We start from the raw sequence: 57,671 nt of genomic DNA, 5'->3' as shown, positions 1-57,671 counted from the left end.
ATATGCGCACTGGCACATCGCTGCGAAGCGCTGGCTTGGCATTGAGCCGGACGACGTCGTGTGGGCCACCGCCGGGCCCGGATGGGCGAAGTGGATCTGGAGTCCATTCGTCGCCACGCTCATGTCGGGAGCCACAGGGTTTCACTACGGCGGCCGTTTCGACGCGGAGACGTTCCTTCGGCTCATCGACGAAGAAGGGGTGAATGTGCTCTGCGCGACCCCTACGGAATATCGGATGATGGCGAAGGTGGATGGACTAGACAGGTTTCGCCTCTCGTCGCTGCGCCAGGCCGTGAGCGCGGGCGAGCCTCTCAATCGGGAGGTCATCGATACGTTCCGGCGGCATTTTCAGATCACCGTGCGCGACGGGTACGGGCAGACCGAGAACACGCTTCTTGTCGCGACGTGCGTCAATACGGAGGTGCGCCCCGGGTCCATGGGGCTGCCGACGGTGGAAGGGGCTGTCGACATTGTCGACGAAGAGGGCAGGTCGCTTCCGCCGGGCCAGGTCGGAGACATCGCGGTCAGGCGGGACTTCCCGGCCCTCTTTCGGGGCTATTACAAGGACGAGGAGCGGACGGAGGCTCAGTTTCGTGGCGCGTGGTACATCACGGGCGATCGCGCCGAGAAAGACCAGGATGGCTATCTGTGGTTCAGCGGCCGGGCGGACGACATCATCATCAGCGCGGGATACACCATCGGGCCGTTTGAGGTGGAGGATGCCCTTGTGAAACATCCGCTGGTGCGCGAGTGCGCGGCGGTATCGAGCCCGGATGAGGTGCGGGGTGCGATTGTCAAGGCGTTCGTCGTCTTGAAGGATTTCAACCTTCACCGAGAGTTGGCATCCGACGGCGAGCGGCGCGAAGCGCTGGTGCGCGAACTTCAGGAGCACGTGAAGCGGATCACCGCGCCCTACAAGTATCCGCGCGCAATCGAGTTTGTGGAAGATTTGCCGAAGACGACGTCGGGGAAGATTCGCCGCGTCGAGCTCAGAGAGCGAGAGTGGAAGCGGCACCGCGAGCTGAACGCGGGGCAGGGAGGGTGACATCATGTACGAGGCCGTGATCGTCGACGCTATCCGCACGCCCATCGGGCGCAGAAACGGCGCACTGAAGGACGTGCACCCGGTGGATCTTTTGGGACACGTTCTGCGCTCCATCGTCGAGCGCAACCAGTTGCCGCCCGAGGCGGTGGACGACGTGATCGCAGGGTGCCTGACGCAGATTGGCGATCAGGCGGTGAACATCGCGCGAAATGCCTGGCTTGCGGCGGGGCTCCCGGAGTCGGTACCGGGGTGCACCATCGATCGCCAGTGTGGATCGAGCTTGCAAGCGCTTCACTTCGCGGCGCAGGGGGTGATGAGCGGGGCGTACGAGATCGCCATCGCCTGTGGCGTCGAGGCAATGTCGCGCGTGCCGATGATGTGTTCCATTGGCGTCTATGGCACGCCGATGACGGAATCGCTGGAAGCGCGTTATCACATGCGCCAGTACAACCGCTCCTTCTTCGATCAGGCGCTCGGTGCCGAGCTCTTGGCGAAGGAATGGGGCTTTTCCAGGGAGGATCTCGACCGGTTCGGCCTGCGGAGCCATCAATTGGCGGCTAACGCCAGGAGCGAAGGGAAGTTTCGGCGCGAGATCGTGCCGGTGCCGCTTTCGCTTGCCAAGTCGTCGGGATGGTTCGAAGAGGACGAGGGCATTCGGACGGACACCTCCCTCGAGAAGATGTTGTCGCTGAAGCCGGCCTTCCCCGATCTGGAACTCATCACCGCCGGCAACGCGAGCCAGATCTCGGATGGCGCCAGCGCAGCGCTGGTTATGCGCAAGGAGACAGCGGAGAAGCTGGGACTGCGGCCGCGCGCGCGGTTTGTCGCGTTCAGCGTGGTGGGCGTGAACCCCGTGACGATGTTGACCGGTCCGATTCCGGCGACCGAAAAGGTGTTGCAGAACGCTGGGCTCAAGGTCGAAGACATCGATCTGTTCGAGGTGAACGAGGCGTTCGCGCCCGTGGTCTTAGGGTGGCAAAAGGAGATTGGCGCGCCGTGGGACCGCGTGAACGTCCATGGAGGCGCCATCGCGCTCGGACATCCGCTCGGCGCGACGGGGACCCGAATTGCGGCGACGCTGTTAAACGCGCTCGAGGATCGCGGAGGGCGCTATGGGCTCATCGCCATTTGTGAAGGGGCGGGCATGGCGAACGCGACCGTGATCGAGCGGATGGATGCCTGAAATGGCAGTAGGAAGATCAGGGAGGTTGCGGAATGAAACTTGAAGGCGCGACGTTCATTGTGACAGGCGGCGGGTCCGGGCTCGGCGAAGCGACAGCGCGGGCGTTCGCCGAGGCCGGCGCGCGCGTCGCCATCTTCGATATTCAGGAGGAACGAGGAAAGCGAGTGGCGGAGGAGATCGGCGGCCAGTTTTTCCGCGTGGACGTGACGGACGAAGACGCGGTGCGCCGCGCGGTGGACGAAGCTGCGGAGGGCGGCGTGCTCCGGGGCGCCGTGAACTGTGCCGGGATCGCCACGGCGGAAAAAATTCTCTCGAAGCGCGGCGTGCATGCGCTGGAGAGCTTCGCGCGCGTGATCCAGATCAATCTCGTCGGTACGTTCAACGTGTTGCGCCTCGTGGCGGCGCGCGTAGCCGAGGCGCCAGCGCTTGAAGACGGCGAGCGGGGGGTGATCATCAACACCGCGTCCATCGCGGCGTACGAGGGTCAGATTGGCCAGGCGGCCTACTCGGCGTCCAAGGGCGGCATCGTCGGGCTCACGCTTCCCGCGGCGCGAGAGCTGGCGGCGTACGGCATTCGCGTGGTGGCCATCGCGCCGGGCATCTTTGAGACGCCGCTTCTCATGGGCCTGCCCGAGGCCGCGCGCCAGTCGCTCGGGCAGCAGGTACCGTTCCCGCAGCGGCTGGGACGGCCGCGCGAGTACGCGTTCTTGGCGCGGCATATCGTGGAAAACGCCATGCTGAACGGCGAAGTCATCCGCCTGGACGGGGCGCTGCGGATGCAACCGAGGTGAATGGGCGGATACGAAAGGCGCGGGGTAGGTCCCCGCGCCTCGCACTTTTTCAGATCAGCGCCCGCGACGCAGCGGTTCGTGATGACCCAGGTGCGTGCTCCGGACCTGCCGCAGGGTTTCGATGCGCTTCATGGCCATCTCATCAGCGGCCCGATGCGTCGGAATGCCCCGCTCGGCCGAGAGCTTGTACAGGTTGAGCATAATCTCGTAAATTCGCTCGACCTTCGACCGAGCGCGATCCGGATGATACCCTTCGAGCTCGTCCGCCACGTTGATCAATCCACCGGCGTTGATCACGTAATCCGGTGCGTACAAAATACCTCGCTCGTGCAACATGTCTCCGTGCCGCTCCTCGGCCAGTTGGTTGTTCGCTGAGCCTGCGATGATCTGCGCCCGGATCCGCGGAATCGTCTCGTCGTTCAAGACCGCGCCCAGTGCGCACGGCGCGACGATGTCGCAGTCAGCGCTCAGGATGTCTTGAGGAGACAGCGCCTGTGCGCCGAATTCGTTGACCGCCCGTTCTACCTGCAGAGGGTTGACGTCGGCCACAAGCAGTTGGGCTCCGGCCCCTCGCAGGAGGCGAGCTAGTTCGTACCCGACACTTCCCAGCCCCTGAATCGCGACGCGGCGCCCGGCGAGATCGTCCGTGCCGTAGAGATACTTGGCACTCGCCTGGATCCCGCGAAAGACACCAAGGGCGGTCATGCCGCTCGGGTTGCCGCTCGAACCGTAACTCGGCGAGATGCCGCACACGTACGGCGTCTCGAGGTGGATGAGATCCATGTCCTGAACGGTGGTGCCGACGTCTTCGGCGGTGATGTAACGTCCGCCCAGGCTGTGGATATACCGCCCGAGGGCGCGAAACAGGGCCTCACTCTTGTCCTTGCGAGGATCTCCCATGATGACGGTCTTGCCGCCGCCGAGGTTCAGTCCGGCCGCGGCCGCCTTGTAGGTCATGCCACGCGCCAGGCGCAGCGCGTCGACGACCGCATCTTCTTCGGACGCGTAGGTCCACATCCGGCACCCGCCGAGCGCAGGGCCGAGCGTCGTGTCGTGGATGGCAATGACGGCGCGCAAGCCCGAGGCCTCGTCGTAGCAGAACACCACCTGTTCGTAGTCGTATTGGGCCATGCGGGTAAACAGTTCCATGTCGTTGAAGACCTCCCCACTGAGTATACCGCTCCGGCGGTCCTACCAGAACGATAGGGCGGCGCTCGCGCAATTGCAAGCGCTTTCAATCAGCCTCAATTGTAGCATGATTTCTGATTCAAGACTACATCTTGTGGGCGACGCCGCGGTCGGTCGGATTCCTTGTTCGCGCGTTAGGCGGCGATGGATGGTTGTATGAGGATCCGAACGGGAGTATAATGACACTGATAGTGACATGTGCGGCTTATTCGCGCGAGGGGCGTGCGAAACCTGGCGCGGAGACAACGAATGGCGTGAAAGCGGATGGAACGGGTCGGGTGGTCCGTTTGAGCGCGTTCGATGCACAGAAAGACACGGCCTTGGTCTGAGCGGGCTTTTTTTTGCATGTTGAGGGAAGTGCGAAAAGAGACCGGGCGGGCGGGTCGTGATCGTGTCGCTGGATTCCATAAGTGTGGCAACGGAGGTGCAAAATGCCAAGATCCAAATCGAGACTTTCCATCATCCCGCTCGGCGGAGTCGGGGAGATTGGAAAGAACATGACGTTGTATTGGTACGGGCAGGACATGATTGTGGTCGATGCGGGGCTGAAGTTTCCCGACGAAGATATGCTCGGCATCGATATCGTCATTCCGGATATCACGTTTTTGGTCGAGAATCGCGAGAAAATTCGCGGCATCTTTCTGACGCACGGACACGAGGACCATATCGGCGGGCTTCCGTACGTGCTTCGGGAGATCAAGGTGCCAGTGTACGGGACGCGGTTGACGCTCGGTCTCGTCGAGAACAAGCTGCGCGAGGCGGGCGTTCACGACGTGAAGCTCGTGACGATGGACGGCAAGTCGCGCGTTCAGCTCGGCCAATTCGCAGTGTCTCCCTTTTACGTGAACCATAGCATTCCGGACACGGTCGGGTTTGCCATCGAAACGCCGGAAGGTATTGTCATCCACACGGGCGACTACAAGTTCGATCAGACGCCAATCGACGGGCGGCACGCGGACATTCATAAGTTGGCGCAGTGGGGGGCGCGGGGCGTGCTCGCGCTCGTCGGCGACAGCACGAATGCAGAGCGGCCCGGTTACACGCCGTCCGAGATGACGGTCGGGATTCGGATTGACGAGATCATCAGTCAGGCCCCTGGGCGCGTCATTCTGTCCACTTTTGCGTCCAACATCCACCGCCTGCAACTGATGATTCGGGCGGCGGAGCGACATGGTCGCAAGGTCGCCATTGTCGGCCGCAGCATGGTCAACAATGTCCAGACGTCGCTGCAACTCGGGTATTTGGAGGCGCAGCCGGACACGCTCATCGATCCCGACGAGGTCAACAAGTTGCCGCCAGAAAAGGTGGTCATCCTCTCCACGGGCAGTCAAGGAGAGCCTATGTCCGCGCTCACGCGCATGGCTCGCGCCGCGCATCGGAAGATCGAAATCGTGCCGGGCGACACCGTGGTGTTAGCGAGTTCGCCCATTCCGGGCAACGAAAAGTTCGTGGCGAGGACCATCGATCAGCTGTTCCGCGCGGGAGCTCACGTGATTTACCGCGGCGTGCACGCCTCAGGGCACGGAAGCCAGGAAGAGCTCAAGTGGATGCTCCAACTCGTGCGCCCGAAGTACTTCCTCCCGGTTCACGGCGAGTTTCGCATGCAGCGAATTCACGCCGATCTCGCCATGCAACTCGGCATTCAGCCGGACCACATCTTCATCACGGAGATTGGCGATGTGGTCGAATTTGAAGACGGGCGCGCCCGACTCGGCGGCAAGGTGCCGGCTGGATCCGTGATGATCGACGGGCTCGGCGTGGGAGATGTCGGCAATATCGTGTTGCGAGATCGCAAGTTGTTGTCGCAGGACGGCATCCTGGTCGTGGTGGTCACCCTGTCCAAGACGACAGGACACATCCTGTCGGGTCCCGACATCATCTCGCGCGGGTTCGTCTATGTGCGCGAGTCAGAGGCGCTTTTGGACGAGGCGAATCGCCTCGTGGAGAGCACACTCAGCAAACTGGTCTCGGACAACGTGAGCGAGTGGTCTTCGCTGAAGACGGCGGTCCGCGATACACTCGGCAGGTACCTGTACGAACAGACGCGGCGCCGTCCGATGATCCTGCCCATCATTATGGAGGCGTGATGGCCAAGGGCTGCATTCGCGAAGTCAGGGCTATCCTCGGTCCGCACGAAAACGCGGCGAGCGGGGATAGCCCTCGTCGTCTTTGAGCAGGACCGCCGTTTTAAGCCGGACCGAATCGGCGGTTGCGTATGGACGCGCTTCCCTTTGCCGATACTGGGACGGCGGGAGGCGGATGCGAACATGGAGACAAAGTCCACCTACGATGCGGTGATGAACGCGAAGACTACGGGCGGGGCGGATGCTCAGGAGACGAAGGAGGCTCCCTCGTCCGTCGAGTCGCTCGGCGCGAACGAACCCGCCGCCGTGGTGACGGGCGACATCTATTGTTTGACGGTCATCGGCCAGATCGAGGGTCACATGGTGCTGCCGCCGCAGAACAAGACCACGAAATACGAACACGTCATCCCGCAGCTTGTCGCGGTGGAGGAGAGCGATAAAATCGACGGATTGCTCATCATCCTCAACACGGTGGGCGGCGACGTAGAGGCGGGCCTCGCCATCGCAGAACTGGTGGCGTCGATGTCGAAACCCAAGGTGTCCGTCGTGCTCGGCGGAGGCCACTCCATCGGCGTCCCCATCGCGGTAGCAGCGGATTACACGTTCATCGCTGAGTCCGCCAGCATGACCATCCATCCGATTCGCTTGAACGGCCTCGTGATTGGCGTGCAGCAGTCGTTTGAGTACCTCGAGAAGATGCAGGATCGGGTGATCCGTTTCGTAGTTGAACACTCGCGAATTTCGGAGGACATGTTTCGCCACTTGATGCTCAACACTGGCGAGATGGCGAAAGACATCGGCACGACGGTGGTGGGACGGGATGCCGTCAAGTATGGCCTGTGCGACGAAGTGGGCGGCCTGGGGCATGCGATGAAGAAACTGAAAGATCTCATTCGGGAACACAAGGAGTCCCGAACAGGTGCGGTGCTCGCGCAAGTTCCTCGGCCGGGGGTGATCCAGTGATGCTTTGGACGACGTTGGCAGAGAGCGAAATTTATAGCGGATGGTGGGGCAGTGGGCCGCGCTTCGAAGAGTGGAAGGATGGACACCGCACGCTCATCGTCGCCCGGGACGAATCCGGCACGCCGAGACTTGTGCGGCTGATAAGCCCCATTGCAAGTGACTATCTCAGGCCTGAGTGGCAGCCGGGCACCGCGCTTCGCTGAAGGCGGAAGGCAGGAGTTTGAGCGCCCGGGTCGAATCATCAGTCTAAGGAAGGGACTGGTGAGGATTGGCTCGCAAGCAGCAGCAAAAGAATGTGCTGAAGTACGAAGTCACCGGTCTGGCGATGCTCACGGCTTGTGCGCTGGCGCTCGGGCGCCTGGGACTCGTGGGCCAGTTCCTGGCCGTCGTGAGCATCTACCTCGCTGGGAGCTGGTATTTTCTCATTCCCATTTTGGTGGGCTACGCGGCCGTTTACATGATGGTGCGCAGGAGTCGCTTCGTGTGGGACGGCCGCCATCTGGGTCTCTTGATCCTGCTCCTGTGCATGCTCGCTCTCATTGAGATGAATTTTTATTCCAATCTCGCGGATCAAGGGCTTCAGTCGTACTTTTGGTCGAGCGAGTGGAACGCGCTGCAGGCCTTGCGCGCCTACGTCTTTCATCCGACGTCCGGTGCGCCTCCGAGCGCCGGAGGGGGACTCATTGGCTTTTTCGTCTTTCAACTCTTACATCTCTTGTTCAATTCGCCGCAGACCTACGAGCTGGGGCCGCGCCTGGTGATTGTCGCGGGGGGGCTTATCGGGATTGCCCTCGTCTTCCAGGTGTCGCTCGTGAGCGTGGTTCGTCGCGGTTCTCGGTATACGGAGCAGGCTTTAGACCGCATGTGGTCCAACATCCGTCGGCAGGCTGGGCAGGTGTTTAGACGGGAGAAAGATCCTGAGCCCGAAGTGGTGGAGGATGCGCCGAGGGCCACACGGCCTGCAGTGGTGATTGACGGCGACGTGCTGGAGGAAGCGGAGCCGGAGGCTCCTCAGGTGGAGGCGGAGCCCATCATCCATGACTTTGCGGCTCGCGCCAGCCGGCCGGAGAAGGCCGACGACCTCCCGCCCTGGGGAGAGCCCGACGAACCTGTGGTCGAGACCGATGCCAAGGGACTTGTGGTCCGCTTCCCGTCGAAAAGCGAGCGGAAAAGGCCATCGCCCACGCGTGAGGAGGAGCGAAATTCGACCGTTGTGCCCGAGTACGAGGTGGGGCCGATGGTCCACGACGAGTCGTATCAGCTTCCTCCGCTCACGCTGTTCGATCCACCTTCGGGCAAGCACGCGCCTGTTGCGACGGCGAACGTGCAAGAGAATGCGCAGAAGCTGCAGTCTACGCTCCAGTCGTTCAACGTGCAGGCTCGGGTCGTGGAAATTCACCGCGGGCCCACGGTGACGCGATACGAAATACAGCCTGCGGCCGGCGTGAAGGTCGCGAGGGTCCTGTCGCTTCAGGACGACATCGCGCTCGCGCTGGCGGCCCGGGATATCCGCATCGAGGCGCCGGTGCCGGGCAAATCCGTCATCGGCATCGAGATTCCCAATGACGAGATCGCCGTGGTGACGCTCCGCGAGGTCCTGGAGTCGCCCGAATTTCAGAACTCGCCCGCGAAGCTCGCGCTCGCGCTCGGGCGCGACATCACCGGTGCACCGATTGTCGGGGATCTACAGAAGATGCCTCACCTCCTGGTGGCGGGCGCCACGGGATCAGGCAAGAGCGTCTGCATCAACGGGATGATCGCGTCCCTCTTGGTGCGCGCCAAGCCCCACGAGGTCAAGCTGATGATGATCGATCCCAAGATGGTCGAGCTGAGCATTTACAACGGCATTCCGCACCTTCTGACGCCCGTCGTGACGGACGCGAGGCTGGCCGCGGGCGCGCTCAAGAAAATCGTGCAGGAGATGGAGAACCGGTATCGGCTGATGGCGGAGCGGGGCGCGCGCGACATCGATCGGTTCAACGAGATCATGCGCGAAGAGGGTCTCGAGCCGCTGCCATATATCGTCGTGATCGTCGACGAATTGGCCGATTTGATGATGGTGGCGCCGCACGACGTGGAAGACGCCATCTGCCGCTTGGCGCAAATGGCGCGCGCGGCAGGGATTCACCTCATTGTGGCGACGCAGCGCCCCTCGGTCGACGTCATCACCGGTCTCATCAAGGCGAACATCCCCAGCCGAATTGCGTTTGCTGTGTCGTCCATGGCCGATTCCCGCACCATCCTCGACATGGGCGGCGCGGAGAAGCTGCTCGGCCGCGGTGACATGTTGTACTATCCCGTGGGAGCGGCGAAACCGACGCGCGTGCAGGGCGCTTACGTGTCGGAACGCGAGATTGAGCGGCTCGTGGAATACGTGAAGAGTCAGCAGCACGCGGTGTATACGATGGATCTGAGTACCGCCATCGAAGAGGAACCGGAGGACGAGGGCGAGCCGGAACTCGACAGCCTGTTCATGGACGCGGTCGATCTCGTCGTGGACATGGGGCAAGCGTCCGTCTCCCTTTTGCAGCGGCGGTTTCGCATCGGATACTCGCGTGCCGCACGCATCATCGATCAAATGGAACAAAGCGGAATTGTGGGACCATACGAGGGCAGCAAGCCTCGCGAGGTGCTGATCACGAAAGAGCAGTGGCTGCAGGCCAAAGCCTCGTTCATGCGCCAGCATCAGGCCGAGTGAGGCATACACCCGTCCGCCCTCCCGTATACATGTCCTAGTCCAATACAAGGAGAGGACGACGGGTGGTACGCCAAAAATCGTCCATCACGCTCATGGCCGTGGCTTTTCTCGCGCTGTGTGGATACATGGGTTTGGAACACGCGTTGTCGGAGCGGGGAGCGGATCGCAACGCGTCTGGCGTTCGTGGCGCCGGCGGGGTCGTCACGTCCACTGAAGCCGCGCCGTCGGATGCCGAGATGGACACCATCGCCGCGAGTCTGGCGGACATTCCGGGGCTGTATGACCTCGCGGTGTTGCCCGACGATCGCGGCGACGGCCAGTTCGTCGTGTCGGCGATGGTGGAAGTGGAGACGGCCTCTGGGCAGTTGCCAGACCCGACGGTCGCGTTTCGAGATATGCGCGCGGATACGGACGCGTATTTGAGCGATCTGTACTTGTTGAAAGAGCCGATTGCGGAGGCCGAGATCACCTTCACAGAGGGAGGAACCATCGTGGGAACGGCCGGGCTGGGGCGGAGTGCCTACGCGCATTTGGCGGCCCGGACAGCCGGGGAAGATCTGGCTGGCGCGATGGAGGGCGCACATCAGGACGATACGGGCGTGGACGAAGCGTGCTGGATCGAACTGAAGCCCCTGGCGAACTGAGGACCTTTCGTTCCGAGTCAGAAGCAGCCAGAAGACAAAAGGGACGCCTAGGGGCGTCCCTTTTGTCGGCTTGCGCCGTCGATGAACCGCTGGGTGACGGAGATCTGCTCGCGGCGAAACGATCGCATCAGCGCGCGAACAACCGGCTCGTGACCTGTGCGCAGAAGCGCATCCACGATGGTCTGCAGCGTAAAATTCTCGTCGAGCGACTCACGCACATGCGGGTGGTCCTCGAGATGATCGAGCCAGGTCTCGTCGTAGTACTTCCCGCGCAGCTCTCGATAGGCCTCCTCATAGAGGTCGTAAATGTCGAACGGCGCGTCGATCTGCTCTAAATAAAAGTCAAGCTGGTACAGCGCTTTGGCTACGGACACGTGGTCTCCGCTGATATCCCCCACGGCGCCATCATCCTTTCGTATACCCTTATCATGTGAGAGAGACGCGTGAAAGGCAAGCGTGGAGATCACCCTGGGATGAGACAAGCCGATCGCGAAGGTTTACAATAGGGTGAAGCGATGCTGGCGGAAGCCCGCGCAAAAGGAGTGGAGTGTCGACGGTGAAAGGAAAGTGGCGGTTCGCGGTGGCGATTTGCGCTGTCGCGGCCAATGTCGCGGGCTGTGGCGCGCCGGATCTTGCGGCGATGCGCCCGACCGTTCACAAACCCGCCGTGCTCGTGGAGATCGTGGGTTCGCCTCCGTTTGCGCCGTCTGCATCCCAACTGGGAACGGCAGGCGCCACGGCAGTTGAGGTGGTGCACGTATCGTCGAGCACATGGCTGTCGGAGGCGGAGAAGGAGCTTGCGAGACGGAGACTGACAGGTCTCATGCTCGTATGCGACGACGCGAGCGTCGTCGCGCCGGGCCTCGACGAGTTGGCGTCTTCAAATCCTTCCGTGCGCTTTCTAGTCGTCAGCGATTGGCCAGCTCCTCTAACGGAATCAAGCAATGTCGCGGAAGTGGCACAGGATCCCGTCGGCATCGCGTACAGCATCGGTGCGCTCTGCGGGGATTGGATGGTGGCCATGGCGCCGGGATCGACGAGCGGCGCGGTATACAGCGGCGTGCCGAGTCTCGTGTATGTCCCGGAGGGGGCGAGCGCTGCTGAACAAAAGGCGTTCTTCGTCGGTCTGTACCAGACGAACGCGAACGTCCGGGTGGTTCCGCTTCCACAACAGGCCGCGCCCAGCTTGTCGAGCTATGGGTACGCGGTGGAACTCGGTGTTCTTGGGGGCGACGCATCTCCTGCGGCAATTCAGTCGCTTCGTGGTGTGACGCCCAACTGGGGTTGTTTCGGAACGGCGACGAATCCAGGCTGCGCCATCGCGCCGGGTCACCTCGACCCTTCGGAGGTGCTTCGGGCATTCAAGGTCCTCGCATCGCCGGCGTCCTGGCGGTCTGGGGAGCACCTTGTGCTCGACTTGTCATCCGTCGCGCTGGACGACAAGCGATTGCCGGCTTCGGTGATCACCGCGTGGGCCGCACTGCAGGTTCGAGCGGAGTTGGAAGCGGCGCGCGCGGACGCCGCCTTTTCCTCGCTGCCGGCCAACGTGAGATCGAACCTCGAGAATACATTTCACCTGTCGTAGGACGCGAGAAAGGTTGAGACGATTTGGCCGAGTATTACTTCCAGTATCACATTCGCCGAGATCGCCCGGGGTTGTTGGGCGACATCGCTTCCCTGCTTGGCATGCTCGGGGTCAACATCGTACAATTATCGGGAGTGTCCGAGTATGGAAGAGGATTCCTGATCGACGTGGATCGGCCGGACATCCTCGATGTGCTTCGGACCATGCTCGAGTCCATGGAAGACATCGAAGTGACAGCGCTCCGGGAACCGACGCTTCGGGACAGGCTTGCGCTGCGCCACGGGCGATTTATCGAGCGGAGCGACACGGAGAAACGGACGTATCGGTTCGTTCGAGACGAACTCGGCGTTCTGGTCGACTTTTTGGGTGAAATTCTGAAGCGCCCCGGTCGACAGGTCATTGGCGTCCGTGGACAGCCGCGCGTGGGCAAGACCGAGGCGGTGGTGGCGGCGAGCGTCTATGCGAATAAGCGTTGGCTGTTTGTGTCGTCCACGCTGCTGAAGCAGACGATTATGCGCGAGCTTCCATCCGCCACGTTTCGCGCCGAACCCTTCGTCTACATCATCGACGGCGCGGTCTCCGTGATGCGCGGCGGCGAGGACCATATGCGCTGCGTGGACGAAATCCTGCGCATGAAGGCGCCGGTCGTGATCGAGCATCCCGACATTTTTGTCCGGCGGACGCGCTACACGTGGGATTTGTTCGACATGTTGATCGAATTGCGCCGAGATCCGCAGGAAGAAATTCGCTATGATATGTTCGAAGACGAAGCGGCCACGTGGGCTCAGGAATAGAGACGCCACAGGACAAGGGAGGGCGACGCGTGCACGAGCAGTTGGGGCAAATTCTGCGCGCCAGGCGCGAATCGCTCGGACTCACGGTCGAAGATATCGAGGAGCGGACGAAAATCCGGAAGCGCTATATCGAGGCGCTGGAATCAGGGCAGTGGGATGTCCTGCCCGGCCGCGTGTATGCGCGCGGTTTTGTCCGGAGTTACGCCGAAGTTCTCGGGCTGGACGGAAGCGAGCTTTTGGAAAAGTACGTGGACGGCGGTGAAGCGGGCAGCAGTGAGCCAGGCGTGAGGGCCGAGCCCTCTGCGCAGACTTCCGAAAACCGGGCCGCGGACCGAAAGCCAGCGGCGCGGATGGTAGAGCCGAGATCGCTCAACGAGATGGAGCGGACAAGATCCCGGGCCTATGAACGCACCGGGGCATCTCGACGGGAGACGTATGACCGGCCCGTCCGATCGGTGGGATCCTGGGTCGGACAAGGACTTCTCATTGTCGGGGCGCTTGTGGTGGTTGGAGGGCTGTATGTTCTTCTGCATCACCACCACGGCCAACCGAATCATGGAGCGAACACCACTACGCCGAGTCCGCAGAAGACAGAGGCGACCAAGCCTGCCACGCATAAGACGGCTCCGCCCAAGCACGCGACCCAGCCTGTCAAGAAGGCACAGCCTATGGTGGTGGCGTTGCCGTACGCCAACGGGACGTACACGTACAAAGTGCTTAACGCCACGAGCCTCCAGGTGGTGGTGAGCGTCAATTCGGGCGAGCTGTGGTTCAGCGCGACTGCAGACGGACAGGCGGTGGCGCCGAACGTCATCCTGAATCAAGGACAGTCGAAATCGATCTCGGCGCAGAACAACGTTACCTTCCACCTTGGGCATGTCCAGGGGGTATCCATCACAGTGGATGGGCAGCCCATCCAGCTTCCGAACATCACGTGGGCGCCCGTGATGGTCATCGAGCGAGGGTGACGAGGAACGGTCAGAAGCGTACACTGGAGGATGTAGAGGAGCGGGAACATGGCCAAAGAGGCTTCGTTCGACATTGTGTCCAAAGTGGATCTTCAGGAGGTATCGAACGCCGTTCAGCAGGCTCGGCGGGAGATTGAGACGAGGTTTGACTTCAAAGGTTCGAAGAGCGAGATCCGACTGGAGGGCGACAAGCTGACACTCATTTCGGATGACGAGTACAAACTTGAACAGTTGATGGACGTGCTCAAGACCAAACTTGTCAAGCGGAATGTGTCGCTGAAGGCACTGAGGCCGGGCAAGGTCGAGCCTGCCTCCGGGGGCACGGTTCGCCAGGTGGTCGAGCTTGTGAATGGCCTCGACGCCGATCACGCCAAGCAGATCACCAAGCTCATCAAGGACTCGAAGATCAAGGTCCAGGCGCAGATTCAGGGAGATCAGATCCGCGTCTCCGGCAAAAGCCGCGACGACCTTCAGGCGGTCATTCAGATGTTGCGGAACGCCGATTTGGATGTTCCGCTGCAATTCACGAACTATCGCTCGTGATGGGGTGCCCGTGCGCAAATTGGACAAGAGGGGCGTGGGCCGTTGAATCTGGCAAATCGGATTACACTGGCCAGGATTCTGCTGGTGCCTGTCGTCTGCGTCATCCTGTTGGTCCCGTTCCACATCGGTTCGGTGACGTTCCACGGACAGACCACCACCGCAAACGAGGTCCTGGCTGCGCTCGTCTTCATTGCGGCGGCGGCCACGGACGCACTGGACGGACGCATCGCGCGGAAGCGGAAGATGATCACAAACTTCGGCAAATTTCTCGACCCGCTGGCGGATAAGCTGTTGGTGTCGGCGGTGCTCATCATTCTGGTTCAAATGCAGCGCATGCCGGCCTGGGTCGCCATCGTGATCATCAGCCGCGAGTTCGCGGTCACCGGGCTCCGCCTCATCGCAGCGGGAGACGGGGTGGTGGTGGCGGCAAGCCAGTGGGGTAAGTGGAAGACGACTGCGCAGATGGTGGGAATCGTGCTTTTGATGTTGAACAATTTCCCTTTTTCCGTCATCAATGTTCCGATTGCCCAGGTGATGATCTACGTGATGGTGATCATGACTGTGGTGTCGGCGATCGACTATTTCTTGAAAAATCGAGAGATGATTTTGTCGCGCGCCTCGTGAGGCGCTTGTCAGGATGGAGAGGGTGGCTGTGTCCTTGGCAGAGCCTTGCCGCGCCGAACTGATTGCGGTCGGTACAGAAATTGTCATTGGGCAGATCCACAACGGGCATGCCCGAGAGATTTCGCAGGAACTTGCGAAGCACGGAATGTACGTGTACTATCACAGTGCGGTAGGAGACAACGAGGCGCGGATTATGGAGACGTTCTCCATCGCGTCCCGGCGCTCGAACGTCGTGATCGCGACGGGAGGACTGGGGCCGACGCAGGACGACTTGACGAAGGAATCGCTGGCGAAGTTTCTGGGAAGACGACTCGTGCTTTCCCAGGAGGCGCTCGCCGAGGTCGAGTCCTATTTCAAACGAAGAGGCAGGCCCATGCCGGAGCAGAACCGGAAGCAGGCCCTCGTCATCGAGGGCGGAGAATGGATTCCAAACCCGAACGGGACCGCGCCGGGACAGTATGTGTTTCACAACGGCGTGCATTACTTTCTTCTTCCGGGTCCGCCCCTCGAAATGCGTCCCATGCTGCAAAATTACGTGATTCCTCGCCTGGTTGACCACTTTGGCGGCACGCGCAAGTTGGTTTCCCGGATTCTCCATTTCTGCGGCATCGGCGAGTCGGATGTGGATGCTAGCATCGCCGATCTGACATGCAAGGACAACCCGACCGTGGCTCCGTACGCCGGGGAGGGCGAGATGGTGCTCCGCATCACGGCATCGGGTCCCACGGAAGAGGCGTGTTGGGAACTGATCCGTCCGGTCGAGGACGAGTTGCGCAAGCGGTTCGGGCCGTTTATCTACGGCGTCGACGACGACTCGCTGGCCTCCGTCGTCTTGCGGCGGCTCCACGAGACCGGCTCGACGTTGGCCGTGGCGGAAAGCTGCACCGGCGGCATGCTGGCCGAGATGATCACGGACGTGCCCGGCAGCTCAGCCGCGTTCGTGGGCGGTGTCGTGGCGTACGACAATCGGATCAAGGAGTCTGTGGTGGGTGTTCGCGCCGAGACCTTGGCGGCACACGGAGCCGTGTCGGAACAAACGGCGCGCGAGCTGGCGGAGGGCATCCGGGCGAAACTCGGGGCGACGTACGGCATTGGCGTGACGGGCATCGCGGGCCCCGGCGGCGGTACGCCGGAAAAACCGGTGGGTCTTGTGTACGTGGGGCTCGCGGGACCACGTGGGTCGCAGGTGTATGAGCTCAGACTGCGCGGTTCGCGCGCCCAGATTCGCATCCGCAGTTGCAAACAGGCGCTCTGGAGACTGTGGCAGGAGTTGAATGGAGATTCTGATGTGGGAAGAGACAAGACAGGCAGAGGAGAGAAAGGTTGAGAGTATGTCATCGTTTGAGTCTTTTGGGTTGAACCGCCGCGTACTGCAGGCGATTCACGATATGGGGTTTGAAGAGCCATCGCCGATTCAGGCGGCGTGTATTCCGGTCGTGCTGGAGGGCCGGGACGTGATCGGCCAGGCGCAGACCGGCACAGGGAAGACGGCGGCGTTTGGAATCCCGCTGGTGGAACGGGTGTCGACGGAGCCGCGCGTGCAGGCCATCGTGTTGACCCCTACGCGCGAGCTGGCGATTCAGGTGGCGGGTGAGATCCGCAAGATCGCGAAATACAAGCGTGTCCGATCCGTCCCGATTTACGGCGGGCAGTCGATTGTGCACCAAATCCGCGCTCTGAAGCAAGGCGTGCAGATCGTCATTGGTACCCCGGGACGGGTGTTGGACCACATCCACCGCGGCACGTTGTCGCTGAGCGATGTCCGGATGGTCGTGCTCGACGAAGCCGACGAGATGCTCGACATGGGCTTCATTGACGACATCGAAGCCATTTTGCGCGAGACGCCGAGCGATCGGCAGACCATGCTGTTCTCGGCCACCTTCCCGAACGAGGTCAAGCGCCTCGCGCTGCGTTACATGCGTGATCCGCAGCACATCACGGTCAATCGCGGCGAGGTGACCGTGCCGCAGATCGATCAAGTGTGCTACAAGGTGCTCGAGCGCAACAAGCTCGACAGCCTCTGCCGCATCGTGGACAGCGAGGACATCCAGCTCGGGATCATCTTCTGCCGGACGAAGCGCGGTGTGGACGATCTCGTCGAGGCCCTGCTTGCGCGGGGGTACCTGGCTGACGGACTTCATGGCGACCTGAGCCAGGCCCAACGCGACAGAGTCATGCGGAAGTTCCGCAAAAACGAAATCGAGCTGTTGGTCGCGACGGACGTGGCGGCTCGCGGCCTGGACGTCGACGACGTGACGCACGTCATTAACTACGACGTCCCGCAGGATCCCGAGTCGTACGTGCATCGCATTGGCCGCACCGGGCGCGCTGGCAAGCGAGGTCTCGCGATTACGCTGGTGACGCCGCGCGAATACAAGCTGTTGAAGCAGATTGAGCGGGAAATCAAGCAGAAGATCACGGTCCGCGAGGTGCCGTCGCTGGAGGACGTGGCCGAGCGGCAGGCGGAGATGTGGCGCAGCAAAATCGTGGACGTCATCCGCGAGGGCGGCCTCGCGCCGTATCGCGCGATTCTGAGTGGCCTCGTGGACGAGCACGATCCCATCGATATCGCTTCAGCCCTGCTGAAACTTGCTTCCTCAGGAGATGGGAACCGGTCGGAGGCGGACGAATACGACTTCGGAGACACGGGCGCGCGGCCGGGGATGGTGCGGTTCTTCGTCAATGTCGGCCGCACAGCTCGGATGAGCCCGCAGGATTTTGTGCGTGCCATTTCCGAAGAGGCCGGTGTGCCGGGCGACGCGGTTGGGCGGATCGACATGTTCGAGAAGTTTACGTTCATCGAGGTGGAGGAAGAGAGCGCGCCTTTCGTCTACGAGGCGCTGCGCCAAAGCCGAATCAATGGCACGCGGGTGAATTTGGAGCCCGCGAAGCCGCGCTCGTCGCGCCGCTGAACGCAGATCGAGCAGGGGGAGAGCCGGACACGCGAGTGTCCGGCTCTTGCTTCGCCTGGGGGAACGGAAACGTCAATGCGAACGTTTGTTTGCATTTTTCGCAGGAACGTGTACAATCGGATCGAAGGATTCCTGCGAGCGTTCGCGAATAGGTTCTCGTGTTCGGGAGCAAGCGGAGAAGAGGCTCACGGGCATACGCGCTTGAAGAAATTGAGGGATGGTGTGCCATGGGAGACAAAAAAGCGGCTTTGGAACAAGCCCTGCGAAAAATTGAAAAGGAATTTGGGAAGGGCTCCATCATGCGGCTCGGTGAAGCGGCCGCAATGACGGTGGAGACCGTGCCGACGGGATCGATTGCGCTTGACATTGCGCTCGGCGTCGGAGGACTTCCTCGTGGCAGAATCGTGGAAATCTACGGGCCGGAGTCGTCGGGCAAGACGACCGTGGCGCTACACGTTGTCGCGGAGGTGCAGAAGCTCGGCGGTCAGGCGGCGTTCATCGACGCGGAACACGCGCTGGATCCGGTGTACGCCCAAAAGCTTGGGGTCAACATCGACGAACTCTTGATTTCTCAGCCGGACACGGGGGAGCAGGCGCTCGAAATCGCGGAGGCGCTCGTTCGAAGTGGCGCGGTGGACGTGATCGTCGTAGACTCCGTGGCAGCCCTGGTCCCGAAGAATGAGCTGGAGGGCGACATGGGCGATTCGCACGTCGGATTGCAGGCGCGCCTGATGTCGCAGGCGTTGCGCAAGTTGGCGGGCGCCATCAGTAAATCGAAGACCATTGCCATCTTCATCAACCAGATCCGGGAAAAGGTCGGCGTCATGTTTGGAAATCCCGAGACCACGACAGGCGGGCGCGCGCTGAAATTCTACGCCTCTGTGCGGTTGGAGGTTCGGCGCGTTGAGGCCATCAAACAGGGGAATGACGTGGTGGGATCGCGGACGCGAATCAAGGTTGTGAAAAACAAGGTCGCTCCGCCGTTCCGCCAGTGCGACGTGGATATCATGTTTGGGGAAGGGATCTCGCGCGAGGGCAGCCTGATCGATATTGCTACGGAAATCGACGTCGTTCAGAAAAGCGGAGCCTGGTATTCCTTTGGCGAGGAGCGCCTTGGACAAGGGCGTGAAAACGCTAAGCAGTACTTAAAGGAGCATCCGGAGATCGCGGAGCAAATCGAGGCGGCGGTTCGCGAGTACTTCCACGTGAATCCGGCAAAACCGCTGGTGGCCGCCGCTGCGGAGGATGCGGACGATGGCGCAGACGCCTTCGACGACTTCGACGCCTTCTGATGAGGAATCGTTCGTTCTCATTCGCCGCACGGAGGCCACGGGCAAATGGCGCTCCCTCATTTGCGCGGAGTTCGAAGGTGCGCCCTCTCTGTACCTGACAGCCGAAGACTGGGTCGATTGCGGGCTCAAGGTCGGGATGAGGATCTCCGTGAAGCAGTACGCGGATCTGGAGAGGAGATCGAAGGTGGCGCGAGCCCTGCGTGAGGCGCTGAAACTGTTCGAGGTTCGCCCGCGCTTGGAAGGTGAGTTAAGTCGGGCGCTCCTGCGCAAGGGCTGGGAGCGTGAGGTCATCGAGGGGGCGATGGCCCGCCTGCGCGAGAAGGGGCTTCTCAATGACGAGAAGCTCGTGCGGGATCTCGTGGACGTTTGGGGGGGGACGAGAAGCCGCCGGGAAATTCGCGCGAAATTGAGATCTCGGGGGGCGCCGACTGCGCTCGTGACCCAAGCCCTGGAGTCGTGCGTCGACGATGAACGAGAGCGAGAGGCCGCGCTCAGGCTCGCGGAGAAATCTTTTCGCCGCGCGGCTGGCCGCCTTGCGGACGTGGATGAACGCCGGATCCTGATGCGCCTTGTGCGGAAGGGATTTTCACCTTCCCTTGCGCGGTGGGCGGTGCGAGAAGCCATCAGACGGCTGGGTGAGCAGGAAGTCGACCCACGGGCGTAATCGCCTTTTCTTGACACCGTTTTGAAACAACACGTAGAATAAAAGTGCGTATCACCTACGGCCTCTAGCTCGAAGACGTCATGGTTCCGATGCGAACAGGTGATCGTCGACCGGAGCAAGGAGGCGCCTCATTGGAAGTCGCAGTCTGGCTGTTGATTGTGGTTTCGCTGGTTTGTCTAGGCTTGGGCTTAGGTGTGGGTTACGTGGTCCGGCGCATGGTCGCCGAGGCCAAGATTGGCGCCGCAGAAGCGCGCGCCTTGGAAATTATAGAAGCCGCGCAGCGGGACGTCGAGGCTCGGCGCAAGGAAGCGGTCCTTGAAGCCAAGGAAGAGGCTCACCGCATCCGGCAGGAGGCCGAGAAGGAGCTGCGCGAGCGACGCAACGAGATTCAACGGATGGAGCGTCGAATCCTGCAAAAAGAGGAGGCGCTCGATAAGAAGCTCGAAGTCCTGGAGCAGAAGTCGGAGGAGCTTCGCCGCGAAGAACTAGCCATCCAGGCGCTCAAAGACGAGGCTGAGGCTCTGCGCCAGGAACAGGTCAGGGAGCTCGAGCGAATTTCCGGTTTGACGCGAGAAAGCGCGAGGCAGCTCATCCTGGAACAGGTTGAGCGCGAGGCGCGCCATGATGCGGCGGTCATGGTCAAGCAGATTGAACAAGAAGCCAAACGCGAGGCGGATCGGCGGGCGAGGGACATTGTCGCCAACGCCATCCAGCGGTGTGCGGCGGATCATGCTTCCGAGATCACCGTGACGGTGGTCAACTTGCCGAATGACGAGATGAAGGGCCGCATCATCGGACGAGAAGGCCGCAATATCCGAACCCTCGAGTCGCTTACGGGCGTGGACTTGATTATCGATGACACGCCGGAAGCGGTCATTCTGTCAGGGTTTGACCCCATCCGTCGCGAGATCGCCAAAATTGCGCTCGAGCGACTGGTCGCCGATGGGCGCATCCACCCTGCGCGGATCGAGGAGATGGTAGAGCGGGCTCGCCGGGAAATCGAGGACGTCATCCGCGAGCAGGGAGAACAGGCCACGTTTGACGCGAATGTCCATGGCCTGCATCCCGACCTGGTAAAACTTCTCGGTCGCCTGCGCTTCCGCACGAGTTACGGGCAAAACGTGCTGAAGCATTCCATCGAGGTTGCGCATCTCGCAGGGATGATGGCTTCCGAGCTCGGGCTCGACGCTGCCCTTGCGCGCCGAGGTGGATTGCTGCACGACATCGGCAAGGCGGTCACGCACGAGGTGGAGGGGTCGCACGTGGAGATCGGCGTTGATCTTGCGCGTCGATACAAAGAGCATCCCGTCGTGATCAACTGTATCGCCGCACACCACGGCGACGTGGAGTTCACCTCACCGATTTCCGTGATCGTCGCGGCGGCAGACGCCATCTCGGCGGCTCGCCCGGGTGCGCGCCGCGAAACACTGGAAGTGTATATGAAACGTCTGGAGAAGCTCGAACATATCGCGGATTCGTTCGCGGGTGTCGAGAAGAGTTATGCGATTCAGGCGGGTCGCGAGATCCGCATCATTGTAAAACCCGAATTGGTCGACGATGCTGAGTCTGCGCTGGTTGCGAAGGAGATATCCAAGAAGATCGAGAATGAACTCGACTATCCCGGCCAGATCAAGGTGACGGTAATTCGAGAAACTAGAGCCGTTGAATACGCAAAATAGGGCAGCCTGGAGGCTGACCCTATTTTTATACATCCGTTCGCGTTTCCCGCGAGCCGTGCGCTGTTGGGCGACGTTTGACCCCTCTTGTCCGTTGGCATAAAGGGCTTTCTGGCGAATATCGTATAGTGTCCTACTGCCGACGGAACAGAGGAGGTCATCTCACCGTGGATGTGTTAAAAGTCTCGGCAAAATCCAATCCCAATTCGGTCGCAGGCGCCCTCGCCGGCGTCGTGCGCGAGCAAGGTTCGGCAGAGATTCAGGCCATTGGCGCGGGCGCCCTCAATCAAGCCGTGAAGGCCGTCGCCATCGCGAGGGGGTTCGTCGCACCAAGCGGAATCGACCTGGTCTGCGTACCTGCCTTTACGGACATCAAGATTGATGGCGAAGACCGAACTGCCATTCGCCTGCTCGTAGAGCCTCGTTGAGAAAGGATGAACTTCAGTGGCGCGAATGCTTGTGGCCGACGCACACGTAGACGTCCTGATGAAGTTGGCGGAGGGCAACGTGGCGTTTCTGGACGACTCGCCCCATCTGCGCGCGAATTATCATTCCCTGCGCGAAGGTGGTGTCGCCACACAAGTGTTCGCGCTCTTCGTCGATCCGTCCTTGGACTCGTACACGCAACTCGCGCAAGTTTTACGGCAGATTGACGCCTTCTACCAGCAAATTGCTATCCTGGCCGACGTTCGGGCGGTGCGTTCCAAGGAAGATCTACGCATCGCCCGCCAACAGGGACAAATGGCCGCCATCTTGTCACTTGAGGGCGGCGGCTGCCTGCGCGGGCGCGTCGAACTCCTTCGCGTACTGTACCGGCTCGGCGTTCGAGGCGTCGGTCTGACGTGGAACGACGCGAACGAGTTGGCCGACGGATGCGGCGAGTTGCGAGGCGCTGGGCTCACCCGCGCTGGGCGCGATGTGCTGCGTGAGATGCAGCATCTGTCGATGTGGATCGATCTCGCCCATCTGCATGACGCGGGTGTGCGCGACGTGCTGCGGCTCACGGATGGACCCGTCATGGCGTCGCACGCGAACGCGCGTGCCGTCCATCCTCACCGCAGGAATCTGACGGACGATGTCATTCGCGAGATCATCCGCCGGGACGGGTGGATAGGACTGACGTTTCAGCCATCATTCGTCGGACCGGATCCGGTCGGGGTGGACGACGTGTTCCGCCATTTGGACCACGTGCTCGATCTCGGAGGGCACCGCCACGTCGGCTTTGGATCGGATTTCGACGGCACGTCTGCGGACATTCCCGGCCTCGCGGCCAGCCGGGACTACCGCACGTTCGCGGAACGCCTGTGCGACCGGTACGGCCAAGACCTCGCGCAGGACTTCCTTTTCCGCAATTTTGAAGCGTTTCTGTTGCGTCAGCTTCCTTCTACGTCGCCGCTCTGACGGAATCGCCAAATCGCCGCCTGAGGCGGCCTATGGTTGGATTGCGTCACCGACGTTTGCGGCAAAACCGAAACCTCCGCAAGTCTGGGAGAACCCTCCGCAAATCCTCCGCTTAAACCCTTTGGGCCATCGCCCAATTTTTCCCCTCCCGTGTTCATCTCGGCGCACCTCCATTCGCCCATGCATACGATGTGCTGTGAGCGCGACTGGGCAGAAGCCGCCGGGCGCGATGCCCGCTGGCTCCTTGCCTCGCAATCGGTTCGATCCCTGCGAGCGCAGGTCCGCTCGATTTCTGCACAGAGGAGGTAGCCGCATGGTGCTGTCCAGCAAAGACCTCAGCTACCGGGAAATCATGGCCAATGCTGTGTGTGGCCGCGGCAACAAGTACTCTCAGACCACGTACACCGTTCGTCCGGCCCACCGCCCGAGCACAATCGGAGGCTGCTGGGTGATGAACCACGTGTACGAGGCGGAGTTGGTCGGCGACTACGTCGAGGTCCGGGGCCGGTTTGACATCAATGTATGGTACTCGTACAACGGCAACACGGACACGGCGGTCGCCAAGGAGACCGTCACGTACACGGAACAGATTGCCCTTCGCGACATCGACGACGCCTGTGTGCGCGACAGCCGCGAGGTGTGCGTGCACGTGATCCAGAGCCCGAACTGCCTGGACGCCACCCTGACGGGCAACGGCTCCGAGGTGTTGGTGCGCGTCGAGAAGGAACTTGGCGTCGAGGTGATTGGTCAGACCAAGTTGTGTGTCGTCACGGTCGACCTCGCGGACAAGAAAGACGCCGACTTCTTCGAAGAGGAGAGTCAGGTCGAGGAAGTCGAGATTGAAGACTGAAGGCGCGACCGCATTCGAGGGGGCAGGCGCCCCCTCCCTTTGTGTCCGGGAGGAGGTGCGCGCATGGGGGATGACGTTGCACGCGCACAACTGACCATCTACGCGGACGGCCCCTTTCCGGGGTCGCGGAAGTTCGGCGAACAGACGCGGTTGTTCCAAGATCTCACCCTCCTCGGGCGCGGTGGGGGCGTGGACGTACAAGTCCTGACGCCAGGCGATCTATCGGCCGGACGCGCGCATGTGTTTACGGGCGCCGAGTGGGAAGTAGCGCCACGCAACGACGTCGGCATGGTGTTGCGCCGGTCCGGCGTCTTCCACCGCCAACCAGCCGTCGCCGCAAGGGAATTAGTCGCGCTTCGCCGACAGGGGCTTCTACATACACTTCCTCGACAAAGTGGACATAAATGGAAAATGTACACCTGGCTTCGCGTACACCAACGCCTACGACCTCATCTCCCGCCCACCTGGTTGTGCGCTCGGATAGAGGACCTCGTGGCGCTTCTCACCAGGCAGGACGACCTGTATGTCAAGCCGCTCAACGGGACGCAGGGCCAGGGCGTCCACCGCGTGCGGAGGCGAGCGGGCCGCATCGAGCTATGGCCTGCGTCGGGCTGCGGACCTATCGTGGTGGCGACGCCGTCCGATCTCTCACGCGCTTGGCCCACTCGTTCGTGGCTGCCATCCGTGGCTCAGCAAACCATCCCCCTCGCTCGTACGGGAAACAGGCCATTTGACCTTCGATGGCTCGTCTGCGACGGTGACCAACCGCGGATCATCGCCAGGGTCGCGCGCGTTGCCAAGCCTCAGGCGGTCACCACCAACATTCACACGGGCAGTGAACCGCGGGCCGCGGATGCTGTCCTCGCCGAGGTGTTCGGGCCGCAGCCGGCGAGCGATCTCGTCGACCGGTTGGACGAGATCGCCATGACCATCGCGCAGCTCGCTCGCGAGCGATTTGGGCCGTATGCCGAACTGGGGCTAGACCTCGCGGTGAGCGAGGACGGCCACCCGTACTTCATCGAGCTCAACCCCACGCCCGGCCGCAAAATGCTGCGCCGGCTGGATCCCAAGGTGCATCGTCTGTCACTCCAAGCGTTACTGGAATATGCTATCCAAGTTCGACAGCGGCGCGGGGGATGACTGCGGGGGTGAGGAAGATGGTGCAGCGGCCGCTCATTGGCATTCTGGATCACCCGCGATGGGACGTACGCCGGGAGACCCTCCGAGAGAGTGATCAAATGGCGGGGATTCGACGGATGGTCGAGATCGCGCAATCGCTGGGGGCGGAGGCGTTCGTGTTTGGCTTAGGGGACGTCGATCTCCAGGCGAGGCGCATCCGCGGCTTCTCTCGTACAAACGGCCAATGGGTGGAGCGCGTTTATCCGTTTCCCGACGTGATCTACGACCAACTGGTCTCTCGCAAGATCGAGCGAAACGCGGCCTATCGATCGATTCGACAGGCGCTTTCATCCGCGTACGGGGATCGGTTCTTCAACGACGGCTTCTTTGATAAGTGGCAGATCTACGAATGGTTGCGGCGCTCTCCCGTGCGTTCGCACGTGCCTGAAACCATTCGTCACAGGTCTCTCGCTCAGGCGGCGGCCTTTGTCGCCCGCCACCACGTCACGTTTCTCAAGCCCCTTCACGGGAGCCTCGGTCTCGGCATCGTTCGCTTTGCGCTCGAGAAAGACGGGTCCGTTTCGTACGAATGGAAGCGATCGCGGGACGGCGTCGTCCGCGGCACCGCCGCTTCACCTGCCGAGGCCGTGCAACTGTTCCGCACGCAATTGCGAAGGCGGCCGTATATTTGGCAGCAGGGTATCGATCTCGTCGCGCTCGACGGACGGCCTGTCGATGTTCGCATCCTGCTGCAGCGCGACGGCACCGGCGCTTGGAAGCGCACCAAGATGTTTGCCCGGGTCGCGAAATCCGGGGACTTCACTTCCAATCTCGCGACGGGCGGCGGCGCCATGCCTGTGGACCGCGCGATTCTCGGCGCCTTTCCTGACGAAGCGAAGAAGCGTGTGCGCGCTTCGATCCGCCGCGTCGCCGAGGCGGTGGCGGAGGCAGTTGAAGCGGGCGCGGGACGCACCTTTGGCGAACTCGGTATCGATCTCGGCGTCGATCGGCGCGGTTTCGTGTGGGTCATTGAGGTCAACTCCAAGCCGCGCAAAGCACCTGCGTCGGCGAGCGGCCGCGACGACCTGGTCGAACTTTCGTTTAGGCGACCGATGGAATACGCGCTGTTCCTTGCGCGCCGGCCGTCGTGAGTCGCGCCGAACCAGGGGGGAGTGCAGATGGCGTACTATCTGTTGTTTAAAAACCAGCCCTCGGCCAGACGGCTCATGGCAAGCGTGCCTCGCCTCTCCAGGTACACGGCGAGCAATCGAATGACGGATCGCGACGTATTGGTTCGATGGGGAATGATGGAGGAGAGCGATCCGGCCCACGGCACCGTGCTGAACAGCAGCGAAGCCCAGCGCCGCATCGCTTCGCGCGCGCAGATGGCGAAGTTTTTAAGGCGGGTGGGCGTGCGCGTCGCGCCCCGCGTGAATCGAGACGGGCTTCCCACGACGTTCAGCCGTCAATACCGCATCCCGATTTTCGACTTTGTGCCCATCGGCTGCTTTCGCTCGGACTCGGGGGTGGACTGGACCTCATCCCGCATTTCGCGGATCCACGATTCGTTTGAGGAGGTGCCGCTCGACAGCGACGGACAGACGCGCCGTGCCACCTACCTGGCGACGCGCACGCTGCACGCGCTGGGGCTCGACTTCGGCCTCGTCTCCATTGGCGTCTCCGATCGCGGCTTTCTCCAGGTACTGGACGTGAGCGCCGCGCCCATCTTGGAGGGTCGCTTACTGGAGTTATACCGGGATGCCATCCAGCGCTTCGTCGAGCGGGAAGAAGAGTGGCGCCGCCTAGGTCCGCCGGCCGTCACACTTGGCGCCGATGTCGAAATCATGCTGAGAAATGCGCAAGGGAAGATGGTACTCGCAAGTAAGTATTTTCCTAGAAAGGGTCGGATCGGATGCGACGACCGCAGCGTCCAATTCGACGGCCGGCGCTTGCCCCTGATGGAGCTTCGACCGGCACCCGATTCTTCACCCGAGGGTCTCTTGCTGAACCTGCGTGCGTTGATGCAGGAAGCGAGCGAGATCATCAATCGACCTGGCGTCGAATGGCGAGCGGGCAGTGCTCCGTTTCGGCCGTACTGCACGGGAGGGCACATTCACATCTCCGGGGTGCCGCTCGGCGCGCGGTTGGTCCGGGCGCTCGATCACTACGTCGGGTTACCCCTCATGGCCGTCGAAGACCCCGTCCGCGCTCAGTGGCGTCGGCCCAAGTACGGATTTTTGGGCGACGTGCGCCAAAAGTCGCACGGCGGATTCGAGTATCGGACGCCCGCGAGCTTCGTATGTAGTCACGCGGCTACCCGTGCCGCGTTTCACCTCGCTCACCTGGTCGCTCGTCATCACCGCGAACTTCCTTTGTATGACATCTACTCTCCGCAACTTCAATTGGCGTTTTACAGTGCTGACCGCGAGGCGCTGCGGCCCATCCTGCTGCGCAACATCGACGCCATCCGTGCGCATCCCGAGTACGCCCAGCATCAGGACGCCATCGAACCGCTGTTTGCGATGATCGAACGTGGGGAGACCTGGGACGAGACGGTGGACGTTCGCCAGGAGTGGGGAGTACCCCTCCGCCGCGCGCAGGGGCCGAAACGGACACATGTCTCCGCAGCCCGAAGCGTGTAGATTGCACGTCGCGTGAGGTGGGGGTCATGAGTGAGGCATTCCGTGGAAATGTCCACAGCGGCCAGGCGAGAGACGTCACGTGGCGGCATGATGGCCCGGCCTTTGCCATTCTCACCGCGGAACATCCAACTGGATTCGCCGGATCGCGGCGTTATTTCCGTGATATTCTTGCAGCGGGACAAAAGCGAGGATTCCTCGTGTATGTGATCACGCCAGAATCGGTTGCTGAAGGAGCGTTCTGGAACGGGTACGTCAGGTTGGGCTTTCGCAATTGGCAACGGATGTGGTTGCCTCGCCCGCTTGCAGTGTACAATCGCATCCCAAACCGGGCGCTCGAAGCGAGCGCTCCGGTGCAACAGGCGCGCGCCACACTCCAGGCGATGGGCATCCCGTTCTTCAATCACCGTTACTTCAACAAGGCCAAGATTTACGAAGCCGTTCGCCGCGCAGGGCTCGGCCAACACCTCCCGGAGACAAGGATGTTTGCGGGTGCGGACTCGCTGATGGACCTTTTGAGCCGCCACCAAGCGGTCTATTTGAAGCCCGTGGGCGGCAGCATCGGGCGCGGCATCGTGCGCGTGGAGCGCCGGGGCGACACCTTCGAGGTGTGGGCGCAGCGCGCCCATCGGGCGGAGCATTGGACGGTTCACGAGTTTCGAGAGTTGGACGAAGCCCTTCGTCGAGCGCGTCTCCCAGGCGCCTACGTGGCGCAGGCTGCCGTGCCTGTCATTCGCTTCGAGGGGCGACCGTGCGACGCGCGCGTTCTCCTTCAGCGCCCAGGGCCGAGCTGGCAGGTTGTCGGTTATGGGATTCGCGTCAGCGGTGCAGAAAGCATTACGAGCCACGTCCCGAACGGCGGCCATATCGCAGACCGGTGGACCGTGCTGCGCGAAGTGTTCGGGTCCCGCAGTGAAGAAGTCGATGCCAGGCTCGTCTCGTTCACCCGATCCGCCGCCGCAGCGATTGAGCGGTCGATGCCAGGGCACGTGCGCGAAATGTCCATCGACGTCGGCCTCGACGAAGCCGGACACCCTTGGTTGTTCGAAGCGAACGCGAAGCCGATGCGATTTGACGAGCCCGACATCGCGCGCCGCGCGAGCGCGGGCGTGATTGAGATCCTGCGGGACCTCGCCGGCATCTCGCGTTAGACGAGCGGCCACGGCAGCAGAAAGCGCTGCTTGCCTTTGGTCACATATTGAATCTGGTGCAGGGGAATATAGTGCCACTTGCTGTCGTACACCAGCAGAGCTCGATGGGATTGGAGAATCTCGTCGATCTCAGGGAAATCGCTGGCGTACGATTTTTTATTGGGCGCGACCACGGCGCCGTCCAGCGGGTGCTCGCGGAAGGCCACGTGCACCTCGAAGGTAGGAACGTTCACTTTCTCCGACATGACGAGTTCCTCACCACGTTTATACACTTTACTGCTTATGGTATCATGTGAGATTAGATGTGCAAGACGCAACTATCATTCCAGACGGCGGAGTGTTGAGATATGGAGAACTTGATTCGCCTCGCGCGCGAGGGAAGGCTCGAAAAGGGCCTCGGCCTCGTGTTTGGACAGACGCATCGGCCCAATCAGTCGGTGCGCGTGTCGTACGATGCCGATTCGCTCACGCGCGCGTATCGAGTGGGTCGGAAGCCAAGCGGAGAGCCGTACCGGTTTTTGATCCGGACGTACGGCTGCCAGATGAACGAGCACGACACGGAGGTCATGGCGGGCCTTCTGACCGCCATGGGCTATGAACCGACGCAGGATGTGGAGGAGGCCGATTTCATCCTCTTCAACACCTGCGCGGTTCGGGAAAACGCGGAGGAGAAGGTGTTTGGCGAGATCGGCCGGCTGCGGCCCCTCAAGCGTCAAAACCCCGAGCTCATCTTCGGCCTGTGCGGCTGCATGGCCCAGGAGAAGGGCGTGCAGCGAATGGTGCGAGAGAAATATCCGTGGATCGATCTTGTGTTCGGCACGCACAACATCCACCGCCTGCCGGCGCTCCTCTATGCCGCCCGCGCGTCACAGGAGACGGTGATGGAGGTCTGGGACAACGCCCCAGAGACGGTGGAGGACTGGCCGAAGCTGCGCAAGGACCGGGTGCGCGCGTGGGTCAACGTGCAATACGGGTGCAACAAGTTCTGCACGTACTGCATCGTCCCGTATACGCGCGGCGTCGAGCGCAGCCGCCTGCCCGAGGACGTCCTGCGCGAAGTGGCGGAGTTGGTTCAGGAGGGGTACCAGGACATCACGCTGCTCGGGCAAAACGTGAACGACTACGGCGTGGATCTCGGCACGACCAACTTCGCTCGCCTCTTGCGTCAGGTCAATGCGGTGCCAGGGATCGGCTGGATCCGGTTTACGACGTCCAATCCGTGGAACTTCACGGACGAGCTCATCGACGCCATCGCCGAGTCGGAGAACGTCGTCGAACACATTCACCTGCCCGTGCAGTCTGGCAACAACGAGATTTTGCGGCGGATGAACCGCTCGCACACGCGGGAGTACTATCTGCGCCTGGTTGACAAGATTCGCCGAAGAATTCCCGGCGTTTCGATCACGACCGATCTCATCGTCGGCTTCCCCGGGGAGACGGAGGCGCACTTCCAGGACACGCTGCGGCTAGTGCAAGAGGTGGAGTTCGACAACGCGTTCACGTTCATCTACTCTCCTCGGGAGAACACCCCGGCGGCGCGGTGGAAGGACGACACGCCGCTCGAGGAGAAGAAAGAACGCCTCCTGCGGTTGAACGAGGTGCAGAACGAGATCAGCCGGCGGCATAACGAGAAGCTGCGCGGCGCGCTCGTCGAAGTGCTCGTCGACGGCGAGAGCAAGACGAATCCAGAAGTGCTCTCGGGTCGCACGCGGACGAACAAGTTGGTCCTGTTCCGAGGCGACAAGTCGCTCATCGGGCAGCGCATCCGCGTGCGCGTGACGGAGCCGCAGACGTTCTTGTTGAAGGGCGAGATCGCGCAGGTGGAAGAGGTGGTCTCGTGATGGCCCTTGCGACGCATGTCGGCACGGACACCATTCTGGCTGTCGCGGATGAACTCGCGGAGATGATCCGGCAGTCCGATGAGTGTCGATCGTACTGGCACGCGAGAGAAAAGATGGAGCGCAATCCGCGGGCGCAGCGCCTGTTTGACGAGCTCAAGAAGAAGACGAATGGGCTCTGGACGCTCAGGGACAGGCTTGGGGAATCGCATGAAAAATACCTGCGCATGAAGCGGGAGATCGATGACCTCTGGGAGCGCCTGTACGAGATTCCCGTTGCGCTGCAATACAAGGCTGCTCAGGACGAGTTGAACGCCCTCGTGCAGGAGGTCGTCGAGGTGATCTTGGCGAATTTGCACGGGACGCTCCCTGTCGAGCGGGGGCCGCGCATGTGCGGGAGCGGCGGGTGTTCAGGAGGCTGTGGCGGATCCTGCCACGCGAGGGCCGGAGCGTGAGGAGGTCGACTCGTGAGCCTGACGCCGATGATGCGGCAATACTGTGAGATCAAGTCGAAGCTCGACGGCGATACGCTTTTGATGTTCCGCCTGGGAGACTTCTACGAGCTGTTCTTCGAGGACGCCGTCGTCGCGAGCCAGGCCCTCGACATCACGCTCACGGGGCGCGACGCGGGCGAGGCGGGGAGGGTGCCGATGTGCGGCGTCCCTCATCACGCGCTGGACGGGTACCTCGAGCGGCTCATCGAGCAAGGGTTTCGCGTGGCGATCTGCGATCAGGTCGAGGATCCGAAGGCGGCGAAGGGCCTGGTGCGCCGCGAGATTGTCCGCATCGTCACGCCGGGCACGGCGGTGATGGAGGAGTCGGACGCGCGCTACCTCGCGGCGCTCGCGTTCCAAGGCGACGAAGTCGGCCTTGCGCTCGTCGACGTCGGCGCCGGCGACGTGTGGTTCGGGGCCGGGAGCGCCGAGGATGTGCGCGATCACGTCGCCAGATTTCGGCCGCGCGAGATCCTGCTCGAAGGCGCGCAGGCGTTTCCCAGTTGGCTCGAGGAGACGGTGAATCGGCACGGAGCCATCGTGACACGCGTCCCCGCCCCGTCGGGCGACGCGTTTCTCATGCACTATGGTGTGACGTCGCCGGAGGCGCTCGGCCTGCGGGCGGGATCGGCTGCGGTATCCGCCTGCAACATGGCCTTTCAATACCTGAGGGACACGCAGATGGCCGCGCTCCGCCATCTTGCCCCGCCGCGGCCGCTCCTCGAACCGGGGCGGATGTGGCTTTCGGAGCGCACGGTCGAACATCTGGAACTCGTGCCAATGGGAAGCGGCCGGGATCGGAAGACCTCCCTGTACGACGTCATCCGCGAGACGGTGACGGCCGCCGGGTCACGCCTGTTGCGGACGTGGATGCTGCGGCCGCTGACCGATCGCCTCGCCATCGAGGAGCGGCTCGACGCTGTGGCGGCGCTCGCCGACGATTCGCTCCTCCGCGCAGAAATTCGCGAGGCGCTGAAGGGCATGCACGACCTTTCTAGGCTTCTCGCAAAGTGCTCCATCGGCCGCGCTACACCCCGCGATTTGCTCGCGCTGGCGCACGCCATCGAGAAAGGCGAGGCGGCTGTCGCGCTTTTGCCTCTGGAGGGCCCGGCGCTTTTCAGCCGCCTGACCCGAGATCTGCCCGACTTTCGGCCGCTTGCCGAACACATCCAGGGCGAACTCGTGGACGATCCGCCCGCAACGGCCACCGAGGGCGGCATCTTCCGAGACGGCGTCGATGCCGAGATCGACCGCCTGCGTTCGCTGCAATCGGAGGGCCGCAGCTGGCTGCGCGAATTCGAAGCGCGAGAGCGTGAGCGCACGGGGATCAAGTCGCTCAAAATCGGGTACAACAAAGTATTTGGCTACTACATCGAGGTGTCCAAAGCGAACTTGTCGTTGGTGCCCGCGGAGTACGAACGCAAGCAGACGCTCGCATCCGGCGAGCGCTTCACGCACCCCGAGCTCAAGGCACGGGAGGCCGACATGCTCACCGCCGCGGAACGCGTGGTGGAGCTCGAGCGCGAGCGCTTCGAGTCGTGGGTCCACCGCATTCGCGAGCAGGCGAGCGAACTGCAGCGGTTTGCGGAGGTCGTGAGCACCGTCGACGTGCTCGCGGGGCTGGCCGAGTTGGCCGTGAAACGCGGCTATGTCCGGCCTGAGGTGACCGAGGACGTCGGCATGGAAATCCGTGAGGGCCGCCACCCGGTCGTGGAGGCGTCGCTCGGCGCCGAATTTGTGCCGAACGACCTCGTGCTCACGCCCGACGCGCCCATCATCCTCCTGACGGGCCCGAACATGGGCGGCAAAAGCACCTACATGCGCCAAGCGGCCCTCATCGCCATTCTCGCGCAGATGGGCTCGTACGTGCCCGCCCGCTCGGCACGCGTTGGCCTCGTCGATCGCGTCTTCACGCGCATCGGCGCGTCGGACGATCTCAGCCGCGGCCAAAGCACGTTCATGGTCGAGATGACGGAACTCGCGGAGATCCTGCGCGAGGCGAGCGGAAGGAGCCTCGTCCTGCTCGACGAAATCGGGCGGGGCACGTCGACCTACGACGGATTGTCCATCGCTGAAGCCGTGCTGGAGGATCTGGCCGAGCGGCGCGAGCGGCCGCTCACGCTCTTCGCGACGCACTATCACGAGCTTATCTCGTTTTCGGAGCGGTTCTCTTGCGTCCGGAATCAGTCCATGGCGGTGGAGGAGACGGACACCGGTATCCGGTTCCTGCACACCGTCGTGATGCGCCCGTCCGACCGAAGCTACGGCATCCAGGTGGCTCGGCTCGCGGGCTTACCGGATCGAGTCATTCGGCGCGCCATGGAATTTTTGTCCGCGCGCGAGGTCACACCCGAGGTGGCGGCGTCGCGAGAGGGGCGGCGCGAGCGGCGCCGAGAGCCGCAAGTGCGTGAAGACGGCCCGGTTGCACTCGATTTGTTTGCCGCTCCGTATCGCGATCTCGTCGATTGGCTGGCCGCGCAGGACGTGATGCGCATGACGCCGCTCGAGGCGATGCAGGTGTTGCACGAGGCCGCGGAGAAAGCGAGGGATCTCGTCGGATGGGCAAGATCCAGGTAATGCCGAAGGTGATGGCGGACCAGATTGCGGCGGGTGAGGTCGTCGCCCGGCCTGCCTCGTGTGTCAAGGAGCTCGTCGAGAACAGCCTGGACGCCGGTGCCACGCGCATCGAGGTTTCCCTTGCGGAAGGCGGGATCGCCTGTGTGACCGTCGTGGACGACGGGGAGGGCATGTCGCCCGAGGACGCCGTCTTGGCGTTCCACCGCCACGCCACGAGCAAGGTGCATGAACCGCGCGATCTCGCCCGCATCCGCACACTCGGCTTTCGGGGCGAGGCCCTCGCCGCCATCGCGTCGGTCGCGCGCGTTCGCCTCATCACGCGGGCGCGCGGGGAGGAATCGGGGGTCATGGTGCGCGTGGAAGGCGGTCACATTCACCCACCCGAGCCCATCGGTGCGCCGTTTGGCACGACCATGGAGGTGCGGGATCTGTTCTTCAACACGCCCGCCCGCCTCAAGTATCTGCGCAGCGCGCAGACGGAGCAGGCGAGATCGGTGGAAGTCGTGCAGCGCGAAAGCCTCGCACATCCCGAGGTGGCCTTTGTGTGCCGCACCGAGCGCCAGGTTCTGTTCCAGACGCCGGGGCGCGGCGATGCGCGCGAAGTCTGGGCGGCGCTCTACGGGGTGGGCGAAGCGCGCATGCTTCTCGAGGCGCGCGGCGCGACGGATGATTATACCCTGCACGGATACGTGGGCCGACCCACGCAGGCCCGCTCCTCCCGGCAGCACGGCTACCTCTTCATCAACGGCAGGCCGGTGCGCAATCCGGCCGTGCAGCAGGCCGTGGAGCGCGCCTATGGCGAACGGCTGATGGTGGGGAGATATCCCGTCTATGCCCTGTACCTCGAGATGGACCCGGCGCTGGTCGATCCCAATGTCCATCCACAAAAATGGGAGGTCCGCCTGAGCGAGGAGCGCGACGTCTGCCAACTCGTCGAATCGGCCGTTCGGGAGGCCCTGGATAACGCGATGCTCACGGCGTCTCCACGCGTGCGGACGAGCGCTCCGATCGGGTCCCCCGTGCCACTCAAGTTGCTGGAGGAGCCAGAGCGCACGCGCGAGATGCGGCAGAGTCCGTCGCCCGCCGCAGATCCCAAGGAGCCCCCGCGTCACCTGGCGCGCTCGCCTTCATTCGGCCAAGGCACAGGCCGAACGGCCGCGCCGAGAGAGGTTTGGGAGTCTGCGCTCGCGGTGCGCGAATCGGCGGCCTCGCAGCTCGAGGCTGAGTCCAAGACGGAGGCAAACCACGCCGAGGACAAGCGCGAGGTCCAGCAGGAGCGGCCCACGGACTGGAGGCTTCGCCCTATCGGGCAGGCGCTCCGCGCGTACATCCTGGCTGAAGATGGGAATGACCTGTATATCATCGATCAGCATGCCGCGCACGAGCGCGTGCTGTACGAAGATCTGCTCGACGCATGGGAACACGGCGACATTCAGCCCATGCCGCTTCTGACACCTCTCGAACTTTCGCTTAGGCCGCCGGCTTTCGAGGAGGTCATGGCCTGCCGAGAGGAACTCCTCGCGCTCGGAATCGAGATCGATCCGTTCGGCGCCCACACCGTGCTGGTGCGCACCATTCCCGATTCGTGGCAGGGGCTCGACTACGCTGCGCTCCTTCGCGACGCGCTGGATGACCTCGCGTCCATGGGGGCAAAGGCGACCGCCCCTGATATCATGCACCGCCTGGCGACCCGAGCGTGCAAGGCGGCCGTCAAAGCGCACGACGTGCTGACCATGCCGGAGATGGAAGCGCTCTGTCGAAGATTGACCCGCGCGCGGGATCCCTATCATTGCCCGCATGGTCGCCCCGTGTTTCTGCGCATGACCGAACGGGAGTTGGCGAGATCGTTTCGGAGGATCGTATGACACAGGCTTGCAAGGAGAATATGCGGATCCTTGTGACTACGCCGCTTCGCCCCAAAGCCGATCAGGTGACGCGCGCGTCGGAGATGGCGGCTTGGTTTGGCGGCGTCGCTGTGCCAAGACGCGGCCAGAGCATCGCCCATTTGCTCGCCGACGCGGACGCCGTCGTGGTGGTGGCCGATCCGGCCGTCGTGCACGTGCGCGGCGTCGAGCACCCGCTCTTTTTCCACCCGAGCATGGCCCATCAGCGGCTGAGGAGGCTCGAGCAGGGAGAACCTGATCGCCTGCTCGCACTTGCTGGGGTTTCGCCGGGCGACGTGATCGTCGACGCCACATTGGGGCTTGGCACCGACGCACTGGTCTTCGCCGCGGCTGTCGGGCCGGAAGGACGCGTCATAGGTCTCGAGCGCTCGCCAGTGCTCTACGGCTTGCTCCGCGCCGTGCAGGTTTACGGGTGTGAGGCTCATCCGCGCGAAGCCGCGCTCCTCAAGCGGGTGGCGCTCGTTCCTGGCGATCACGCCGATTGGCTGAAGGCCCAGCCCGACGACAGCGCGGACGTCGTGTACTTTGACCCGATGTTTCGCGAGCCCGTGCACCAGTCCGCGCACATGCAGCCCATTCGGCCGGTCGCCTGGGAAGCGCCGCTGTCGCGTGAGGCCCTGGAAGAGGCCAAGCGCGTCGCACGGAGGGCCGTGATCGTCAAGGAGCGGCCCAAATCGGGCGTATTCGAGGCGCTGGATCTTGAGCCCGACCGCACCGCGGGCCGATTCGCGTACGGTGTATGGAGGAAGCCACGATGACCGACAGGAAACCCATTGTCTGCGTGGTCGGGCCGACGGGCGTCGGCAAGAGCGAACTCAGCGTCGAGATCGCGCTGCGGTACAGTGGAGAGGTTGTCTCGGCGGATTCCATGCAGATTTATCGGGGCATGGACATCGGGACGGCGAAGCTTCGCCCGGACGAGATGCGCGGGGTTCCCCATCACCTGCTTGACATCGCCGACCCTGCGGAGAAATTCACGGTTGCGCAGTGGAAGCGGCAGGCGGACATGGTCATCGACGAGATCGTCGCGAGGGGCCGCCTTCCCGTGGTGTGCGGCGGCACGGGATTGTATGTCCGGGCCCTTCTCGACGATCTCGACTTTTCGCAGACGCCGGAGGACGCCCATCTGCGCGCGGTGCTCGAGCGGCGCGCGGACGAGGAAGGCGTGCAGGCGCTGTACGAGGAACTGCGCGCGAAGGACCCGGAGCGAGCCCGGATGATTCATCCGAACGACCGGAAGCGGATTGTTCGTGCACTCGAGGTCGCGATGGTGCGGGGCACAGGCATGTCGGAAGACTACGACTGGACGCCGCGGCAAGGGCGGTACGAGGCGCTGGTCATCGGTATCACGATGCCGCGCGAGGCGCTGTATCAGCGCATCGACCGGCGGGTGGAAATGATGTGGCGCCTCGGGCTGGTGGACGAGGTCAAGCGCCTGCTTGCGGCCGGCGTGCCGATGGATGGGACGGCCATGCAGGCCATAGGCTACAAGGAAGTGGTCGCGTATCTGTCCGGTGTTGTATCGGAGGAGGAGGCAATTCGCATCATACAACAGAACACAAGGCGGTTCGCCAAGCGGCAGTGGTCATGGTTTCGGCGCGATCCGCGAGTGCACTGGTTTGCAAAAGGTAGCGATGGCGTGTTTTCGACGGACGAGATCGCGCGATTGTGGGCACATGTCGACCACTTTTTGCAGGATATCGGATGGTCGACTGCGAATAGATCCAGCACCTGCAGATTGGAGAGTGAATCGTAGCATGTCGAAGTCGTCAGTCAACATTCAGGACACATTTCTCAATCAGGTGCGCAAGGAGCGAATACCGGTCATCGTGTACCTGGTGAACGGTTTTCAAATCCGCGGACTGGTCCGCGCGTTCGACAACTTCACCATCGTCGTGGAGACGGACGGCAAGCAGCAGCTCATCTACAAGCACGCCATCTCCACGTTCGCGCCCATGCGGGCGGTATCGCTCGTGCAACCCGAACCAAGTGCGGAGGCTGATCAGCCGGCGGAATAACGAGGAGTGGGCGAGGACTGTTGCGCGTCGGTGGGTGATGGATTTGGCGACGAATAAGGGTTGACAATCCGGAGCGCCCCGTGCTATATTGATCCTCGCCGCGACAATGCCAGCGTAGCTCAGTAGGTAGAGCAACTGACTTGTAATCAGTGGGTCGCAGGTTCGATTCCTGTCGCTGGCTCCAAACGGTGGAGGGTGGCGCAAGGTTCATCCTCCACAGGTTCCACGCAGGGGCGTAGTTCAGCTGGTAGAACGGCGGTCTCCAAAACCGCATGTCGTGGGTTCGAATCCTGCCGCCCCTGCCATTTTCATTTGCCGCGTCATATCAGCATTTCTGGGGTCTTGGAGATATTCTCCTATCCCGCTCCATATGACGAAGACCGTTGGCGCAGAAATACGAACAGCGGACTCCAATTGAGGGGAGGCCGCTATTTATATGTCCACATGGAAAGACGTATTCGAAGAGTTTCTGCTAAACAAACAGGCTGAGGGAAGGTCGCAACGTACTCTTCGGGATTATCGTCGCCACGTCACTGCGTTTTTCACTTCTCACCCTGTGTCCCTCGAAGACGAAGCCGCTTTACGTCGTGCCGTATTGGAACACTTCTCGTCTCTCCAAACTCACAGTGCGTCTCACTACAACCTGCGCCGCGAATATCTGCGTGCTTTCTTTTCGTGGTGCATGAGGGAAGGCCACATTAAGCATGACCCAATGCGGGGGATAAGCAAGCGTCGTAACGACGGAGCTTGTCGTCACGCGGATTCCGATGTCCTCCGCGCATTGTTGCGTCTCCCAAATCAAAAGACATACACTGGCCGTCGCGATTACGCGCTGATGCTCGTACAACTCGACTGCGGACTGAGACCGGGGGAAGCGTTGCAATTGACCCCCGCCGATGTGCGATTAGATGCGCTCGAAATCCATGTCCCGTCTACTGTGGCAAAGACGCGGACAAGCCGTACAGTGGTTATGAGCATGCAGACAGCGAAGGCGATTCGTAAGCTGATGAGTGCACGGCCGGAGGACTGGACAGAGGATGTGCCGCTGTTCGCCTCTCGTGATGGTACGCATATGAACGTTGACTCTTGGGCTCACCGCCTAGCTCAGTACGGTAAACAGTTAGGCGTTCGCATCACGCCATACATGTTGCGCCATACAAGTGCCATCATGTACCTGCGGAATGGAGGGAATGTGTTTGGCCTCCAGCGACAGTTAGGCCACAGTTCGCTCGTGATGACGAAGCGGTACGTCCACTTGGCTGATTCCGACCTACATCAACAACATGCAATCGCGTCGCCAGTTGCGCATCTGCTACCGAACAGGACTCGGGCAGGACGAGTACGATGACTACAGAAATACGAGCGCAGTTTGCTCGAAACCATGAATGGGAGGAAGGAAAAGTGATGATGATTGATGAGGCGTTGTACGAGGATGTCGTTAGCCGTGTTACCAATGAGACGCCACCGATTGTTGTGAGCGAGACGGTAGCGGACATACTGCGCGATGCAGGACTCCCCCGCGAGCAAGTATTGGAGTTAGAGGAACGGATTATGACGCAATGGGGTAAGGCAGAGCGTCAAGCTTACGAGCATGGTTTACGTGACGGTGCTCGACTGGCCGCATGGCTGTTGTGGCGGGGGTGAATTCCCCGCTTTTCGCTATCGAAAATTTTCTTAGAGTCTCCCTCTCTCTTCGTGGAGTTTTGAATTACAATACGAATCAAAAGATTTGATGGGGGGGTTCGCAAAGTGAAAATACTGAAGCGAATGTTCTTCGGAGCGTTAATGACGTTCTCCCTTCTGCTTGTCATAAGCGGAATATACGGTATTGTGCAAGAACATTCAGCGTCCAAAGCTAATTCGTCGAATACGCCCCAAACGCCGACCAATGCGTCATCCAACCAAACAGACAGTTCGAGCGATGGTTCAGATACAAACGTGGGCTTAAAGTTCTTTTGGACTGATGGACAGCAAACGCATACCTACTATCTGAACCCAATGTCTAAACAACCAGATGAGTATATGCAGATGATTGTTCAGCCGTTCAACAGTGCCATCGAGAGGGCGGCGCAGGATGTCCTAGGGCCAAACGCATCAAATTCTCAGGAACAATTACTCGTAGTGACAGTGGATTTGAAGTCAGTCGGAGTAATAGAGAAGACGGTCCCGTATACGTTTTGTTCATACTACGGTTCCGATTCTTCGTTGGAGAAAACTCTCGAATTTGGCTTGTATCTAGACCAAGAAGAAGCTAAAGGGTTTTATACCTCGAAAGAATGGGAAAGTTTGAATATGCCTAATTTCGCCAGTGTGTCACCGTTGGCAGTAGGCGTGGGTAACCTGCTCCTTGTCTACTCACCTGGACAGCAACTTGTCGGGGCGTATAACGCCCAGAATAACGCGCTCGTGTACACAGGAAACTTTACGTCTATTCCAGCTATCGCTTCTGCTTTATCGCAAAATACAGCAGTAGAGGCATTGGCCTTCGGTATGGGGCAGTAAGAGTAGAGTGAGATGGAGGGGGAAGACAACCCCTCTCCATTAATGCGATGAAATGTAAGCGCTTGATTTTGGCTTGTAAGGCCTCTGAAACGTACCGGGAATACAAACATACGCGAGGGGTGGAGGGAGGCCGTCAGAACGGCTAATAGAGGCCATGTCGTTATCGCGGCGTGTAACAGCGGGGGAAGAATCATCGCCCCCGCCGTAACCGGCGTTCCGACGAGGGTTCAACCCCAGCATAAATTGTTACAAGATTAAGTTCGAGAAATCACCCAACCCACTGATACAGAATAGGCACTTGAAGTGCATTTTGATTGAGAGGAAGAATCTGGTCCTTGCCCGAAACGCCAAATTCAAAGGTAAGATACTTCTGATGCGGAAACATTGACGTATTTTCGATGTTATTCATGACTGTCCAGTTTGGTTCTACAGTCCAATCTACAAACTCCCATCCATCTGATGAAGGACGAACCTTAAACTGCCCATAGACGCTCGTTAAATCGCCCTCGAAGGTAAATCCCATGAGGGATTCGACCATCTCGGCTACGTTCATCCCTCCCATTGGACGGCTAACCGTGGAGGGAACATAGAGCAACAAATACTGAACAGGGAGAGGTAAATACGCAATCGGTGTTTGGCTGTCCAACGAACCGTAAGTGCCATTCACGTCGAACATATCATCGGGATAATCAGTTGAGTTAGATATAGTGTTGGACACTTCCGATGCATTTGAAATCTCATTCGACAAAGACTCGTTAGAAGTCGTTTGATTATCGACTTGTTTACTAGAGTTATGACTGATAAATCCAGTTACCGCTATTGCGATACCTAATACTATCAGCGCTGACCCTATGATTGTGTCTCTCCGCATTCTTTCACCCCACGACAACAGGGGCTGAGGAGGTAGCTAACCTGCGCACTCGTAGGGGAGTGCTCCCCAGCCGCCCAGGGTATCTGCATAACTATTATACCATGTGTAACCATACATGTCGCGACGGGCTTATGGTTGCTACGACGATGCTATGAATCCTACTCGTTATCTTCGCATCTCATCCAAATCCAGTTACTGAATGGTACCCCAGGGGGAGAGCAACCGGGGGCGGGACAGCTACCAATCCGGTCTCGTTATTTTCCATGGTTCCGCAGGAACAGGGTAGTTAAGTAACTAAAACATATGTAGATACTCGTGATTTGGTTAAATGGTGATAATGTTTCGTTATACGAAGGAAACGGCGTTCCATGGCTGAAGGAATGGGGAGGGAGGCTGAAGGAATCGAGCGAATGTTTCAGGACCCGCAAAGCCGCGCCACGACTGGGATTTTGTGATATTTCGTATCTCGAACCTGAAGGAATGAAGGCATTTTTCTATTCTCTGTGGTTTGGTAACTTACAAATGTAGTTACCACTTCTCTAAGAATAGAGAAATGCCTTCAGTGCCTTCAGGATGTCCGAAAAACCGCATAACGACGCGGATTTTCGGCTGAAGGATTGTTTGTGATGCCTTCAGGATGCCTTCAGTGCATTCAGCCTTCCCTTCCCCTCCCCTACCATAGCGATAGCGGACAAAGAAGGGAGGGGCGGGGGATTATCCCGCCCAGTTACGGTGTTGGTGTGTGGGGAGGAGGGTGACGCCGTGATATACGTTACCCCGTTCTGTGTGATGGATTGTTATGTTTGCGATACTCTCAAGCCGTTGCTTGAATCGACGCTGAGCTACAGGTTTCGTTCCCGTTTCCTCGCAGTATTCCCGATAGGCACTGTAGAGTGCGGACGCTGGAGCCTTCGCCGATGCATCGACGACACACCGCTCGCTTACGAAGGCCGCAACGCTATCGACTTCCGTGCGATATTCGCGGAGTGCCTCTTGGACGCTCATAGGAAGCTCGAATCCCTCACGTTCGTCAAGTCGTCTGAGCGCCTCCACTGCATGCCGAAGTAGACCGCTTAGCTCTGTGGGAGTGGTCATCCGCTCAATGAGGCGGGGGTCAGCTTGCGTGAAACGCCGCTCAAAACGAATTATTATCCATCGCCTAAACCATGCCTCGGTCACGTCTGTAGTTGCAGGGAGTTCATTGGCGCTGAAGAGCAGTTTGGCGATTGGTTTGAAGCTGAACGGTGCCTCGAACTTGCGCTCTGCATCAATCACATCCCCTGCCACGATAGCCTTGAACAATCCGCTATCCTCGACAAGAGCATGAGGCAGGTCAGCACAGATGTTTGCGAGCTTTCCCACCAACATGGCGCGCTTGTACCTATGAGTGGATAGGTCCTGCAAGGATACCGATGCGACGTTTTGTGAGCCTAGAAGCTCCCTAACAACCTCCAGCCACGTGCTTTTGCCGTCCCCACCGCGCCCCACCAAGAGCAGTGCGCGCTGAAAGCGCGTGTGGGGGACTAGGCAGTAGCCAAGGTATTCCAGCAAAATGTCGATTGAATCAGGTGCCACGACTGTGGCGAGAAATTCTTCGATTTCGGGACACCGCGCCCTAGCGTCCCAAGCCACGGGTATCTGTATGCGCGACATCCTCTCTGGCGTGTGCGGATGCAAAGTCTCTGTGCGCCAGTCCAAAAGGCCGTTCGAGCAATTGACCAACCCATCGTCAGGGTCCCATTGGACATCCTCTCGGTATGTCGCCCATTTTACGTATTCCAAAGTTTCGGTGACTCGGTGTGTACTAAATTGGTCTCCAAGCAACTTATGGGCGGCCATACGCACTTTTGCGGCCCCGTTTGGTAAGTACACCCCCGAATCGTAGGCATACAACGTGTTCCCGTCGTATATGTAGTGGCCTTGCGACAGGATGAACTCAGCTAATTTTGCGGGGGAGAAACGACCATCTATCCAGCATGCAGTGATGACCTGCGCTTGTTGGATTAGCAGTGACGGTTGCCAGTCAGGAGCAGACGCAATTGCCTGTTGCAGGTCTCGTACACCGTGTCCAGAGGCTAACCAATCCGATACGTCGCCATGCTCTGGCAACCCCTCAAGCTCCAGCCAGCGAATGCGCTGTGCGTATGGCCTTAACGCCAGTGCAACCTGCTCCATGTGCTTTTTGCCAAGGTCATCGTTATCTGGCAGCAAGATAATGTCTGCCCCCGCGAAATAGCGATTGAACCGCTCGTCAGAGGGCCATTTGCCCGCCCCTGCTGGTGCTGTCGTCGCAACGAAGGCGAGGGACGCCAGATTGTCAGCGTCCTTTTCGCCTTCGACGACAACAACGGTTTCGCTGCGCTGAATTGCCTCCAATACCTCGGGAAGACGGTACGGGAGCACTGGCATGTCGCCTTTGCCGCGCCGCCAGCCGTGTCCATCCCAATGTTGCCATTGGAATGACTTACCCTTTCCTTCACCATAGCGCAAGATGCGGTACTGTGGTACTCCGTGCTCATCGCAATACGTGTATATTGCTGTTGGCTCGCCCCCGCGCTTACGCCGCTTAGAGGGGAGCGGGGGAAGGGGAAGACCAGCGCGACGCGCTAGCTCCCGAATGTCTCCCGCCCCACAACCCGCGTGACAGCGCCAACGACCCGTCATGACGTTGACACTAAGGGAGGGCCTGTTATCGTCGTGAAGCGGGCAGTGAGCGGAAATCCAGCGTCCGCTTCTGCGACCTACGACGCGCAGGTTATTGTCCAGCCATTTAAGTAGTTGCTCTGTGTCAATAGGTGTGTTATGATGCTCATAGGATTTCATCGCGCAACCTCCCATTTTGGATGGGAGGACGCTTTGTACCATGCTGGGATGTGTATCAGAGAGACGGTCCCAGCGCCGTGCGTCCTCTTGCTTGTTAGATTTTCAAGGTTCCATGATGTGATGTGTTCAGAGCAGGGTTATTTGCCCCTGCGGTATGACCTCCCAATACTTAGTCGGGAGGATGAGTTGTTCACCGAATCCATGGTCTACGAGGATGCCATGAGCCCACATGACATCCAACGTAGTGCGGTACGTCGTGTTAGTGTCGATTTCCTCTAGTCGGATATGGCTTACATCCATGTCCCGTAGTTTCTGGAGGATAAGGATGTCGATGCCATATCCTCCGTACTTCTTATAGTAATGCGTATCCCGCTTTCGACGGGTAATATACACACCGTCTTCCACGACGCCCACAAGCCGCTCACCCAGCTTGATGGGCTTTTTCATTGTGTGAGAGCCACCCCCAGTCGTTTGCATCAACCAACAAGGGCCATCCGTCCAGGTCAAATAGCATTTCTGGCGAATAGCCCAAAAGAGTAGACAGTGCTTCCCGAAGACGGGGTGTAGGTCGTCTTGTCAGGTTTTCGACCTCGCATAGCGTTACTCGATTTACACCTATACGCTGGGCCACCTCCTTTTGGCTGAGATGCGCTAACCTGCGTAATAGTTCAATCCTAGTCAATATTGCCACCTCCAATTCGAACCATAACAGCGTAATGGAGCATTGTCAACACTTTTTTGTTGTGTGTCAATACCCTTATGTCATGAAAGTTTTGTATGAAAAAACGAAATTTCATGTGATTAGAACATATGTCGCGAATGCTATTCGGATAGGGCTTCGCAGCGTTTTCGGAAACAGGTTGACTTGAAGGGGGGAAACATGTTAAAAAAGTAACGACACCGCTGTTCGAGCTAAGCGCCAATAGGACAGGAAAGGCGTAGTGGTGCGGGTTTAAGGGTTCGATTGTAGAACGGCGGTCTCCAAAACCGCATGTCGTGGGTTCGAATCCTGCCGCCCCTGCCATTTTTCCCCTTCATTCCTCGTGCTCCCATAGCTCAGTTGGTAGAGCGCATCCATGGTAAGGATGAGGTCACCAGTTCAAGCCTGGTTGGGAGCTCCAGAGGGCGTTTAGCTCAGTTGGGAGAGCATCTGCCTTACAAGCAGGGGGTCGGCGGTTCGAGTCCGTCAACGCCCACCATACTGCTAGTCGCGAAATCCCTTGTACTGCAAGGGATTTTTGCTTTTGATACACGTTGTGAAATGAATCGTACGGTAGGACTTGATCGGGTGCTCATCGAGCGTAGAAATGCTCAACATCTTTAGAGACAAGAGACGAATTTTCGTGTCCTGCTGCATCTCTCATGAGACTGCGCCATTCCTCGCTCGTGATGGAATCAGTCGGCCGGCGAAAGGTTCGTCATCGTACGCCACGGAAGACCGCCATGTTAGGATGTATATTTCCCATTGATTACTACTATTCATAATGCTCGTGTTATTCGTGATCATGACGATAAGCTAAAGAGGTTCAAAATCATTCCGCTCTGGGGTGTGATCCTGACGCTGGTGTTAGGTACAGTGTTGGTTATCATCATGTAGATGACTTGGAACTGCAGCAATCACCCCATCCATGCCGCCGAGGGTGGTTCAAGGTGGGGCGATAGAATCCTCCCGCGAATTGAAGATGCATCGATGAGGCAGGCCACCGACTGCACGCACTGAAATCAGCCATTCGCATCAACGACGATTTACAGTGCTCCGGGACAGACCGTACATGCTGATCTCAGCAATCAACAATTTCCTGATGTTACATATTCCACTCATTGATGCGGCGTCGCCGCTGTGGATCGCTCGCCGGACCGCTGCGCCACAGTGGCTCGTCGCACTTCTGTTTCTGCTGAACACCGTAACTGCCGCGTGATTTCAAGTTCGTATTTCACGTAGAGTCACCGATACGGGCAGTGCAACCCGATTCGTCTGTCTGGCCGGAATCATCTTACTCTTTTCTTGCCTCGCCTTCGCCTCCTCGGCAGGCATGCCCTCCTTGTGGGCGTCAGCTCTTCTTGTGCTCGCTACAATCTTGCAGGTATTAGGAGAGATGGTGCAGTTCTCAGGGACATGGACCATCAGTTTCGGTCTTGCACCGGATGGTAAGCAGGGCGAATACCAAAGCTTTTTCGGAAGTGGGTTAACCGTAGCCGAATTGGTCGGACCGCTTCTTCTGACCAGCTTGGTCGTCTATGGAGGACCCATTGGTTGGATCACTCTCGGTGCAGTTTTCTTGGCGGCTGGCTTCTCAATGGGGCCTGCTGTGCGGTGGGCAGAGAGTGCGAAGCAATCATTGAAAACCTTACACACAAACACAAACATGGAATCATGAAGAGGGATATGTGCCGACGCAGTGCAGAGGGCGATCCCGCGAGCGCCGCGGATGATGGAGCCAGCAAGAATTGGAACCTCCAATGCGCGGGCTTGTCGGCACCGGGCGAGTTATCTACAGGGCCGACGGAGTCGGACATGGGTTCATGGGCCTTCGCATCGACGGGAAAACAAGTGCCCGTCTCGGTACAGCGTTACAACCATCCGTTCCGAATGGCGAGGCACGGCTGCACGCGGTCGGGCGGCGACACGGAGACTCGCGCGAATCTGCCGTGTCACTTCCTCGGGCTATAGGTAGAATCGCGGCGATCTCGTCTGAGATACACCAGCGGCAGCCCTTCTCCGGTCGACGCGATCACGGCGCCGCCTTCGCGCCTGAGCAAACGGACAGTCGCATCGGCTGTGGTCTGAAAGAGGTCTATCTCGCGATCTGCCGTCGTAATCTGTCGTCCGAGCGCGATGAATTCACGCAGGCTCGCGCATGGCGCTCGGCAAGCATTGCGTGCCACTCGCGCGCCAGGCACCAGACCCACCACGCCAGGGTGGTCAACTTTTCAATTAGCAATGTGGTCAACTTTTCGCTAGACAAAGACAATCCACGGCGGGTTTATACTCTGGATGAACGCAGTTCGTTGTGACGGGAATGGAGGGCGAGCTGGAATGCGCATTATCCAGGACGCTGAGGTGCGAAGCCTGATCGACATGGTCACGGCGATCTCCGTGATGGAGAGAGCCTTCGCGATGCACGCCCGAGGCGAACTCCACGCTCCACCGCGGTTTCACGTAGAAAACGACCGCGCGCGACTCGTATTCACTGCTGGCACTGTGGGTGGGGACGACGGATGCATGGGGTTCCGAGTGTATCCTGCATTGGGCGTCAACACCCCGGAGGGGCAGCAGTTCGTGGCGATATATGGAAGCGATGGCGTATTGGAAGGCATCGTCTTGGGGGATACGCTCGGCCAGATGCGTACGGGGGCCATTGGCGGAGTCGCCCTGAAACATATGACGCGGCCAGACGTTCGTGTGCTTGCTGTGATTGGGACGGGGAGGCAGGCGGAAACGCAACTCGAGGCTGCGGTGCAAGTCCGGCCCTTTGAGGAGATTCGAGTGTACAGCCGTGATGCTGAAAAGCGGAAGGCATTTGCACGCCGTATGTCACAGCAGTTGAGACGCGACATTGTGGTTGCGGACGAAGTCGAACGTTGCGTGCGAGGCGCCCACGTCGTCATCTGCGCGACCAACAGCAGGACACCGGTTTTCGATCCGACCATGCTCCGCTCGGATGTACACATCCATACGATAGGACCGAAATGGGTGGGAGCGCACGAAATCCCCCGTGAGACGGTTCAAGCTGCGACTTTATTAGTAACGGATTCCATTGCGCAGATGACAGGTTATCCTGAACCTCACATCTCCACGATCACGACGACGCCGGTCATCGAACTGGCGGAACTCCAGTCCACGCAGCCTCGTGTGGAACCAGACCGTCGAGGAATCAGCGTGTTTTTCTCTGTGGGTCTTGCTGGAACTGAGATGTTGCTTGCACGGGAAGTCCTGCGCAGAGCCGAGAGCGAAGCGACCGAATGCAACGAGCCGAAGGGGTGAACTTGATACCAGCATGATGCTGAGTTCGCGCACGCTGGACATTGACCGTGTGGACAGTCTCATGCTATGATCGACCAGCCGTTCAGTCAAAGGGAGGTGGATGGTGTGCCGCGGACTGACAAGGTCAACCAGCAAATTCGTGACGAGCGAAAGGAACAGATCCTGCGCGCAGCAGCGCAAGTGTTTGCCCGGAATGGCTATGTCGGGACGCGGATTGACGACATCGCTGCTGCGGCGAACGTCAGCAAGGGTTTGATTTATCACTACTTCGACAACAAGGAAGCCATTTTTCACACGCTGATTGAAGGTGCGGCACGTGGGACCCGCAGCCTGTTCGAGCGAGCCTTGAACGAACCGGGAAGCGCTTGTGAACGGATGCAATGGTTAATCTCACAGGAAATATCAGGTTTGAAAGAGGAGCCGCACGTTTTCATGGTGGTCTTGCAGGCGTTCGTGAGTGACGCTGTTCCGCAGGAGATACGTGAGGAGGTCTCTAGGTTAGCTGATGAAACGCGAGCCGTTTTGGCCGAGTTGATTACCACGGGACAGAGAGAAGGGGAATTCGTTGAAGGCGATCCAGCATGCCTAGCGTTCCTTCTCGGCTCATGCATGCAAGGACTAGCCATTTCGGCGGCGATGTCCACTGCGTGGCCATGTCCTCTCGAAGCGGAGAGCGTGATGCGGCTAGTAACGAGCCCATCCGTTTCGAATGGATTCGGTGCGTAGATGGGCGTTTCTTTTTTTTATTGACTGTATAGTTGGTCAAAAACAGGGGGCACAAGAAGATGACGACACTGAATGGCGGAAACGGCAGAGACCAAATCGAACGCCTTGGCGTCATGGCGCAGATTGGGCTGTTGGCAGGGCCCTTTATGACCATGATCGACAGCAGCATCGTGAACGTGGCTCTTCCGGATATCGCCCATACAATGCGTTGTTCGCTAGTGACCGTTCAATGGGTCGCGAGCGCTTATCTCCTGGCTTTAGGGGTGGCCCTTGCTGGAACGGCCTACTTGGCGAAGCGGTTTGGCACGAAGCGAATGTACCTCATTAGCTTGATGGGGTTTACGGCCGCCTCTGTACTCTGCGCGGCTGCACCTAGCGTTGAGATTCTCATCGCTGCCCGTATGGTCCAGGGGGCGTTCGGCGCTCCCCTCGTGCCTTTGGCCATGAACATGCTCTTCGGCCGGGGAAGGGCCGAGCAGCAAGTGACCGCTGCAGCCGGGATGATTCTGTTTCTCGCTCCGGCCTTGGGCCCCGCGCTAGGGGGACTGCTGGTCCGCTGGGCTGGCTGGTCGTCGATCTTTCTGATCAATCTCCCTGTCGGGATGTTAGCAAGTATCGGTAGCCGTTTCATTCCACGAGCAGTCGCACAGGAGAAGACCAGATCGACACGCTTCGATGCATTTGGATTTGTCCTCTTGGCATCCGGCTTGGCGCTCGTCACTCTCGGCTCAACGCGTGGACCTCAGTTCGGATGGTTTTCCCTTTCTGCCTGGCCCTATTGGGCCGCTGGGGCCATGTTGTTGGCCGCCTACGTGACTTGGGCGATTCGCTGCCAGGAACCGATTGTTGATGTCATCCTTGTACGCCGCCCGCAACAAATACTGACCTTGGCATTGACCGCACTCGTTTCGATTGTCACATTTGCAGTGATGGTGCTAGTACCGGAGCTCATGCAGGTGATTCAGGGCAGATCGTCTGTAGTGGCGGGGTTGGTTCTGCTGCCCCAAGGACTCATCACCGGGATCGGGACAGTGTTGGGTAATCACTGGTCGTCCCGATGGGGCGTACGCCGCACCGTTGTACTCGGTATGATCATCCTGACCGTCAGTACATTCGGACTCCTAACTGTGACGGAAGCATCTCCTGCGTGGTTTGTCGCATTTGTGCTCATAGGTCGCGGATTCGCAATAGGACTCGTGATTCAACCGCTTCTTAACGGATTTATCAAAACGTTCCCGGAAGATAAGGTGCCCGATGGAAATACCTTGTTCAACGTGGTCGAGCGCTTGAGCGGAACACTCGGAATTGCATGGATTGTGAGCTTCTTTCAAATCCGGGAACAGGTACGCGTGTTACAGGTCGTGAGGCATCTTGGGCTGCCTGCTTCTTTCCAAAACAATACAGAAAATTCAATAATGAAAAGGTTCCCGGAACCCATGCACAATGAATTGGCGCAAGCGATGGCTTCAGGTTTTCATGATGTGATAAGCTTGGTTGCTGGAATGAGCGCCTTGGGTGTCGTGATGGCACTGTTGATCAAAGATCGTTGGACTACAAACGACGAGGCGTCTTGACCTCGAGTTTGATAGCATCCTTGAGATAGCGTGGATTGTGGTCAAGTTGGTATTTAATACAATGGACACATCAAAGAATGTACATGATTTCCTGTTAATGCGCTGCCTGGGCTGGACTTGACATGGAGCCTGACGGGCATGATGTCGCGTTTGGTCGCAGCCGAGCCACACTCGCGTTTGGAAGACCGATCTGGCTATCATACCCGCTCTCCACGTCAAGCACCCACTTGGAAATCTGAACCATCATCTTTCAACTGCGCCTCGGAGTATTGGCGCTCGACGTCATCGGGGGTCCAATAGCCAACCACGCCGTGGATCCGTTGTCGGTTGTACCAGATTTCGACGTCTCTTGTGGGATGCGTTCCCCGTTTCGAAGGAGCGCTGTGATCTTTAGAGTTGTAGTGGTGTAAAATCCGTCAGTCCCAATTGACGAGAAAGCCACCGTGCGTGTCTACTCAAAGTGTGACCCAACACCAAAAGTAGGAGGCACGCACGATGGCTTCGCTCAATAGTTTCGCAGTTTTGGAATGGATCCGCAAAATGCAAGATGAGGATCACATCGACGTGTTACGTGAACTCATGCAACTGATCGCCCAATTCATGGTCGATGCGGAGGCGACGGAGAAAATCGGCGCGGAGCGTTATGAACGCGCAGAGAGTCGCGTCACGCAACGAAACGGTTCGCGCTCGCGCACGTGGGATACGCGCCTTGGAACCGTGGAGCTGAAGATCCCCAAGCTCCGCCAAGGTAGCTTCTCCCCCACCGCGTGCACATCGACCTCGGGACGGCAAACGAGATCGGACTAGCGGCGTTTTGTCTCAATGACGAGCGCGTGGTGATCGTGGATTTGCCGAAGAGGGAATGGCAGGCGCAGAAAATCCAGGCGTATCTCCAAAAAGCGCGTGTTCGGTGGTGAAAGTACAGTTGGCCGCTCACGCACCACGGCAGTATACTGAAGGCAAACGGAGGTCATGATGGACATACCGAGGAATGCGAACGATCTTGTCGCGAAGCACTTGACGTTGGCGCTTCCCGGGGAAGTGCTGTCGGTGATTGGCGTGCGGAACGCGCCGGTCGTGCGCGCCTTGGCGACGGAGATCCCCGAGGTGAGGCTGCGCCAGACGATGACGGACATCATGCTGGAGCTTGCGGATGGGCGTTTGCTTCACTTGGAGTTCCAGTCGACGAAGGAACCTACGCTATATCGGTTTGCGGCATACGACGTGGCGCTCGCGGAACGCCATCGTCGGGCGATCCGGACGGTGGTGTTGTACACGGGCGACGTGCAGAGCGCGCCGTCGGAGCTCGACGCCGGGAGTTTCCGATACACGGTGGAGAACGTGTATCTGGGTCAGATGGACGGCGAAGCGGCGCTGGAGACGGTGCGGCGACACCTAGAGACGGGCGAATGGACGCCGGAAGACCGGGTTCGGTTGGCGTTTGCGTTTCACATGCGATTTGACCGGCGGACACGGGACGAAGCGTTTGACGCCATTGTGGACACGTTGCAACGCGTGCCGGATCGCGAGGAGCAGAACTACCTGGCGGCGCTGGTGTTCGGGTTCAGCGCACAGGTGTTGACGGATGAGCAAAAAGCGGTGCTGAGGAGGGTATTGGGGATGACGGAGTTGCTGAAAGAGATTGTAGAAGAGGCAGAGGAACGGGCGGAGAAGCGCAAGGCTCGTGAAATCGCCGAGCGGATGTTTCGCAAGGGCGCTTCGGTCGCGGATGTCGTCGAGTTGACGGGGCTTTCGGAGCAGGAGGCTGAGGAGGTGCTGAGGCGGGTTCGAGGGGAGGCATGATCCATGGGCAAGGCCCGCAATGGTGGCGCGAAGCGCATTCGCGAAGGTGGACTGGACCCGACGATTGCGCGAGGGACGTGGTTCAGAAAGCCGCAGACGCAAGTGGTGCCGAACAAGAATGTGGAGAGTAGCCGCGCAGCTTGCCGAAGGTGGCAGGGGCGCGGTGATTTTTTGTCCTGCAAACGCCCCATAGACGAAGAAGTTTTCGTTTTCGTCACGGAGGGCGATGGACGTGAACACGGATCTGTCGCTGGAGGTTCGCGAACCGCGCGAGCGTCAGATGAACCATGTTGAGTGTTCCATCCGGACAAGAACGCGTCGATGACGAGGTATGGGATTCGATGGACGCTCGCGGTTCTGCAGAAGATCCCGAATTGATGGAGTACTTGGGTTGCGCATATGCCTAAGCGGGATACACTGATGTCAGGGATAGGTACAGCTTGCGTGATCGGGGCCGAGAGAGGGAGAAGCCGGCCCTGGTTTTAGGAAGTCGCTACAAGGTAGAACGACGACAACAAAAAATGAACAGCCGACACTAGAGATTCTCCATCCATAAATGGATTTCCTGCTTGACGTTATAAGAACATTTGGTAAAAATCGATCGCGTCAGGGTGACACATCCATTTCTGGATTAAGGGGAATCCGCATGAGACCTTATGCTGTAGCCGAGGATCGCTATTCGTCGAGCCATACAGCACGAATCAGCATCCCGGACGGCGGAAGCGAACCGCGTGACGACGAAAACACCCGATCGAGACACGAAGACCTCGACTGAGCCTTCGGTGTCATTGGCGGCGGCGCACATCACGATTTCGGATGAGGCGTATCGGTTGTATTCGCAGTATCCTAAGATCACAAGCACAGGTGACGAACGAAACGTCAAGTCACGGGCGATTCTGGTGACGTGTCACGATCGAATTCGTATGCGTTTGCTGCTGATAGTTATTTGTTCATTCATAAAGAAGGAAGTCCGACAACGGTTGTGCTGGATGGAGTTTCTTTGCTTCCCGGAATAAGCTTAACTAAAGAGGGAGCAGACCTTTTTGATAAATTGCGTTTGCAAAATTTACTACATCCTATTCAATATGCCTCAAAAGAGTTTTCAGAATATATCTAATGACAAGGCATGGGAAGTCGCTAGCGGACCATATCGTGACTTGGGTGGTGCAATTGTTTCGGCCAGTAGTAGTTTGAGTGCTGATGGTAGTGCTACGGATAACAAGTCCAAAAAACAAAGATAAGGAGGCTGCCTTTCAATCATGAGATCGAAAGCATCCCAGCAAATGTACAACATTTATCGGTGTGGCATAGGGCTTTTAGTTACCGTATTTTCTTTCATTCTGTTGAGTTTAATACCTTGGATTCATGTACATCTTATTTTTACCATATAGTGGATATCCATGGTGTCGATTACATTGTGCATTGTACTGATGTTTGTTGTTCTTGTGAGATTCTTAGTTTATTATAGAAAAGGTATATAAAATAAATATTCCGAATAGGATATTTATTCTCTTCCTGTTGAGTGAGATCTCACATTCTCACAGGAGGGGATTGTTATGTCTGGGTTCGTACGTTGTGACCGTCCGCTTTGTTCACCGTCTGTATAGCGTCATTTAAAAGTGCAGAAAAACGTCATGTTCCTTTTTCTAGAATGGAGTGCATTTGACGTGGACTGGGGGGCATGATAGCTTGCTGAGTTCAGTTGGCGAAGCGTCCCCGCCCCCAAATGACGCGGAATCATGCCCGCAGAGGCTCCGCGTCAAGTGTTCACATCTTCTCGAACATGTAATTATATTACTGGGAATTGGCGCATTGCGTTTTTCTGCACTTTTAAACTGCGAAAAACATCAGTCAAAAGCGGCGAAAGAAGATAGAGAAATGCTTTGTCAAGACAACATCGGCGGAAATGAGGGCGGCCTACGAGTTTACATCCAACTTCTGTATCAATCGCAAACTGGTAGAGTTACCGGTCGGAACAATTGTTGGGCGGTATGGGGGAACAACAGATAGTAGTATTTATGTAACTCGAGCAGGCACTCCACCCGAAAAACTATCTCTTCCTCCGACGAGTGACAAAACGGTTTATGAGGAGTATCAAGTTATGAAGCCAATCCCAAACACGATTGAGTCAGAGGTGTCACCGTGGGGTGATGAGCCAATTGGTGGTATACAGTACAAACTTCCAGAACCGATACACCTGCAAATCATGAAGAGTTATTTGAAGGCCATTAAGTGATTTCAGGTGGTACATAATGGTGGAAATAATGTCTACGGAGGAGTTCGAAAAATATATTCGTCGTCAATACGACAAACTTAGAACTCCAGCCTCTAAAGACGGGATATTTAAAGAACTGAATGTCTATTTTGGCCCCTGCCGTCCAGATAATTCGGAAGGCGCTTTCGCTTTCACTGATGACTTGGGCTATCACTACGCATATTCAGAAAAGGGGAAAATTCGAACACATAACATATCAAATGATTTATTTGATGCTTCATATTGGATTTTTTCGGACTATATATTTCAAATGGCTCTCAAGTATGCAAGAAAAAATCAGATACCAGGTCAAGATTTCAGGCGGCTCCTTTTTGCTAAGGAACTGGAACTATTTATGGCTTTGGGTCCTAACTATGTGAAGCGTGCTGAAATTGCAATTGACGAGGTCTTAAAGCGAGAGCCATATCGAGATTGACTCTGGATGCCGTCAAATAGAGAGTATTGGGGGGAGTTATAGTTATGAAGAAGGCGGCAGTGCAACTGGATGTAATGTATAAGGCAGGATTGACAATTATAATGACAGCTCTATTGTTTTGGGGGCTTTACTCAATTCCTTGGATTTATCAGCACGCACGACTGTATATATTATTGTTGTCTATTGTTTCCTTCACTTCTTGTTCTGTCATTATAGTTGTTTCTTGTGTTAGATTTGTTATTTTCTATAGAAGACGCATATGATTGCTTGCCCTTCATCCCCCTCTTGAGTGAGAACACGCATTCTCGCTGGGAGGGATTTTTTTCATACATTAAGCGAGGAGTGTTATTTTGAAAGCTGAATTCGAAGAGAGGTTAAGAAATTTCCTGGGGGGTTATTGGCATCAAGATGTCGCATCGACAGAGAGCGGATTACAAGAAGTGTTTACGGAACACTCACCCGCGGAGATACGTGAGCTTATTGAAATCATTCAGAGTTTCTTGGATGAACCTGGTGATCTTGATTATAAAAGATCGTTTATCGATTATTGGGCCGATGGCGTAGTGTTCGAAGATCCAATCGAATGGTTGAGGGGGATATTGAATAAGATGGGTGAGTATATTAATTCGGAATAAAAATGGTTAAAATTAAATTTCATTTATCGCAGTGAGGTCTTTTATCAAACTTGTTTGTTATTTAAACGTGCCCAGTTCGGATGAGGTGTATCGGTGGTATTCGCAGTATCCTAAGATAGATCACAAGCACAGGTGACGAACGAAACGTCAAAGCCACGGGCGATTCTCGTGACGTGTCACGATCGAGTCGTACGTGGTCAGCCGGGCTCAGGCGGCGTATTCGCAGGCGCAAGCCCATGCGAAATCGTTTGAGTCGACAAGGTCGGCGAATGAAAAGACAACGGCGAATCACCCGCAACGCGCATCGAGCGAGGACAACGAGGACAATTGGCTTGAGGATGTCGCGAAGGTGGCTGGGTGGATTTCGGCAGGAGCAGCGACTGCTGCCGTACTTACTGCATGGATGCCCGAAATTGCAGTTGTCTCATTGGCGGCAGGGTTCGTGGCGTTAACCGCCGACGGTATTTTGGCAACCGAAGGTAAGCAGACGCTGGCTACTGTTATTGGAGATATGGCTGCACTCGTTCCTGATGTTGGAGTGTTGAAAGAGGGGGAAAGAGATTATGAATGGGTTGAAAGATATATCGCATGTTGTCCAACACAGTGCTGAGTACTTTAGTAAAGAAGCATATCAGTGGAAGACGGTATCGAAAGTCTACGGAGACCTTGGGGGAGCAATTATTTCGGCTGCAAATTCGATGCCTTCATCTTCAACCAAAGAAGGAAAGGATAGATCTTGATGAAGAAAGCAGCTGAACAACTTGACACTCTATATAAAACTGGAATAGCAATTATCGCAACTGCAGGGTTATTTGTCATTCTCGATTCGATTCCTTTTGTTTACCTACATTTTCGTTGGTATGTGTTGGTTTTTACTTGTCTACTTTATGCCGTGTATTTTGTGATTGTGTGTATTGCCGGAGTGAGATTTGTTGTTTTCTGTATAAAACGCATGTGAGCTTTATGCAAGTCTTTTAAGGATTAACGGTAGTTAAAGAAGGTGCCTCAATATGAGGTCTAAAGCTGCTCAACAGCTTTACCTTGTCTGTTCAACGCATTGCTGAGCACTTCAGCCAAGAGGAATATCAGTGGAAGACTGTGTCAAAAATTTATGGAGATATTGGGGAGCAATAGTCTCTACTGCAAATACGTTGTCTTTATCCTCTACGGAGGGGAGGAATAGGTAATATGAAGAAAGCTGCAGAACAACTTGATGTTATGTATAAAGCGGGATGGACCATTATTATTACTGCTCTAATGTTTTGGCTACTTGATTCGATTCCTTGGGTTTATCAACATGCGCGATGGTACGTGTTAGGGTTGACTTGCGCATCTCTTGGCATTTGTATTGTGATTGTTTGTATCGCCGGGGTGAGATTCGTAATCTTCTGTATAAAACGCATGTGAGTCTTTGTGATATCATTTTGAAGAAGTGCTAGTCTTTGTATAGGACGGTAGTTGTAATGAGGTCAGACGAAGTGTTGTGGGCAATGACTTGGATATTCATGGTATCAGGGATGTGTAGTGTCGTAGCAATTTGTATTCTTGGTGTTCGATTTCTGGTGTTTTATAGGAAAGGTCTGTGATATTCTGCACACGCCCTTCATCCCCCTCCTAAGTGAGAGCCTAATCTGACTAGGAGGGGATTTTTATGTCCAGGTCTGTGCGCTGTGGCCGTCCGCTTCGTTCGCCGTCCAGTATCCGCCGTGGTGCCGGCCCGGTGTGCGCCAAGTGGTTGCTGCGTCAGGTCGGTTGGACGGGGCGTGTGCCCAAAGGCTGGAGCGTCATGTCGGACGAGCGCGTCCAGCGCTTCCTGAAGCGCCCGCTAGTGTCGCCGGACATTCCCGATGACCAGGCGCCCCTCATGAGCATGCATGGGGCGCTTGAGACGATCGCGCCGAAAGCCCGGCCCTTGGCGTCGTATTCGGCGGAGGAACTGCGTAAGGCCGTGGTTCGGGTGCCCAGTCACCTTGCGGCGGAGTACGGAAACGAGGACTATGACGGTCCAAATCGCGAGCTCTATCAACGCGCGCGGGCGCTGGGGCTGAATGAGTCCAGCGCGGCCCGGTGGGCGGAGACGGGATCACCGCCTCAAGCCGTTGAGACGGAGGACGAAGTCCCACTCGGTGGGCCTGCGACGACGGACAATCCGGACGACGCTCAGGGCGAGGCGACGGAGCAGCGCGCGTTTGTGACGCATAGCAGAAACCCGAAGGTGCAGGAGGCGTTCGAGCGGCTCAACGCGTTGTTGGACACGTTCCAGGACAGCGAGCAATTCAAGCGCTACCTGGAGTTTGCGGCGCGCGTGCCGCGATACAGCTTTCACAATGTCATGCTGATTTACGCCCAACGCCCGAACGCGTCGTGCGTCATGGGCTACAAGAAGTGGCAGGAGTTCGGGCGTCACGTCATGCGCG

At 58.8% G+C, this 57,671-nt stretch carries 52 protein-coding genes, 4 tRNA genes and 1 pseudogene (1 of these 57 running past the window's edge); 50 read left to right on the top strand and 7 right to left on the bottom strand.

Going from position 1 to position 57,671, the window contains the following annotated elements:
• The 3 genes in view from AC27E8_RS07865 to AC27E8_RS07855 are tightly spaced (at most 32 nt apart) and all read left to right on the top strand, a layout consistent with a single transcriptional unit that may run on beyond the window.
• On the top strand, window positions 1-1,045 hold the 3' portion of the coding sequence (locus AC27E8_RS07865) for an acetate--CoA ligase (RefSeq protein ID WP_487098847.1). 602 nt of this gene lie to the left of the window's left edge; only the last 1,045 of its 1,647 coding nucleotides appear in the window; its start codon lies beyond the left edge, outside the window; the stop codon is at window positions 1,043-1,045.
• A gap of 4 nt (window positions 1,046-1,049) precedes the next feature.
• A complete protein-coding gene (locus AC27E8_RS07860; protein ID WP_487098848.1) occupies window positions 1,050-2,228 on the top strand; it encodes a thiolase family protein in 1,179 nt (392 codons plus the stop codon).
• A gap of 32 nt (window positions 2,229-2,260) precedes the next feature.
• Window positions 2,261-3,019: a 3-hydroxyacyl-CoA dehydrogenase gene (locus AC27E8_RS07855; RefSeq protein WP_487098849.1), complete on the top strand. Its 759-nt coding sequence runs from the start codon at window positions 2,261-2,263 to the stop codon at window positions 3,017-3,019.
• A gap of 54 nt (window positions 3,020-3,073) precedes the next feature.
• On the opposite strand, the gene AC27E8_RS07850 is transcribed toward AC27E8_RS07855, so the two are convergent.
• A complete protein-coding gene (locus tag AC27E8_RS07850; RefSeq protein ID WP_487098850.1) occupies window positions 3,074-4,168 on the bottom strand; it encodes a Glu/Leu/Phe/Val family dehydrogenase in 1,095 nt (364 codons plus the stop codon).
• Between the two features lie 470 nt (window positions 4,169-4,638).
• Between AC27E8_RS07850 and AC27E8_RS07845 the strand changes: the two genes are divergently transcribed.
• The 5 genes from AC27E8_RS07845 (at window position 4,639) to AC27E8_RS07825 (ending at window position 10,596) form a co-directional block, all read left to right on the top strand.
• Window positions 4,639-6,294: a ribonuclease J gene (locus AC27E8_RS07845; RefSeq protein WP_487098851.1), complete on the top strand. Its 1,656-nt coding sequence runs from the start codon at window positions 4,639-4,641 to the stop codon at window positions 6,292-6,294.
• A gap of 180 nt (window positions 6,295-6,474) precedes the next feature.
• Window positions 6,475-7,254: a ClpP family protease gene (locus AC27E8_RS07840; protein ID WP_487098852.1), complete on the top strand. Its 780-nt coding sequence runs from the start codon at window positions 6,475-6,477 to the stop codon at window positions 7,252-7,254.
• Window positions 7,254-7,457 carry a YlzJ-like family protein gene (locus AC27E8_RS07835; RefSeq protein WP_487098883.1) on the top strand — a complete coding sequence of 68 codons (204 nt, stop codon included), beginning with the start codon at window positions 7,254-7,256 and terminating at the stop codon, window positions 7,455-7,457. Before AC27E8_RS07840 ends, AC27E8_RS07835 begins: the two co-directional genes overlap by 1 nt.
• A gap of 65 nt (window positions 7,458-7,522) precedes the next feature.
• Window positions 7,523-9,952: an FtsK/SpoIIIE family DNA translocase gene (locus tag AC27E8_RS07830; protein WP_487098853.1), complete on the top strand. Its 2,430-nt coding sequence runs from the start codon at window positions 7,523-7,525 to the stop codon at window positions 9,950-9,952.
• Between the two features lie 62 nt (window positions 9,953-10,014).
• Window positions 10,015-10,596, top strand: a complete 582-nt coding sequence (locus tag AC27E8_RS07825) for a hypothetical protein (RefSeq protein WP_487098854.1) — start codon at window positions 10,015-10,017, stop codon at window positions 10,594-10,596.
• 47 nt (window positions 10,597-10,643) lie between these two features.
• Here AC27E8_RS07825 and AC27E8_RS07820 read toward each other — a convergent pair whose 3' ends face one another.
• Complete coding sequence (locus AC27E8_RS07820) at window positions 10,644-10,994, bottom strand: hypothetical protein (RefSeq protein WP_014464216.1); 351 nt, start codon at window positions 10,992-10,994, stop codon at window positions 10,644-10,646.
• Between the two features lie 158 nt (window positions 10,995-11,152).
• On the opposite strand from AC27E8_RS07820, the gene AC27E8_RS07815 reads away from it, so the two are divergent.
• From AC27E8_RS07815 to AC27E8_RS07735, 17 genes are all read left to right on the top strand, one after another.
• Window positions 11,153-12,181: a hypothetical protein gene (locus AC27E8_RS07815; RefSeq protein WP_487098855.1), complete on the top strand. Its 1,029-nt coding sequence runs from the start codon at window positions 11,153-11,155 to the stop codon at window positions 12,179-12,181.
• A gap of 23 nt (window positions 12,182-12,204) precedes the next feature.
• Window positions 12,205-12,975, top strand: coding sequence for a DUF3388 domain-containing protein (locus tag AC27E8_RS07810; protein WP_012810807.1), 771 nt, complete (start codon window positions 12,205-12,207; stop codon window positions 12,973-12,975).
• 29 nt (window positions 12,976-13,004) lie between these two features.
• A complete protein-coding gene (locus tag AC27E8_RS07805) occupies window positions 13,005-13,943 on the top strand; it encodes a RodZ domain-containing protein (RefSeq protein ID WP_487098856.1) in 939 nt (312 codons plus the stop codon).
• A 48-nt stretch (window positions 13,944-13,991) separates the two neighbouring features.
• Window positions 13,992-14,486, top strand: a complete 495-nt coding sequence (locus tag AC27E8_RS07800; protein ID WP_014464219.1) for a YajQ family cyclic di-GMP-binding protein — start codon at window positions 13,992-13,994, stop codon at window positions 14,484-14,486.
• A 42-nt stretch (window positions 14,487-14,528) separates the two neighbouring features.
• A complete protein-coding gene (pgsA, locus tag AC27E8_RS07795) occupies window positions 14,529-15,110 on the top strand; it encodes a CDP-diacylglycerol--glycerol-3-phosphate 3-phosphatidyltransferase (RefSeq protein WP_008340002.1) in 582 nt (193 codons plus the stop codon).
• A gap of 28 nt (window positions 15,111-15,138) precedes the next feature.
• A complete protein-coding gene (locus tag AC27E8_RS07790) occupies window positions 15,139-16,437 on the top strand; it encodes a competence/damage-inducible protein A (RefSeq protein ID WP_487098884.1) in 1,299 nt (432 codons plus the stop codon).
• A 4-nt stretch (window positions 16,438-16,441) separates the two neighbouring features.
• Window positions 16,442-18,022, top strand: coding sequence for a DEAD/DEAH box helicase (locus AC27E8_RS07785; protein WP_487098857.1), 1,581 nt, complete (start codon window positions 16,442-16,444; stop codon window positions 18,020-18,022).
• A 227-nt stretch (window positions 18,023-18,249) separates the two neighbouring features.
• Window positions 18,250-19,314: a recombinase RecA gene (gene recA / locus AC27E8_RS07780; RefSeq protein ID WP_014464223.1), complete on the top strand. Its 1,065-nt coding sequence runs from the start codon at window positions 18,250-18,252 to the stop codon at window positions 19,312-19,314.
• On the top strand, window positions 19,277-19,978 hold the full coding sequence (locus tag AC27E8_RS07775; protein WP_487098858.1) for a regulatory protein RecX: 702 nt from the start codon (window positions 19,277-19,279) through the stop codon (window positions 19,976-19,978). Before recA ends, AC27E8_RS07775 begins: the two co-directional genes overlap by 38 nt.
• Window positions 19,979-20,109: 131 nt before the next feature.
• Window positions 20,110-21,657, top strand: a complete 1,548-nt coding sequence (gene rny / locus AC27E8_RS07770; protein ID WP_041695132.1) for a ribonuclease Y — start codon at window positions 20,110-20,112, stop codon at window positions 21,655-21,657.
• A gap of 164 nt (window positions 21,658-21,821) precedes the next feature.
• Complete coding sequence (locus AC27E8_RS07765; RefSeq protein ID WP_014464226.1) at window positions 21,822-22,082, top strand: stage V sporulation protein S; 261 nt, start codon at window positions 21,822-21,824, stop codon at window positions 22,080-22,082.
• Between the two features lie 25 nt (window positions 22,083-22,107).
• The gene (locus AC27E8_RS07760; protein ID WP_487098885.1) at window positions 22,108-23,055 is read left to right on the top strand and encodes a dipeptidase; all 948 of its coding nucleotides are present in this window, start codon (window positions 22,108-22,110) and stop codon (window positions 23,053-23,055) included.
• A gap of 313 nt (window positions 23,056-23,368) precedes the next feature.
• On the top strand, window positions 23,369-23,905 hold the full coding sequence (gene cotE / locus AC27E8_RS07755) for an outer spore coat protein CotE (RefSeq protein WP_014464228.1): 537 nt from the start codon (window positions 23,369-23,371) through the stop codon (window positions 23,903-23,905).
• A gap of 63 nt (window positions 23,906-23,968) precedes the next feature.
• Window positions 23,969-25,045, top strand: a complete 1,077-nt coding sequence (locus tag AC27E8_RS07750; RefSeq protein WP_487098860.1) for a YheC/YheD family protein — start codon at window positions 23,969-23,971, stop codon at window positions 25,043-25,045.
• Between the two features lie 17 nt (window positions 25,046-25,062).
• Window positions 25,063-26,175: a YheC/YheD family endospore coat-associated protein gene (locus AC27E8_RS07745; RefSeq protein ID WP_487098886.1), complete on the top strand. Its 1,113-nt coding sequence runs from the start codon at window positions 25,063-25,065 to the stop codon at window positions 26,173-26,175.
• 27 nt (window positions 26,176-26,202) lie between these two features.
• The gene (locus AC27E8_RS07740) at window positions 26,203-27,666 is read left to right on the top strand and encodes a putative amidoligase domain-containing protein (RefSeq protein ID WP_487098861.1); all 1,464 of its coding nucleotides are present in this window, start codon (window positions 26,203-26,205) and stop codon (window positions 27,664-27,666) included.
• A gap of 26 nt (window positions 27,667-27,692) precedes the next feature.
• Window positions 27,693-28,814 (top strand): YheC/YheD family endospore coat-associated protein, encoded by a 1,122-nt coding sequence (locus AC27E8_RS07735; RefSeq protein WP_487098862.1) that lies wholly within the window; start codon window positions 27,693-27,695, stop codon window positions 28,812-28,814.
• On the opposite strand, the gene AC27E8_RS07730 is transcribed toward AC27E8_RS07735, so the two are convergent.
• Window positions 28,811-29,059, bottom strand: a complete 249-nt coding sequence (locus tag AC27E8_RS07730) for a hypothetical protein (RefSeq protein WP_008340032.1) — start codon at window positions 29,057-29,059, stop codon at window positions 28,811-28,813. The two genes, AC27E8_RS07735 and AC27E8_RS07730, sit on opposite strands and share 4 nt — an antisense overlap.
• A 102-nt stretch (window positions 29,060-29,161) precedes the next feature.
• Here AC27E8_RS07730 and miaB point away from each other — a divergent pair, with 102 nt between their 5' ends.
• The 12 genes from miaB (at window position 29,162) to AC27E8_RS07670 (ending at window position 40,147) form a co-directional block, all read left to right on the top strand.
• Entirely contained in the window at window positions 29,162-30,655 is a 1,494-nt protein-coding gene (gene miaB, locus AC27E8_RS07725; RefSeq protein WP_487098863.1) for a tRNA (N6-isopentenyl adenosine(37)-C2)-methylthiotransferase MiaB, read from the top strand.
• On the top strand, window positions 30,655-31,107 hold the full coding sequence (locus AC27E8_RS07720) for a YlbF/YmcA family competence regulator (RefSeq protein WP_014464236.1): 453 nt from the start codon (window positions 30,655-30,657) through the stop codon (window positions 31,105-31,107). The genes miaB and AC27E8_RS07720 overlap by 1 nt, the downstream gene beginning before the upstream one ends.
• A gap of 12 nt (window positions 31,108-31,119) precedes the next feature.
• The gene (gene mutS / locus AC27E8_RS07715; RefSeq protein ID WP_487098864.1) at window positions 31,120-33,723 is read left to right on the top strand and encodes a DNA mismatch repair protein MutS; all 2,604 of its coding nucleotides are present in this window, start codon (window positions 31,120-31,122) and stop codon (window positions 33,721-33,723) included.
• Window positions 33,705-35,588, top strand: a complete 1,884-nt coding sequence (gene mutL / locus AC27E8_RS07710; protein WP_487098865.1) for a DNA mismatch repair endonuclease MutL — start codon at window positions 33,705-33,707, stop codon at window positions 35,586-35,588. Before mutS ends, mutL begins: the two co-directional genes overlap by 19 nt.
• Window positions 35,589-35,608: 20 nt before the next feature.
• Window positions 35,609-36,385: a class I SAM-dependent methyltransferase gene (locus tag AC27E8_RS07705; RefSeq protein ID WP_487098866.1), complete on the top strand. Its 777-nt coding sequence runs from the start codon at window positions 35,609-35,611 to the stop codon at window positions 36,383-36,385.
• A complete protein-coding gene (miaA, locus tag AC27E8_RS07700; protein WP_487098867.1) occupies window positions 36,382-37,383 on the top strand; it encodes a tRNA (adenosine(37)-N6)-dimethylallyltransferase MiaA in 1,002 nt (333 codons plus the stop codon). Before AC27E8_RS07705 ends, miaA begins: the two co-directional genes overlap by 4 nt.
• A gap of 1 nt (window position 37,384) precedes the next feature.
• Complete coding sequence (gene hfq, locus AC27E8_RS07695; protein WP_014464241.1) at window positions 37,385-37,645, top strand: RNA chaperone Hfq; 261 nt, start codon at window positions 37,385-37,387, stop codon at window positions 37,643-37,645.
• Window positions 37,646-37,753: 108 nt separating this feature from the next.
• A tRNA-Thr gene (locus AC27E8_RS07690) sits at window positions 37,754-37,829 on the top strand.
• A 45-nt stretch (window positions 37,830-37,874) separates the two neighbouring features.
• Window positions 37,875-37,950 (top strand) — tRNA-Trp (locus tag AC27E8_RS07685).
• Between the two features lie 131 nt (window positions 37,951-38,081).
• Window positions 38,082-38,993, top strand: coding sequence for a site-specific integrase (locus AC27E8_RS07680; protein WP_487111424.1), 912 nt, complete (start codon window positions 38,082-38,084; stop codon window positions 38,991-38,993).
• Between the two features lie 56 nt (window positions 38,994-39,049).
• A complete protein-coding gene (locus AC27E8_RS07675; protein WP_487098868.1) occupies window positions 39,050-39,289 on the top strand; it encodes a hypothetical protein in 240 nt (79 codons plus the stop codon).
• Between the two features lie 105 nt (window positions 39,290-39,394).
• The gene (locus AC27E8_RS07670; protein WP_487098869.1) at window positions 39,395-40,147 is read left to right on the top strand and encodes a hypothetical protein; all 753 of its coding nucleotides are present in this window, start codon (window positions 39,395-39,397) and stop codon (window positions 40,145-40,147) included.
• A 268-nt stretch (window positions 40,148-40,415) separates the two neighbouring features.
• Here AC27E8_RS07670 and AC27E8_RS07665 read toward each other — a convergent pair whose 3' ends face one another.
• From AC27E8_RS07665 to AC27E8_RS07650, 4 genes are all read right to left on the bottom strand, one after another.
• Window positions 40,416-41,018 (bottom strand): hypothetical protein, encoded by a 603-nt coding sequence (locus tag AC27E8_RS07665; RefSeq protein ID WP_487098870.1) that lies wholly within the window; start codon window positions 41,016-41,018, stop codon window positions 40,416-40,418.
• A gap of 714 nt (window positions 41,019-41,732) precedes the next feature.
• Entirely contained in the window at window positions 41,733-43,508 is a 1,776-nt protein-coding gene (locus AC27E8_RS07660; protein ID WP_487098871.1) for a phage/plasmid primase, P4 family, read from the bottom strand.
• Between the two features lie 459 nt (window positions 43,509-43,967).
• Entirely contained in the window at window positions 43,968-44,288 is a 321-nt protein-coding gene (locus AC27E8_RS07655) for a hypothetical protein (RefSeq protein ID WP_487098872.1), read from the bottom strand.
• Window positions 44,263-44,532 (bottom strand): helix-turn-helix transcriptional regulator, encoded by a 270-nt coding sequence (locus AC27E8_RS07650; protein WP_487098873.1) that lies wholly within the window; start codon window positions 44,530-44,532, stop codon window positions 44,263-44,265. The genes AC27E8_RS07655 and AC27E8_RS07650 overlap by 26 nt, the downstream gene beginning before the upstream one ends.
• Window positions 44,533-44,886: 354 nt before the next feature.
• On the opposite strand from AC27E8_RS07650, the gene AC27E8_RS07645 reads away from it, so the two are divergent.
• From AC27E8_RS07645 to AC27E8_RS07585, 13 genes and pseudogenes are all read left to right on the top strand, one after another.
• Window positions 44,887-44,962: transfer RNA gene (locus tag AC27E8_RS07645), tRNA-Thr, on the top strand.
• Window positions 44,963-44,964: 2 nt separating this feature from the next.
• Window positions 44,965-45,040, top strand: a tRNA-Val gene (locus tag AC27E8_RS07640).
• Window positions 45,041-45,613: 573 nt separating this feature from the next.
• Window positions 45,614-45,760: a hypothetical protein gene (locus tag AC27E8_RS07635; RefSeq protein WP_487098874.1), complete on the top strand. Its 147-nt coding sequence runs from the start codon at window positions 45,614-45,616 to the stop codon at window positions 45,758-45,760.
• Between the two features lie 1,118 nt (window positions 45,761-46,878).
• Window positions 46,879-47,826: an ornithine cyclodeaminase family protein gene (locus tag AC27E8_RS07630; RefSeq protein WP_487098875.1), complete on the top strand. Its 948-nt coding sequence runs from the start codon at window positions 46,879-46,881 to the stop codon at window positions 47,824-47,826.
• A 105-nt stretch (window positions 47,827-47,931) separates the two neighbouring features.
• Window positions 47,932-48,552 (top strand): TetR/AcrR family transcriptional regulator, encoded by a 621-nt coding sequence (locus AC27E8_RS07625; RefSeq protein WP_487098876.1) that lies wholly within the window; start codon window positions 47,932-47,934, stop codon window positions 48,550-48,552.
• 59 nt (window positions 48,553-48,611) lie between these two features.
• On the top strand, window positions 48,612-50,126 hold the full coding sequence (locus tag AC27E8_RS07620) for a DHA2 family efflux MFS transporter permease subunit (RefSeq protein WP_487098877.1): 1,515 nt from the start codon (window positions 48,612-48,614) through the stop codon (window positions 50,124-50,126).
• Window positions 50,127-50,666: 540 nt separating this feature from the next.
• Window positions 50,667-50,891, top strand: a pseudogene (locus tag AC27E8_RS07615) (transposase); the annotation flags it as partial.
• Window positions 50,892-51,101: 210 nt separating this feature from the next.
• Window positions 51,102-51,929 carry an RpnC/YadD family protein gene (locus AC27E8_RS07610; RefSeq protein WP_487111422.1) on the top strand — a complete coding sequence of 276 codons (828 nt, stop codon included), beginning with the start codon at window positions 51,102-51,104 and terminating at the stop codon, window positions 51,927-51,929.
• A 1,906-nt stretch (window positions 51,930-53,835) separates the two neighbouring features.
• Entirely contained in the window at window positions 53,836-54,165 is a 330-nt protein-coding gene (locus tag AC27E8_RS07605; RefSeq protein WP_487097595.1) for a TNT domain-containing protein, read from the top strand.
• 28 nt (window positions 54,166-54,193) lie between these two features.
• Window positions 54,194-54,619, top strand: coding sequence for an Imm63 family immunity protein (locus tag AC27E8_RS07600; protein ID WP_487097597.1), 426 nt, complete (start codon window positions 54,194-54,196; stop codon window positions 54,617-54,619).
• A gap of 350 nt (window positions 54,620-54,969) precedes the next feature.
• Window positions 54,970-55,254 (top strand): contact-dependent growth inhibition system immunity protein, encoded by a 285-nt coding sequence (locus AC27E8_RS07595; protein ID WP_487097599.1) that lies wholly within the window; start codon window positions 54,970-54,972, stop codon window positions 55,252-55,254.
• 349 nt (window positions 55,255-55,603) lie between these two features.
• Window positions 55,604-55,864 (top strand): hypothetical protein, encoded by a 261-nt coding sequence (locus tag AC27E8_RS07590; protein ID WP_487097600.1) that lies wholly within the window; start codon window positions 55,604-55,606, stop codon window positions 55,862-55,864.
• Between the two features lie 1,041 nt (window positions 55,865-56,905).
• On the top strand, window positions 56,906-57,671 hold a 766-nt coding region (locus AC27E8_RS07585; RefSeq protein WP_487111420.1), incomplete at its 3' end, for a DUF6011 domain-containing protein.

This window comes from Alicyclobacillus sp. CIJ1 (assembly GCF_057538885.1).
The sequence above is the reverse complement of the archived record's forward strand: the minus strand, read 5'-3'. Positions and strand labels throughout refer to the sequence as shown.

Bases quoted from the DNA above. Each gene is read 5' to 3' on its own strand.
- AC27E8_RS07860 (WP_487098848.1), top strand. From the start codon at position 1,050: ATGTACGAGGCCGTGATCGTCGACGCTATCCGCACGCCCATCGGGCGC.
- AC27E8_RS07855 (WP_487098849.1), top strand. From the start codon at position 2,261: ATGAAACTTGAAGGCGCGACGTTCATTGTGACAGGCGGCGGGTCCGGG.
- AC27E8_RS07850 (WP_487098850.1), bottom strand. From the start codon at position 4,168: ATGGAACTGTTTACCCGCATGGCCCAATACGACTACGAACAGGTGGTG.
- AC27E8_RS07845 (WP_487098851.1), top strand. From the start codon at position 4,639: ATGCCAAGATCCAAATCGAGACTTTCCATCATCCCGCTCGGCGGAGTC.
- AC27E8_RS07840 (WP_487098852.1), top strand. From the start codon at position 6,475: ATGGAGACAAAGTCCACCTACGATGCGGTGATGAACGCGAAGACTACG.
- AC27E8_RS07835 (WP_487098883.1), top strand. From the start codon at position 7,254: ATGCTTTGGACGACGTTGGCAGAGAGCGAAATTTATAGCGGATGGTGG.
- AC27E8_RS07800 (WP_014464219.1), top strand. From the start codon at position 13,992: ATGGCCAAAGAGGCTTCGTTCGACATTGTGTCCAAAGTGGATCTTCAG.
- AC27E8_RS07785 (WP_487098857.1), top strand. From the start codon at position 16,442: ATGTCATCGTTTGAGTCTTTTGGGTTGAACCGCCGCGTACTGCAGGCG.
- recA (WP_014464223.1), top strand. From the start codon at position 18,250: ATGGGAGACAAAAAAGCGGCTTTGGAACAAGCCCTGCGAAAAATTGAA.
- AC27E8_RS07775 (WP_487098858.1), top strand. From the start codon at position 19,277: ATGGCGCAGACGCCTTCGACGACTTCGACGCCTTCTGATGAGGAATCG.
- AC27E8_RS07760 (WP_487098885.1), top strand. From the start codon at position 22,108: ATGCTTGTGGCCGACGCACACGTAGACGTCCTGATGAAGTTGGCGGAG.
- cotE (WP_014464228.1), top strand. From the start codon at position 23,369: ATGGTGCTGTCCAGCAAAGACCTCAGCTACCGGGAAATCATGGCCAAT.
- AC27E8_RS07750 (WP_487098860.1), top strand. From the start codon at position 23,969: ATGGGGGATGACGTTGCACGCGCACAACTGACCATCTACGCGGACGGC.
- AC27E8_RS07745 (WP_487098886.1), top strand. From the start codon at position 25,063: ATGGTGCAGCGGCCGCTCATTGGCATTCTGGATCACCCGCGATGGGAC.
- AC27E8_RS07740 (WP_487098861.1), top strand. From the start codon at position 26,203: ATGGCGTACTATCTGTTGTTTAAAAACCAGCCCTCGGCCAGACGGCTC.
- AC27E8_RS07735 (WP_487098862.1), top strand. From the start codon at position 27,693: ATGAGTGAGGCATTCCGTGGAAATGTCCACAGCGGCCAGGCGAGAGAC.
- AC27E8_RS07730 (WP_008340032.1), bottom strand. From the start codon at position 29,059: ATGTCGGAGAAAGTGAACGTTCCTACCTTCGAGGTGCACGTGGCCTTC.
- miaB (WP_487098863.1), top strand. From the start codon at position 29,162: ATGGAGAACTTGATTCGCCTCGCGCGCGAGGGAAGGCTCGAAAAGGGC.
- AC27E8_RS07720 (WP_014464236.1), top strand. From the start codon at position 30,655: ATGGCCCTTGCGACGCATGTCGGCACGGACACCATTCTGGCTGTCGCG.
- mutL (WP_487098865.1), top strand. From the start codon at position 33,705: ATGGGCAAGATCCAGGTAATGCCGAAGGTGATGGCGGACCAGATTGCG.
- AC27E8_RS07705 (WP_487098866.1), top strand. From the start codon at position 35,609: ATGCGGATCCTTGTGACTACGCCGCTTCGCCCCAAAGCCGATCAGGTG.
- miaA (WP_487098867.1), top strand. From the start codon at position 36,382: ATGACCGACAGGAAACCCATTGTCTGCGTGGTCGGGCCGACGGGCGTC.
- hfq (WP_014464241.1), top strand. From the start codon at position 37,385: ATGTCGAAGTCGTCAGTCAACATTCAGGACACATTTCTCAATCAGGTG.
- AC27E8_RS07680 (WP_487111424.1), top strand. From the start codon at position 38,082: ATGTCCACATGGAAAGACGTATTCGAAGAGTTTCTGCTAAACAAACAG.
- AC27E8_RS07675 (WP_487098868.1), top strand. From the start codon at position 39,050: ATGATGATTGATGAGGCGTTGTACGAGGATGTCGTTAGCCGTGTTACC.
- AC27E8_RS07665 (WP_487098870.1), bottom strand. From the start codon at position 41,018: ATGCGGAGAGACACAATCATAGGGTCAGCGCTGATAGTATTAGGTATC.
- AC27E8_RS07655 (WP_487098872.1), bottom strand. From the start codon at position 44,288: ATGAAAAAGCCCATCAAGCTGGGTGAGCGGCTTGTGGGCGTCGTGGAA.
- AC27E8_RS07635 (WP_487098874.1), top strand. From the start codon at position 45,614: ATGCTGATCTCAGCAATCAACAATTTCCTGATGTTACATATTCCACTC.
- AC27E8_RS07630 (WP_487098875.1), top strand. From the start codon at position 46,879: ATGCGCATTATCCAGGACGCTGAGGTGCGAAGCCTGATCGACATGGTC.
- AC27E8_RS07620 (WP_487098877.1), top strand. From the start codon at position 48,612: ATGACGACACTGAATGGCGGAAACGGCAGAGACCAAATCGAACGCCTT.
- AC27E8_RS07610 (WP_487111422.1), top strand. From the start codon at position 51,102: ATGGACATACCGAGGAATGCGAACGATCTTGTCGCGAAGCACTTGACG.
- AC27E8_RS07605 (WP_487097595.1), top strand. From the start codon at position 53,836: ATGAGGGCGGCCTACGAGTTTACATCCAACTTCTGTATCAATCGCAAA.
- AC27E8_RS07600 (WP_487097597.1), top strand. From the start codon at position 54,194: ATGTCTACGGAGGAGTTCGAAAAATATATTCGTCGTCAATACGACAAA.